This is a genomic window from Rhodococcus sp. LB1 (assembly GCF_001583455.1).
Taxonomy (GTDB): domain Bacteria; phylum Actinomycetota; class Actinomycetes; order Mycobacteriales; family Mycobacteriaceae; genus Rhodococcus_F; species Rhodococcus_F opacus.
This window is the reverse complement of the sequence record NZ_LTCZ01000396.1, coordinates 91,436-149,106: the sequence shown is the minus strand read 5'-3', so window position 1 is coordinate 149,106 and position 57,671 is coordinate 91,436. Positions and strand designations below refer to the sequence as shown.

Sequence of the window (57,671 nt, the reverse complement as noted above, 5' to 3'; positions counted from 1 at the left end):
GGTCACCAGCTGGTCCTTGTAGTAGTCCAGCAGCGGTGCGGTCTCCTCGCGGTACACCCGGAGCCGGTTGCGGATGACGTCTTCCTTGTCGTCGGCGCGGCCACGGGCCAGCATCCGCTCGACCACGACGTCCTCGTCGACGATGAAGGAGAGCACTGCGTCGAGCTTCGTGTTCAGCTCGGCGAGGATCGCCTCGAGCGCCTGAGCCTGGTCGACCGTCCGGGGGAAGCCGTCCAAGAGGAATCCGTTGGCCGCGTCCGGCTCGCCGACGCGGGCCTTCACCATGTTGTTGGTGATCTCGCTGGGAACCAGGTCGCCGGCGTCCAGGTACTTCTTCGCCTCGAGGCCGAGGGGGGTGGCCTGGCCGATGTTCGCGCGGAACAGGTCGCCCGTGGAGATGTGCGGGACGCCGAGCTTCTCGGACAGAATCGCGGCCTGGGTGCCCTTGCCTGCACCGGGAGGACCAAGGAGGACAAGTCTCACTTGAGGAACCCTTCGTAGTTACGTTGCATCAATTGACTTTCGATCTGCTTGACCGTGTCCAGGGCGACGCTGACGAGAATCAGCACGGCCGCACCACCGAAGATGCTGCTGGAGGTCTGGCTTCCGGACAGGAAGAAGTGGGGCAGCACCGCGATCAGGCCGAGGTAGATCGAGCCGGGAACGGTGATGCGGTTGAGCACGTAATTCAGGTAGTCCGCGGTGGGGCGACCCGGGCGGATACCGGGAATGAAGCCGCCGAACTTCTTCATCTCGTCCGCGCGCTCTTCCGGATTGAACGTGATCGCGACGTAGAAGAACACGAAGAACACGATCAGCGCGAAGTAGATGACGATGTACACCGGGTTGTTCGGATTCACCAGGTACTCGTTGATGATCCGCTGCCACCAGCTGGGATCGGCGGACGACGTGGCGCCGGTGAGCTGCGCGATGAGGTTCGGCAGATACAGCAGCGACGACGCGAAGATGACCGGGATGATGCCTGCCTGGTTGACCTTGAGGGGCAGGTACGTCGACGAACCGCCGTACATCTTGCGGCCGACCATGCGCTTGGCGTACTGGACCGGGATCCGGCGCTGGCCCTGCTCGACGAATACGACACCGGCGATGATGGCGAGGGCTGCGACGCAGATGATCGCGAAGATCAGTCCCCCGCGACTGTCCAGGATGGCCTTGCCCTCGGAGGGCAGGCGGGACGCGATACCCGAGAAGATCAGCAGCGACATGCCGTTACCGACACCGCGCTCGGTGATGACCTCACCGAACCACATGACGAGCGCAGCGCCCGCGGTCATGACCAGCACGATGATCACGAGGCCGAAGATGCTCTTGTCGGCGATGATCTCTTCCTGGCATCCCTGCAGCAGCTGGCCGCGCGACGCGAGCGCCACGATGCCGGTGGCCTGCAGGATCGCCAGCGCGATCGACAGATAACGCGTGTACTGCGTCATCTTCGCCTGGCCGGACTGGCCTTCCTTCCGGAGTTCCTCGAACTTCGGGATGACGACCGTCAACAGCTGGACGATGATGCTGGCCGTGATGTACGGCATGATGCCGATCGCGAAAATCGACAGCTGGAGTAGTGCGCCGCCGGAGAACAGGTTGATCAGCGAGTAGATACCCGCGGAATCACCGCCCGACAGCTGATCGACACAGGCTCGGACGTTCCCGTAGTCGACGCCCGGCGACGGAATCACGGCGCCGATGCGATAGAGCGCAACGAGACCGAGCGCGATGAGGATCTTCCGCCTCAGGTCCGGGGTCCTGAGGGCCGAGACGAAGGCGGAAAGCAAAGATCCTCCTGGCACGACGGTGGGGAGACGAGTCGAAAGCAGACTTGTCCGTGAATGAACTCTAGAACTCTAACAGTGGCAACTGAACGCACAGTTGGGAGACCTGCGGCAGTGCTGCCCGTACAGCCGCAAATGGCCGCAGTACAGCGCGAGGCTGTACTGCGGCCATCTACTGGCTAGCGGTGATAGCTCACAGCTCGGTGGCGGTACCACCGGCAGCAGCGATCTTCTCCTTGGCGGAGCCGGTGAACTTGTCGACCGTCACCTGGACGGCGACAGTCAGGTCGCCGTCGCCGAGAACCTTGACGAGCTGGTTCTTGCGAACGGCACCCTTGGCAACGAGGTCCTCGACCGTGACCTGTCCACCCTCGGGGAACAGACGGGCGATGTCGCCGACGTTGACGACCTGGTACTCGGTGCGGAACGGGTTGGTGAAACCCTTGAGCTTGGGCAGACGCATGTGCAGCGGCATCTGTCCACCCTCGAAGGCTGCGGGCACGTTCTTGCGGGCCTTGGTGCCCTTCGTGCCGCGACCGGCGGTCTTGCCGCGCTTGCCGCCTTCACCACGACCGACACGAATCTTGTCGGACTTGGCTCCGGGTGCGGGGCGCAGGTGATGCAGTTTGATGGTCATGGTTAGACCTCCTCAACTGTGACGAGGTGGCGCACCACGTTGATCAGACCGCGGTTCTGCGCATTGTCCTCGCGAACAACAGTCTGACGGATGCCCTTCAGGCCCAGCGTGCGCAGAGAGTTCTTCTGGTTCTGCTTGGTACCGATGGTGCTCTTGATCTGAGTGACCTTGAGTTCGGCCATTACTTCACGCTCCCAGCCTGTGCGCGTGCACGCAGCATGCCGGCGGGAGCCACGTCTTCGAGGGGGAGACCGCGGCGAGCCGCAACTTCCTCGGGACGCTGCAGGCCCTTGAGCGCAGCAACGGTCGCATGCACGACATTGATGGCGTTGTCGCTACCGAGCGACTTCGACAGGATGTCGTGGATACCGGCGCACTCCAGCACGGCACGCACCGCGCCACCGGCGATGACACCGGTACCGGGGCTTGCCGGACGCAGCATGACGACGCCCGCTGCGGCCTCACCCTGAACCGGGTGCGTGATGGTGCTGCCGATCATCGGAACGCGGAAGAAGCTCTTGCGAGCCTCCTCGACGCCCTTCTGGATGGCCGCAGGAACTTCCTTGGCCTTGCCGTAGCCGACGCCGACCAGTCCGTTGCCGTCGCCCACGATCACCAGAGCGGTGAAGCTGAAGCGACGACCACCCTTGACGACCTTCGACACGCGGTTGATCGTGACGACGCGCTCGATGTGGTTCGACTTCTCGGCCGACTGTCCGCCGCGACGATCGTCGCGACCGCCACCACGACGGTCGCCGCCGCCGCGGTTGTCCCCCGTGTTGGGGCCATTCTGTCCGGCGGGTCCGCTTCCGCCGTCACGCCTCTGACGTCCCGGCATCAGGCTGTCCTTCCGTTCATGTACTCGGTCTTGGTCATCAGAACTTCAACCCGCCTTCGCGAGCTGCGTCCGCAAGGGCCGCGATGCGACCGTGGTAGCCGTGTCCACCGTGGTCGAACACGACGGCCTCGACACCGGCTGCCTTCGCACGCTCGGCGATCAGCTGACCGACCTTCGCACTGAGGGCCTTCTTGTCGCCGTCCGCTGCACGCACGTCGGCCTCGGTGGTCGACGCCGCGGCCAGGGTGTGGCCTGCGAGGTCGTCCACGAGCTGGACGTGGATGTGGCGCGAGGACCGGTTGACGACCAGGCGGGGACGCTCGGGCGTGCCGGAAACCTTCTTGCGGAGACGGAAGTGACGACGCACCTTCGACAGGCGACGCTTCGTGGACGCATCCTTGCCGAGCGGAATCCGCTTGGCTTTCTGGTTTGCAGTCTGGCTCATATCACTTACCCGTCTTTCCGACCTTGCGGCGGATCTGCTCACCCTCGTAACGCACGCCCTTGCCCTTGTACGGGTCCGGACGACGGAGACGACGGATGTTGGCCGAGATCTGCCCGACCTTCTGCTTGTCGATGCCCGACACCGAGAACTTGGTGGGCGACTCGACCGCGAAGGTGATGCCTTCCGGAGCCTCGATCGGGACCGGGTGGCTGTAGCCGAGTGCGAACTCGAGGTCCTTGCCCTTGAGAGCGACGCGGTAACCGACGCCGTGAATCTCCATCTTGGTGGTGTAACCGTCGGTGACACCGGTGATGAGGTTCTGCACCAGGGTGCGAGACAGACCGTGCAGCGCGCGGCTGCGACGCTCGTCGTCCGGACGCGTCACGCTGAGCGTGCCGTCGTCGTTCTTCGCAATGGCAATCGGCTCGGAGATCGTCAGGGCCAACGTGCCCTTGGGACCCTTGACCGTGACGTCCTGGCCGTCGATCGAGACATCGACGCCGCCGGGGACGGTGACGGGAATCTTTCCAATACGCGACATTGTGGTGGCCTCCCTTACCAGACGTAGGCGAGGACTTCCCCGCCCACTCCTTGATTGGCCGCCTGGCGATCGGTGAGCAGGCCGGTGGACGTGGAAATGATCGCCACGCCGAGGCCGCCCAGAACCTTGGGCAGGTTGGTGGACTTCGCGTACACACGCAGACCGGGCTTGGAGACGCGACGCACGCCGGCAAGGCTGCGCTCACGGCTCGGGCCGTACTTCAGGTCGACGATGAGGGTCTTGCCCACCTCGGCGTCTTCGGTGCGGTAGTCGGCGATGTAACCCTCGCGCTTGAGGATCTCGGCGATGTTCGCCTTGATCTTCGAGTGGGGCAACTTCACCTCATCGTGGTACGCCGTGTTGGCGTTGCGCAGACGCGTCAAGAAGTCTGCGATGGGGTCGGTCATGGTCATGAGGTTGACCTCTACCTTTCTCACAACGGTTCCCTCTGCCGTTTCCGGCGCAGGCCTATCGCGAAGTAGGTCTTACGTTTCCCGGTCCGAGGTTACGAACCGGAAGTCTGTGGGGTGACGCCGCCGCCGGAGAGGGCGACGGCGTCACCGGCTCACCAGGAGCTCTTGTGAACGCCGGGCAGTTCGCCGGCGTGCGCCATCTCACGGACGCAGATTCGGCACAGGCCGAACTTGCGGAACACCGAGTGCGGACGGCCGCAGCGCTGGCAGCGGGTGTAGGCGCGCACCGCGAACTTGGGCTTCTTGTTGGCCTTGTTGACCAATGCCTTCTTAGCCATTAGCTCAGTTCTCCTTGAACGGGAAGCCGAGGTGCTTCAGCAGGGCACGGCCTTCTTCGTTGTTGGTCGCGGTGGTCACCACGGTGATGTCCATGCCGCGCGGGCGGTCGATCTTGTCCACGTCGATCTCGTGGAACATCGACTGCTCGTTCAGGCCGAACGTGTAGTTGCCGTTGCCGTCGAACTGGTTGCCCGACAGGCCGCGGAAGTCCCTGATGCGGGGAAGCGCGACGGACACGAGACGGTCCAGGAACTCCCACATGCGGTCGCCACGCAGCGTGACGCGGGCACCGATCGGCATTCCCTCGCGAAGCTTGAACTGCGCGATGGACTTGCGTGCCTTGCGGATCTCGGGCTTCTGACCGGTGATCAGAGCGAGATCGTTGACGGCACCGTTGATCAGCTTGGCGTCGCGCGCGGCGTCACCGACACCCATGTTGACGACGACCTTGACGACGCCGGGGATCTGCATCACGTTGGCGTAGTCGAACTCGGTGTTCAGCGCAGCCTTGATCTCCTCGCGGTAGCGAGTCTTCAGGCGCGGCTGGATCTTGTTCTCAGTGGAGGTCATGTCAGATGTCCTTCCCGTTCTTCCGGGAAATCCGAACGCGCTTGCCGGACTCTTCGTCGGTCCGGTAGCCCACGCGAGTGGGGTTGCCGTCCGAGTCGACGACCGCGACGTTGGAAACGTGGATCGGGGCTTCCTGCGTGACGATGCCGCCGGAGGAAGCTCCGCGCTCGTTCGCGGAAACCGCGGTGTGCTTCTTGATGCGGTTCACGCCTTCGACGAGGACCTTGTTGGTCGCGGGGTAGGCCTGGATGACCTTGCCCTTCGCGCCCTTGTCCTTGCCGGCGATGACCAGCACGGTGTCACCCTTGTGCACCTTCATCACAGCACCTCCGGGGCGAGCGAGACGATCTTCATGAACTTCTTCTCACGCAGCTCGCGGCCGACGGGGCCGAAGATGCGGGTGCCACGGGGATCGTTGTCCGGCTTGATGAGGACGGCGGCGTTCTCGTCGAACTTGATGTACGACCCGTCCGGACGGCGACGTTCCTTGGTGGTACGGACGATGACGGCCTTGACGACCTCGCCCTTCTTGATGTTTCCACCCGGGATGGCGTCCTTGACGGTGGCGACGATGATGTCACCGATCCCGGCGTAGCGGCGAGACGAACCACCGAGAACGCGGATGCAGAGAATCTCCTTGGCACCCGTGTTGTCGGCGACGCGCAGCCGCGACTCCTGCTGAATCACTTACTTCTCCTTGACCTGGACTGTTGCACGGCAGATTTCCGACCCGACGTGCGCGGTCTGTACCCGTGCCCTGCGAGAGGGGCCGCCCGGGTGGGCGGCACAACGGTGGGGTTGCCGTGCGTCTGCCGCAAGGCAACCCCACCATCGTACTGGATACATTATTCGGTTCTTACTTGGCCTTCTCGAGGACCTCGACGAGACGCCAGTGCTTGGTCGCGGACAGCGGACGGGTCTCCATCAGCTGCACGCGGTCACCGATGCCTGCGACGCCGTTCTCGTCGTGCGCCTTCACCTTGCTGGTGCGCCGGATGATCTTGCCGTAGAGCGGGTGCTTGACCCGGTCTTCGAGCTCGACCACGATCGTCTTCTCCATCTTGTCGGAGACGACGTATCCGGTGCGGACCTTGCGGCTGCCGCGCTCTTCAGTGCTCACTGCTTTTTCCTCACTCATGCCGCGTCACCTGCGTCCGGACCAACGGCCAGCCCGAGCTCACGCTCACGCAGAACGGTGTAGATACGCGCGATCTCGTGACGAACGGTACGAAGTCGACGGTTGTTGTCCATCTGGCCCGTGGCCATCTGGAAACGAAGGTTGAACAGCTCTTCCTTCGACTCACGAAGCCGGGTGACCAGCTCTTCTTCAGTGAGCTCGCGGAGCTCTGCGGCTGGGGTTCCAGTAGCCATCAGAACTGCTCCTCCCTTGTCACGATCCGGCACTTGCACGGGAGCTTGTGCATCGCGCGGCGCAGGGCCTCACGAGCGATCTCCTCATTGGGGTAGCTCATCTCGAACATCACGCGACCGGGCTTGACGTTCGCGATCCACCACTCGGGCGAACCCTTACCGGAACCCATGCGGGTTTCGGCCGGCTTCTTGGTGAGGGGGCGATCCGGGAAGATGTTGATCCAGATCTTGCCGCCACGCTTGATGTGCCGGGTCATGGCGATACGAGCGGACTCGATCTGCCGGTTGGTGATGTAGGCCGGCTCGAGAGCCTGGATGCCGTAGTCACCGAAGGTCACCTGGGTTCCACCCTTGGCGGCACCCGAACGGCTCGGATGGTGCTGCTTGCGGTGCTTGACCCGCCGTGGGATCAACATGCGTCAGCCCTCCTTCTGTTCAGTCGTAGCGGGTGCATCGGCAGTGGCGGTCGCTGCGCGGCCGGCTTCGGTGCTGGTCGCGGTGGTGCCGGTGGCACCGGAACGACGGGGACGGCTCGGACGCTCACGGCGCGGGCGGTCGCCTGCGGGAGCAGCCACGTTGGCGGCGAGCTCACGCTTGCCACCGACGATGTCGCCCTTGTAGATCCAGACCTTCACGCCGATGCGGCCGAAGGTGGTCTTGGCCTCGTAGAGGCCGTAGTCGATGTCCGCACGAAGCGTGTGCAGCGGCACACGGCCTTCGCGGTAGAACTCCGACCGGGACATCTCGGCGCCGCCGAGACGACCGGAGCACTGAACCCGGATTCCCTTGACGTTGGGCTGACGCATGGCCGACTGGATGGCCTTGCGCATGGCGCGACGGAAGGCGACACGGTTCGAGAGCTGCTCGGCCACACCCTGTGCGACGAGCTGAGCCTCGGCCTCGGCGTTCTTGACCTCGAGGATGTTCAGCTGGACCTGCTTGCCGGTCAGCTTCTCGAGCTCGGAACGGATGCGATCGGCTTCGGCGCCGCGGCGGCCGATGACGATGCCCGGGCGCGCGGTGTGGATGTCCACACGCACACGGTCACGGGTGCGCTCGATCTCGACCTTCGCGATGCCCGCGCGCTCCATGCCGGTGGCGAGGAGCTTACGGATCGCGACGTCTTCCTTGACGTATTCCGCGTACTGCTTGTCTGCGTACCAGCGAGACTTCCAGTCGGTGGTGATGCCGAGGCGGAAGCCGTGCGGGTTGATTTTCTGGCCCACTACTGAGCACTTCCCTTCCGGCGATTACGGGTCGATGTTCCGGTCTTCGGCAGGCTCTCCACGATCACGGTGATGTGACTGGTGCGCTTGCGGATACGGAACGCACGTCCCTGTGCACGCGGCTGGAACCGCTTGAGGGTCGCGCCCTCGTCCACGAACGCCGTGGCGACGACAAGCGTGCTCGGGTCGAGGTCGAGGTTGTTCTCGGCGTTGGCTGCTGCGGAGGCGATCACCTTGGCGACCGGCTCGCTCGCTGCCTGCGGCGCGAACTTCAGGATGTTCAGGGCGTCTTCAACCGAACGCCCGCGGACCAGGTCCACAACACGACGCGCCTTCATCGGCGTGACGCGCACGTGGCGCGCTACTGCCTTGGCGGTCGGGTTGGCGGTTTCGGTGTTGCTCATCGCCTCTTCGCCTTCCGATCATCCTTGATGTGACCCTTGAACGTGCGGGTCGGTGCAAACTCTCCGAGCTTGTGTCCGACCATCGAGTCGGAAACGAACACGGGGACGTGCTTGCGGCCGTCGTGAACCGCAAACGTGTGGCCGATGAAGTCCGGGATGATCGTGGAACGACGGGACCAGGTCTTGATGACCTGCTTGGTTCCCTTTTCGTTCTGCACGTCCACCTTCGCGAGGAGGTGGTCATCGACGAACGGGCCCTTCTTGAGGCTGCGTGGCATCCTTCACTCCCTCCTAGCGCTTGTTCTTGCCGGTACGGCGACGACGGACAATGAGCTTGTCGCTCGCCTTGTTCTTGCGGGTGCGGCCCTCGGGCTTGCCCCACGGGCTGACCGGGTGGCGACCACCGGAGGTCTTACCCTCACCACCACCGTGCGGGTGGTCGACCGGGTTCATCACGACACCACGGACGGTCGGGCGCTTGCCCTTCCAGCGCATACGGCCGGCCTTGCCCCAGTTGATGTTCGACTGTTCGGCGTTGCCGACCTCACCGATCGAGGCGCGGCAGCGAACGTCGACACGACGGATTTCGCCGGACGGCATACGCAGCGTGGCGTAGGTGCCTTCCTTACCGAGCAGCTGGATGCTGGATCCGGCCGAGCGGGCCATCTTGGCGCCGCCACCCGGGCGGAGTTCCACCGCGTGGATGGTGGTACCCGTCGGGATGTTGCGCAGGGGCAGGTTGTTGCCGGGCTTGATGTCGGCGCCTGCGCCGGACTCGACCGGAGCACCCTGGACCAGGCCCTTGGGGGCGATGATGTAGCGCTTCTCGCCGTCCGCGTAGTGCAGCAGGGCGATACGCGCGGTGCGGTTGGGGTCGTACTCGATGTGAGCGACCTTGGCCGGCACGCCGTCCTTGTCGTTGCGACGGAAATCGATCAGCCGGTAGGCGCGCTTGTGTCCGCCACCCTTGTGCCGGGTGGTGATACGACCGTGTGCGTTACGTCCACCGCGTCCGTGGAGCGGGCGAACCAGCGACTTCTCGGGGGTCGACCGAGTGATCTCGGCGAAGTCCGAGACGCTCGAGCCACGACGGCCCGGGGTAGTCGGCTTGTACTTACGGATTGCCATGAGTCTTCTCGTCCTCTATGTCTCGTCAAGTCCCGGGCGCTTACGCGACCGGTCCTCCGAAGATCTCGATGGGCTTGCTGTCGGCCGAGAGGGTCACGAGCGCGCGCTTGGTGTCCTTGCGCTTGCCGTAACCGAACCGGGTCCGCTTGCGCTTGCCCTGACGGTTGGCGGTGTTGACGCTGGTCACGGTGACGCCGAAGATCTTCTCGACGGCAATCTTGATCTGCGTCTTGTTCGAGTCCGGGTGCACCAGGAAGGTGTAGGTGCCTTCCTCGATCAGTCCGTAGGACTTCTCGGAGATGACCGGGGCGAGCAGGATGTCGCGGGGATCGGCGATGGTGCTCACTTGCCCTCCTCCTTGTTCTCTTCCTGGGCGGTCTCGGCGGGCCCGTGGATGAACGCGTTGAGCGCCTCGACGCTGAACACGACGTCATCGCTGTTGAGCACGTCGTAGGTGTTGAGCTGGTCCGGTGCAATGGGGTGCACGCCGTCCAGGTTCTGCACGCTCTTCCAGGCCGCGATGTCCTCGCGTCCGACGACGAGCAGGACCTTCTTGCGGTCCGAGATCTCGCCGAGGAAGGTGCGGGCAGACTTCGTGGACGGAGTCTGACCGGCAACCAGTTCGGTGATCACGTGGATGCGCTCGTTGCGGGCCCGGTCGGAGAGGGCTCCGCGCAGGGCGGCGGCCTTCATCTTCTTGGGGGTCCGCTGGCTGTAGTCGCGCGGCTGCGGGCCGTGGACGGTGCCACCACCGGCGAACTGCGGTGCACGGGTCGAGCCCTGACGAGCGCGGCCGGTGCCCTTCTGGCGGTACGGCTTCTTGCCACCGCCGCGAACCTCGCCGCGGGTCTTGGTGGCGTGGGTGCCCTGACGTGCAGCAGCGAGCTGCGCGACGACAACCTGGTGGAGAAGCGCGATGTTGGCAGGCGCGTCGAAGATCTCCGCGGGGAGGTCGACGGTGCCGTTGGTCTTGCCGCCGGCGACCTTGACGTCCAGCGTCAGCTTGGTCGTCGATGTCTCGGTGCTGGTCATGCTCGTGCACCACCCTTCACTGCACTCTTGACGATCACGAGGCCACCCTTGCGGCCGGGGATCGCACCCTTGATCAGCAGCAGGCCGTTCTCGGCGTCCACCTTGTGAACGGAGAGGTTCTGCGTCGTGATGCGGTCGCTACCCATGCGGCCGGACATGCGCATGCCCTTGAACACGCGGCCCGGAGTGGCGCAACCACCGATGGAACCGGGGCGACGGTGAACGGCCTGCGCACCGTGCGATGCACCCTGACCGGCGAAGCCGTGGCGCTTCATGGTTCCGGCGAAGCCCTTACCCTTGCTGGTTCCGGTGACGTCGACGTAGGCGCCGTCCTCGAAGACCTCGGCGGTAAGTTCCTGGCCGACCTCGTACTCCGAGGTGTCGGCAACGCGGAGCTCCACAACGTGGCGGCGCGGGGTGACGCCGGCCTTGGTGAACTGGCCGGAAGTCGGCTTGTTCACCTTGCGCGGGTCGATGGCGCCGAACGCGAGCTGCACGGCGCTGTAGCCGTCACGCTCTTCGGTACGAATCTGGGTCACGACGTTCGGTCCGGCCTTCACGACGGTGACCGGAACGACCCGGTTGTTCTCGTCGAAGACCTGGGTCATGCCGAGCTTGGTGCCCAGGATTCCCTTGATCTTGGTATCAGTCATTGTTTTTGTCTCCGCCGCGCTCACTGAATGTTGACGTCGACGCTGGCCGGAAGGTCGATGCGCATGAGCGCGTCAACCGTCTTGGGCGTCGGGTCGAGGATGTCGATAAGCCGCTTGTGAGTACGCATCTCGAAGTGCTCGCGCGAGTCCTTGTACTTGTGCGGCGAGCGGATGACGCAGTACACGTTCTTTTCGGTCGGCAACGGCACGGGTCCAACGACGCGGGCCCCGGTACGGGTCACCGTCTCGACGATCTTGCGCGCTGACGCGTCGATCGCCTCATGGTCGTAGGCCTTGAGCCTGATGCGGATCTTCTGTCCCGCCACGCTTAGTGTCCTTTTCTTGCCGCGTTTCGTAGTCCCACCCGAGTCGGGCCGAACTACCTCGTCTGCACAGTCCCTTACCTGGGCCGCAACTGTCCGAACGCTAGGCGACCGGGACACACCCGATCCGCTGCCGCTGTTCATCTGTCATGGTTCTCCGGTACACGCGGTCGGGCGTGTCGCCCTCCCACTCATTCTCCGACCCGGAACTTTTCAGCTTTTCGGGCCGGGAACGCGCACCGGATGCACTCGAATTCGAGTGCCAGTAGGTACTGCTTCCGTCTTGCATGTGGCCGCGAGCAGGTCATTTGATCTACACCGCGACGTTTCACCCCACCTGTTTCGGGCCGCAAACGATCGCGTCCCAGACAAGGCAACCCGACCAGTATGCCGTACCGGGCGGGAGACTACAAACCGGGGTCGATCCCACCCGCGAGTACCTGAACTTACTCTGAAGTAAGATATGGGGATGACGACCTCGAGTCCCACGTACACCGCGTGGCAGAAGCTCCCCGACAACGCGCTCGGACACGCCCTCTTCTCCGTCGGCATGTGTCTCCGTGTCCCCTACTTCGGCTCGGTGCTCCCCCGCGTCGTCGAGATGCAGCCCGGCCGCTGCGAGGTCCGCGCCCCGAAGTGGTGGGGCGTCCGCAACCACCTGGGCACGTTCCACGCGATCGCGGCGTGCAACCTCGCCGAGGCCGCGATGGGCATGCTGTCCGAGGCGACCGTGCCCTCGACCCACCGGTGGATCCCGAAGTCGATGACGGTCGACTACCTCGCCAAGGCGAACGGAACGCTGCGCGCCGTAGCGGAACTGCCGGAGCTGCCGGACTTCACCGCGATCACCGCGGGCACCGACGTCGTCGTGCCGGTACGCATCTTCGACGGGCAGGGGGTAGAGGTGGTTCACGCCGACATCACGACGTGGGTCACGCCGCGGTAGAACGCGAAAGGCGCATGTCGAAGCTCACATTCGTTCCGGCGTCATCGGCGGTGACCCGAATTGCCGTGTGGCACTTCCCCGGAGCCGGAACGCCGCGGCACAGCACGACCTTCCGGCCGGACGGACCGGTTTCCACCGTGGTCGCCGGGGCCGAAGTGGTACAGACGTCCGGCATTTATCGCGTACCTGTCTTTACGCGTTACAGAAGATTTCCGCTCCCGTTCCCCGGGCGCGAAGGTGTTCCCCGGTCTGCCTTGATCACCCTCTTCGCGTGACATACTCGGGACATGCCAGCAGCTGACACCGCCGTTCTTGTCGAGGGAATCGAGAAATCCTTCGGTGACGTAGCAGCGTTGCGGGGTGTGAGCTTCGAGGTGCCCCGCGGCACGGTCCTGGGCATCCTGGGCCCCAACGGCGCAGGGAAGACCACCACCGTCAACGTGCTGTCCACTCTGCTGCGACCCGATGCGGGCCGCGCATTCGTCGCGGGACACGACGTCGTCGAGGAGTCGGCGAACGTCCGTCGCAGCATCATGATGACGGGCCAGTACGCCGCCCTCGACGAGTCGCTGACCGGTCGCGAGAATCTGGTGCTCTTCGGCCGCCTGATGGGCCTGCCCAAGGCGTCCGCGAAGTCGCGCGCGCAGGACCTACTGACCCAGTTCGATCTGCTCGAGGCGGGCGACCGGAAGGTGTCCGGGTACTCCGGCGGCATGCGCCGGCGCGTCGACATCGCCTGTGGCCTGGTGATCCGCCCCGAGGTGGTGTTCCTCGACGAGCCCACCACCGGTCTCGACCCCCGCAGCCGCCAGGGCGTGTGGTCCCTCGTGTCCGCGCTGAAGGAGCAGGGCATCACGATCCTGCTGACCACGCAGTACCTCGAAGAGGCCGACCTGCTGAGCGACAACATCGTCGTCATCGACAAGGGCACCGTGATCGCCGAGGGTACGGCCGACGAACTGAAGGCCCGGACCGGCGGAAGCTACTGCGAGGTCGTCCCGGTGAGTCTCGACGACCTGCCGCGCGTCCGGGAGATCCTCGCGAGCCTGTGCCCACCCGGCCGGGTCATCGAAGAAGGCACCGACCGGTTGTCGATTCCCGCCGAACACGGCGCCCAGACCCTCGCCGAGGTTCTGCGCCGCCTCGACCTCGCCGGGGTCACGCTCGCCGACATCGCCCTGCGGCGCCCGTCCCTCGACGACGTCTTCCTCTCCCTCACCGGTCACGTCCGCGTCGACGAGAGCCTGCCGTCGTGACGGCGCCCGCCCAGCTCGGATTCGAGAGTGCCCTCGAAGGCAGGCACCGGCGGCCGCAACCGTCGATCGTCCAGCAGTGGATTGCCCTGTCCCAGCGGAACCTGCACACGATGTGGGTGTTCGGTCAATTCTTCATCGCGGTGTTCGCCCCGCTGATCTTCACTGTCGGTTTCTATCTGCCACTGCGTCTGGTGATGAAGTTCCAGGGCATCGACTACGCGCAATTCGTCATGCCGATCATCGTCCTGCAGGCCATGGCCTTCACCGCGATCTCGGCGGCGCACCGCGCGGCCACCGAAGCGTCGAACGGCATGAATTCGCGGTTCCAGACGATGCCGGTCGGGGCGGCGGTCCCACTGGCCGCGCGCATGACGGCCTCCCTCGTACATTCGACGATCTCACTCGTCGCCGCGATCGGCTACGGATACGCGATCGGCTTCCGGTTCGACGGCGGCTTCGGGCTGACCGCGGCGTTCTGCGGGCTGGCGATGCTGATCGGGTTCACGCTCACGACGGGCGCCGACGCCCTCGGCACCCTGACCCGGAGCCCCGAGGTCACCAGTCAGGCGCTGACGCTCCCCCAGCTGATCCTCGGCATGTTCTCGTCCGGATTCGTTCCGGTGTCGCAGTTCCCGGAGTGGGCGCAGGGTTTCGTGCGAAATCAGCCCATCTCGCAGTTTTCCTCGTCCATGCGTGCCATGACGGAAGGCACGATCACGTTCCACCAGCTGACACCCACCCTGTTGTGGTGCGGAGGGCTGGCGCTGGTCTTCATTCCGTTGTCGATCTGGTCGAATGTGAGGCGCGGATGACCACCGAGTACCGATCCGACACACCGGCGACGGTGACATTCCCCGAGGTGCTCGAGCCCCACCCGGAGAATTCCCTTGCCGCACTCTTCTCCCACAGCCTGCTGCAGACCAGACGACTGCTGCTCCGCTGGGCGCGCGACCCGTACACCATGCTTCAGGCGATCGTGTACCCGTCGTTGATGTTGCTGATGTTCTGGGCGGTGCTCGGAATCTCGATCACCAAGGCAACCGGGGTCAACAGCGTCTTCGGGACCGTTCCGATGATCACGCTCGTCGGCGCGATGTTCGGTTCCATCGCCGGCGGTCTGTCGCTGAAGAAGGAATGGGCGGACGGGCTCCTGAGCCGGTTCTGGGTGCTGCCCGTCCACCGCGCGTCGGGCCTGCTCAGCCGACTCATGGCCGAATCCGTGCGGATCATGCTCACCACAGTGCTGATCATCGCCGTCGGTTTCGCCATCGGGTTCCGGTTCGATCAGGGCATTCTCGCCGGTATCGCCTTGATGCTCCTGCCGCTGCTGTTCGGGGTGAGTTTCGCGACGATGGTGACCGCCCTCGCCGTCAACGCGGCGAAGGCGCCGCTCGTCGAAATCCTCTCCCTGCTGTGCACCCTCCTGCTGTTCTTCAACTCGGGTTTCGTACCCACCGGCGCCTACCCCACCTGGCTTCAGCCGTTCGTGGAGAACCAGCCGATGTCGTGCGCGATCGACGCGATGAAGGGACTGTCGATGGGCGGACCCGTCGCGGAACCTCTGCTCAAGACCATCGCGTGGTCGGTCGCCGGGCTGCTGATCTTCACCTACCCCGCGGTGCGCGGCTATCGCAGGGCCGCGGGAAACCCGGCGTAGCCCACTCGCCTCCCCGGACGTCAGAAGAATCTGATGCCGGCCAACCGGTGACGCGCCGCCGTCGCGGGGGTCAGCAGCCAGTCGACCGTCTCGACGATCCGGCCGACGCGCTGCAGTAGCTCGTCGAGGTCCTGTTCGGTGGTCGCCAGCGACCCGACGACGCCGTCCACCGACCGGACCGTGCCTGCGAAGGTGTCGAGCCCGTCGGCGAACTTGTCCAGCAACGCGTCGAACCTGCCCAGCACACGGGTGAATTCGTCGAGCGACGTCCCGATCTCGTGTGCCACGCCATCGACGCGGCCGATCGTGACGTCGGCATTGAGTGCGGCCTGGGTGAGCCTCCTGATTCGGCCGGCCGTGTCGACGCCGCCCGCCGCCGCAGCCGTCGGTTTACTCATCGATGTTCTCTCCTCGGCTCGTGCACGGACCTAGCGCGGGGTGTGCCCCGTGAGTGGCGGCTCGATCACCAGCGGATCGTCCGCAGCCGGTGGTCCGTAGACGCCGCCGTTCCTCGTCGCGTTCTCCTGACCCAGGTCGTCCGGTCGTGGAACGTTCACGGCACCCCGCTGCTCCAGGTACTGCTGCGACTGGCACGTCCAGTCCAGGGCGGGCTGACTCGGTTCCGCGTCGGTCACCAGACGGCGAGGGGCGTCGTACACGCACATCGGTCCCTGCGTTCCGACCAGGAGGAGATCGGCGAGTCCGCCCTTCTCGATCGACGCGATCTTCGGCAGCGCGCCAGGCATGATCGTCAGGCCGTAGTCGAGGGAGGGTGTGCGGTCACCGACGATCCGGGTGGGGAGAACCAGATTCGCCATCAGCGCGCCCAGTGAGTCCCGATTTCCCGACAGCAACGCGTCCAGGCTCGCCATCGTCTGCGGCGAGCGTCCGAGCAGGTCGACGAGGGCGGAGTCGTGGGCCCGCAATTGCTCGAGGACGTTCCGCGCAGTGCTCGCCGATTCCGGCAGAGCCGCGGTGAGGCCGTCCGCCGTGTCCAGGAGCGGCATGCCGTTGTTCACGATGGTCGACAGTGCGTCGGTGCGTGTTTCGAGTGTCCGGGCGATCTCGGCGGAACCGTCGAGCAGGTTCTGCAGGTCCGGTCCCGTGCCCCCGAAGGCGGTGCCGAACGTGTCGGCCAGCGAGGACAGAGCGGTGACGTCCATCGAGTTCACGAGGTCCGTGGTCTCGACGAGGGTCGCATCGAGCGAGCGCGGGATTCCCTCCTGCGGAACCTCGACGACGTCTCCGTCCGCGAGGTACGGCGGTTCCGCGCCGTCGGGCATGATGTCGAGCGCCTGGATGCCGATCGCGTTCTCGGTGGTGATCTTCGCGGTCGAACCAGCCGGCACCTGCGTGCCTGGATGCAGTTCGATGCCGAGGACGACGCCCGTCCCTTCGGGGTTCACGTCGACGGAGCTGATCGTGCCCACTCCGACGCCGCGATAGTTGACGGACGCTCCCTGGGCGAGGCCCGCGGCGTGGTCGAGTCGGGCACTCAGGTGAATGGGAGTTCCGAACGTGTCCGGGCCGGCGACGTACCGCAGCCCGAACAGAATCGCGGCGATCGAGATCACGAGGAACAGGACCAGCTGCGCCACCACGTGACGTGTCATCATCGGACGCCTCCGCCGAGTACCTCGGGCAGCGTGCGGGCTTCCGGCACCTCGAGCGGAGCTGATCCGGTGAGCAGCTTGGCGATGACCGCGGTGACGTCGAACGTTCCGTCGAACGTCGTGTAATCGCCGGGTGTGGCCGCGGCGAATCCACCCAGGAACGTGGCCACCGAATTCAATGTCGGCGCGAGTTGTGACTCGAACCCGTCGAGCGCCGCGAGCACGGCCCCCGCGTCGCTGATCTCGGCCGACAGTTCGGATCCGGCGCTTCCGAGGACGTGCTGTGCCTCGCGGCTGAGACGGGACGCCTCCCCCATCAGCGCGACGATCTGATCTCGTTGCGACACCAGGAGATCCACCGCGGGCGCCAGGCCGGTCATCGCCCGGTCGAGGATCGGTTGCCCGGCAGCGAGTTCCGCCGCGAAGGCATTGGACGCCACCATCGCCCGGTCGAGTTCGTCCCGATGGTCGTCGACGACCCCCAACGTGTCGTTCAGCATGTCCACCAGTTCCCGGACCTTGTCCGAGCGGCCCGTGAAGGCGACGGTCAATTCGTTCATGATGGCGTGCATCTGGTCGATGCCGCTGCCGTTCAGCACGGTGGCCAGCGCGGCCAGGCCGCTCTCGATGTCGGGACCGCGCGACGTCCGATCCAGTGGGATGGTGTCGCCCTCGCTCATCGGCGCGCCCGCCGCGTCCCCGACGTCGAGCCGGACGAAGGGATTGCCGAGGGCCGTGGGCAATTCGATCCGGGCCGTCGCATCCCGCGGTATCGGGACGTCGTCGCGGATCCGCATCTCGATGTGAGCGGCGAAGTCCCGGGTCGACACGTCCGAGACGCGGCCCACCACTTCCTGGCCCACCCGGACCTCGGCGCCGGGGACGACGCGGTCGACTCCGTCGAACTGCGCGGAGATCTGATACGACGGACCGTCCGGCGAACGGCCCACCGACAGATCCTGCAGGCTCAGCGAACACCCTGCGGCGGGCAGCGTCACACCGACGATCAGCGCCGCCGTCAGCGATTTCGTTGTCGTCCGGATCGTCATCGTCCTCCGACCATGAGTTCGCGCAGCCCGAACGGGTCGGACATGCTGGGCGGAAACTGAATCGGGTTGGTGATTCCCGCTCCGCGGCAGAGGATCGGATCGACTACCGCGCAGAGCGGGGACGTCGGCTCGGCCTGCGCCAGGTTCGTGGAGATGTTCAGTCGGATGCGGGCACGCTGGTCCGGAGTGACCGCACGCTGGATGTTGTCGATCAGCAAGGGCACCAGGTCCATGATCTCGGCGAGGTCGGTGTCGTGCCGCTGCAGCACCTCGCTCACGCCCGCGAGGTTGTCGATGCCGGCGGCGACGTCGCCGCCCCTGGCGGACACGAGTTGGTCGATCTGGTTCAGGAGCGCGGACAACTGGTTCACCGTGTCGCCGATCGCGAACTGCTGGCCGGTGAACTCGTCCCCGATCTCGGTGAGCGAACCGGCCAGTGAATCGACCTGCGCCTGACGCGAAGAGATCGTGTTCACGAGTACCTCGAGGTTGTCGACGAGCGCGCCGACGTCCGCGCTGTTGCCTGCGACCACCGAACTCGCCTGCGACAGTGTGCGGATGGCGTCGTTCATCGCGGGACCGAGGCCGTCCGTGGACGCGGCGGCAGCGGAGATCGCGGCGCCGGCGTCGCCTCCGTCCGGGCCGAGCGCCTTGACGACGGTGTCGACGCTGTCCATCAGCTGGTCCCAGGTGATGGGCGAATGACTGCGTTCGGGTGGAATGGTCTGCCCACTCTCGAACACCGGGCCGCCGGTGTACGCGGGACCGAGTTCGACGAAGCGCTCACCGATCGCGGACGTCACCAGCACGTACGCGTTCGCGTCCGCGGGCAGCACGACGTCCGACGCGACGGACATCGTGACCATCACGGTCGCGCCTCTCGGCTCGACCGCCTCGACGGTGCCGACCGGAACCCCGAGCACCGAGACCTTGGTGCCGGGGAACACGCCGTTGACGTAGGCGAATTCGGAATGCACGACGGTGGACGACGTACGGAAGATCAGCAGCCAGCCGGCCACGACGATCGCTACCACGAGGGCGAGCACGCCGCCGATCCCGGCGGCCCTGCGCGCGGTGCCCGCGTTCACGAGCACCCCGTGATCAGCCCGACGACGCAGAGCAGGTTGTCGGCGATCACGGCCGACGGCGCCGAGACGTCGGCCCAGTCGCCGGTCCCGGTCGCGTTCACGAGTGCCCTCGCGGCCGGTGCACCCGTGGTCAGGAGCGCGTCGAGGTTCGCGAGGTTCGCCTGCAGCCGGTCCGTCACCTGTCTCGCGTTCGCGAGCAGTGAATCCAGCTCGGCGGTGTTCTCGCCCAGGAATTGGGATGCCTGCGCGACGAGCGCCTGGAGATCGTCGACCATCTGGCGGATGGCCGCACGCCGGGTGGCGAGTGTGTTCATCACGACGTCCGCGTTACCGAGCAGGGTGGTGAGCTGATCCTGCTGACCGACCAGCACGTCCGTGAGGGTCCGCGAGCTGTCGAGCAGTTGCGTGACCTGATCGGCGTTCTTCGCCAGGATCGCGGACGCCGCACTCACACCCGCCAATGCCTCCCGGTTGAGATTCGCGTCCTGCGGCAATGTCTCCGTCACGACGGCGAGCATCTTCTGCAGTCCCCCGAGGTCGAGTTCGTCCGCCGTCTCGATCGCGGACGACCCGATGTCGTCGAGCGAGTACGGAACGCTGGTGCGGCGGAGTGGAATCACCCCGTCGTCCCCCAGGTCTCCCGGCCCCGACGGCGCCACGTCCAGATATCGCTTGCCGAGGATGGTCGACAGCTTCACTCCCGCGGACGTCGTCGATCCGAGGTCACGTTCACCGTCGAGCCGGAAGTGCACGACCACGTGATCGCCCGCCAGGTCCACTGCGGTCACCCGGCCGGCGGGGACACCCGCCACGTACACGTAGTCCGAATCGGTCAGGCCCGCAGCGTTCGCGAGTTCGGCCGTGTAACCGTCGGTCCGCACGGCGAAGCTCACCCGCGGGATCACCAGAACCAGCGCCAGCGCCAGCGTTGCCGCGAGGATTCCGGCGATACCGACGATCAGCGGGTTGACGGGCCGCACTCGCTGATTTCCGGCCAGCGAGTCCCAGACGTCGCGCACCTTCTCGGTGACACTCATTGGCAGTACCTCGAATGCAGGTCGGGACCGAGGACGCCTTCGCGACCGTCGACGTTGACGATGAAGGTGCACAGGTAGATGTTGAGCCACGAGCCGTACGAGCCCGAGCGGTCGACGGACGAGAAGAACTCCGGCATTGCCACCATCAGGTGATCGAATTCCGGGTTGGCGCCCAGCATCGACCCCGTCAGCGAATCGAGCTGTTCCACGGTGCGGCTGAGCTCCGGGACGCGGCCGTCCACGATCTGCAGCGCCGAGCGGCTCACCGCCGCACTCTGATCGAGGGTGTCCATGAGCACCTCGTTGTTCTCGGCGAGCATTCCGGTGAACTGGGTGAGGCTGTCGACGAGGTGGGACAGCTCGGGACCCCGCGCCGCCGCCGTTCCCACCACCACCTCGAGGTTTCGGATGAGATCACCGATCAGCTGATCGTGATTCGCCAGGTTGCCGGTGACGTCCGCCACCCTGCGCAGCAGAGTTTCCATGCTCGTCTTCCTGCCGTCGAACACGGCGACGACTTCGGTGGCGAGTGCGTTGACCTGTTTCGGGTCGATGGCGTCGAACAGTGGCTTGAATCCGTTGAAGAGACTGGTGAGATCGAGTGCGGGCGACGTTCGGTCGAGCGGGATCGTGTCGCCCTCCCCGAGAGTGCCCTCGCCCGACGGCCCGGCCGCGAGATCGAGATACCGGACCCCCAGCAGGTCGCCGTACCGGATGGCGACGGTGGTGTCGGCGGGAAGTTCCTGATCGCGCTGCACCTCGAAGTCCACCAGGGCGGTGGCACTTCCGGCGTCGCCGTCGACGATGTCGATCGAATCGACGCGTCCCACCCGCACCCCGGCGATGGTGACGTCGCTGCCGGAAGTGACCCCCTGGGCGTCGGTGAACAACGCCTTGTACGTCACGGTCTGCCCCTCGACCGGCACCCGCAGAGTGTTCACCACGAGCACTGCCGAGAGGATGCCGAGGACGGCGAAGATCGCCAGTTTGATTGCCGAGTTCCGGACGCTCATCCTCCGCCACCTGCCCCGCAGTTCGGTCCGTCCACGCCGGGATACCGCGGGCAGTCGGCCGACGTGTAGGGCCGCGGGTTGGACAGGTCCGCGGCAACGCGGACCGCGAACTTGCCGGTGGAGAAGACGGCGGCGCCGGCCTCGCCGAACGGGCCTGCCTCGTCGAGGGTGGCCCGCAGCAGATCGGACTTGCTGGCCATGGTGCCCAGGGTCGGCGAGACGTTCAGGGCCACCGCGATCATGTTGTCCGCGTTCTGTTCCAGGACGTCGCCGGAGTTCCTCGACACGACGAGTGATGCGGCGAGGAAACCGGTGAAGCTGTCGGTGTTCTCGACGAGAGTGCTCGACAGGGACACCGCCGCGTCCATGGTGGCGAGGACGTCCGGTGCGGCCGCGGCCAGCTGCTCACTGATCCGGGCGATCTGCGGCGCCCGCTCCGAGACCGACTCGACGAGAGGCGCGGTCGACGTCGCCACCGTGTGGAGGCTGTCGATGGTGTGCCCCAACTGCTCACCGCGGCCGCGCAACGCGTCTGCGACCGCGCTGAGTGCGGCCTGCATCTGCTCGGGCTTCACCCGCGACAGCATGTCGTAGACCTTCGAGTACAGGTCGTACATCTGCACGGTCTCGGCCGAGGTGTCGGGTTGCAGCCGCGCGCCGGCCTCGAGTCGGGCGCCGCCGGTTCCGGCGGTCGACACCAGCTCGACGGTCTGGTCGCCGAACAGCGTGCGGGGCACGACCCGCACCTGGACGGACGCCGGGATGTGACGCATCTGTTCCGGGCGGAGACTGATGTCCATACCCGTCTCGTTCATTCCGGGGTCGACACTCGACACCGTCCCCACGGTCGCCCCCTTGTAGGACACCGTGGTGTGCGACTTCACTGCACCGGCGTCGGCCGGAAGCGTCGCTGTCACCACCGGATCGGTGACGATCGCACCGGTGCCGAAACCGACCAGCAATGCCGATCCCAGGATCAGGACGGCCACTCCGATCACCCCCCGCACGGCGAGTGCGCCGTTGCCCGGTCCCCCCGGGCGGCCGCGCATCACGGCAACCCCAGGGCGGGGGCGGACGGGACGAGGCCCCACAGCGAGAGCGTCAGCAGCAGGTCGACGATGCCGATGGCGAGGATGCTGGTACGCAAGGCGCGTCCGGCCGCACGGCCGACGCCCTCCGGGCCGCCGTACGCGTGGTACCCGTACGAGCAGTGGACGAGCGCGATGATCGTCGCGAACACGACAGCCTTGACGAACGAGTACACGACGTCGGTGGGTGTGAGCATGAGATGGAAGTAGTAGTCGTAGGTTCCGGCCGACTGCCCGCCGAACGTGACGATCACCAGCCGCGAAGCCAGGTACGACGACAGCAGGCCGACGACGTACAACGGGACCACACAGATCAGGCACGAGACGAGTCGTGTGCTCGCGAGGAACGGCAGCGACCGGATCGCCATCGCGTCCAGCGCGCTGATCTCCTCCGAGATGCGCATGGCTCCGAGCTGGGCGGTGAACCCGGTTCCGACCTTCGCCGCGAGCGCGATGCTGGCGATCACGGGCGCCAGTTCGCGGGTGTTGAGGATCGCTGACAGAAGTCCGGACAGGGATCCCATGCCGAGCAGGTCCAGTCCGCGCAGCCCCTCGATGCCCACCTGCGTCGCGGCGACGGCGGACATCGCGAAGACGACGCCGATCGCTCCGCCGCCGGCGAGCAGTGTGGCACCGCCGAAACTGATGTCGCCGATCTGACGCATGATGTGCCGCCAGTACTTCACGATCGCGAGGGGAACTCCGGCGATCACGCTGCCGTAGAACGTGAATTCCCGGCCCAGCCCCGTCATCAGGTCGAGGGGCTGGCGGGACCGGGCCCGCACCCAGTGCACGGCGGGCCATCTGGTGCTCACGACCATCAGTAACCACCTACCGGGACGACGAGAACGGAATAGAGCTGACTGAGCACAGTGTTGACGATGAAGACCAGGATGAAGGCCAGGACCACGGCCTCGTTGACGGCGTCGGCGACACCGCTGGGCCCGCCCTTGGCGTGCAGCCCCTTGAAACTGGCGACGAGCGCCGACGTCACCGCGAAGGCCATCGATTTGACGAGGGCGACCACGAAATCCGACAACCGCGTGTACTGGGACAATGCGGTGAGAAAGCTTCCCGCCGAACTGTTCTGGACGACCACCTGGAAGAGGAAGCAGGCCGACACTCCGACGGCGGTGACCATCGCGCACAGTGCGACGCCGACGATCACCGCCGCGAGCACTCGCGGGACCACGAGCCGCTCGATCACGTTGAGCCCGAGGACCTCCATGGCCTCGACCTCTTCGCGGATCGTGCGCGAGCCGAGGTCGGCACAGATCGCGGACCCCCCGACCCCGGCCAGCATCAGCGCGCAGACCAGGGCGGACGCCTGCCCGACGATCACGAACCCCACGACCGCCCCGGTGTACCCCTCGGCACCGAGCTGACCGGCGAGGCTACCGATCGTGACCGCGATGAGGACTCCGATGGGGATCATCAACAGCAGGGCGGGCGCCGACGTGACCGACGCGATCCGCCAGGCCTGGTCCAGCAGTTCCCGCCAGGCCAGCTTGCGCCGCACCAGAACTCGCACCGCGGCCACCGTAGTCGCGATCGAGAATCCGATGAGTGCGCCGACTTCGTTGGCGAAATGACTCACGGGCCCTTTGGCGGGTGGCAACTCGAATGTCACGCGGTCCTCCCCCGTTGCCGGTCACCGCAGAGCGGCGACCGGCCTCGAGATGTTCGATACTGGGTCAGACGACCGCGACGCCGGTTGCGCCGTGTGCCTTTCGGAGCTCGCCTTTGACAACCTTGCCGCTGGCGTTGCGGGGCAGTGCGTCGACGATCACGACGTCTTTCGGGTGCTTGTACCGGGCAAGCTTGTCGTCGAGCCACGCCGCGAGTTCTTCCACGGTCAGGTCGGATCCCTCGTCGTCGAGTGCGACGACGGCGACGGGCACCTCGGTCCACTTGGGATCGGGCCGGCCGACCACGGCGGCCTCCCGGATCCGCGGGTGTCCGAACAGGACGTTCTCCACCTCGGCGCAGTAGATGTTCTCGCCGCCGGAGATGATCATGTCCTTCTTCCTGTCGACGACGTAGACGAATCCTTCGTCGTCCTGCCGCACCAGATCTCCGGAGTGGAACCACCCACCGGCGAATGCGTCCGCCGTGGCGGCCGGGTTCTGCCAGTACTCGAGCATCATCGTCGGTCCGCGGTAGACGATTTCGCCGACGGTCCCGGGTGCGACGTCGTTCATGTCGTCGTCGACGACGCGCGTCTGGATCGTCGGGATCGGTTTGCCGACCGAGCCCAGCTTGCGGATCGCGTCGTCCCCGTCGAGGACGCAGGTGATCGGCGACATCTCGGTCTGCCCGAACACGGCGACGATGAGCGCCCGCGGGAACGTGTCCGCCATGGCGCGCAGCACCGTGTCCGATGCGGGCGCCGCACCCCAGCTGATGACGCGCAGGGCGAGATCGCGACCCCGGACGGTCGGGTCGGCGCAGACGGCCTGCCACTGCACCGGCACGAGGAACACCGTCGTGATCCGCTCCTGCTCCCACACGTCGAGCATCTCGGTGGGGTTGAACGCCTTGAGCGGGTGAATCACCGTGGTACCGCCCAGCATCAGCATCGGGGCGACGGAACCGAGCGCGGCCACGTGGAACACGGGGGACGCGAGGAACCCGATGTCGTCGCCGCGGTCGTAGCGCATCGCGCGGATACAGGTGATGGACTGTCCGACCATGTTCGAGTGCGACAGCACCGCACCCTTGGGTGTACCCGTCGTTCCGGACGTGTAGAGAATCAGGGACGGTGTGTCCTCGGGCAGATCGACAGGTGCATACGCCGGGCCGGCCTCCGACACGAGTTCTTCGTAACCGAGCACGTCAGCTTCCGTGTCGGCGCCGATGTTCACGACCAGGCTCAGTTCGGGAACGTCCTGACGCACCGCCGCGACCAGCGGTGCGAGCGCAGGCTCGGTGAACACCGCACGAGCCCCCGAGTCACGGGCGATGAACGCGACCTCGGGCGGGGTGAGCCGGAAGTTGACGGGGACCGCGATGGCACCGAGGGCATTGATCGCGAGAACCGCTTCGAAGAATTCGGTGCGGTTGAGGGTGAGCAGCAGAACACGGTCGCCGAAGTTCACACCTCGGCGGGACAGCGCGCCGGCGAGCGCCTCCGATCGGTCGTGCAATTCGCGCCAGGTCGTACGGTGGCCGAGAAAGCGGAACGCGGCCTGATCGGGCTTCATCTCCGCGTGCGACGCAACCCAGTTGTTCCAGTGGTTGCGGCGGGATTGCAGTGGCTGCTCCAGCAGCTCGCTACGTGACGGCATGTGGTGGTGGTCCCTTCGCTGTACTCGTGCCCGGCGCCCGTCCGTCTGTTCGGACCTGCATCGAGCTGTGACGAGTATTACAGATCTCGACGTCTATCGGAACAGTGTTGTTAACCGCAATTCGCATCAGCTCCGGAAGCTCGGAGCGCGTTTCGCGAGCATCGCGGTGACACCTTCGACGAAGTCGGGGGCCTGCAGCAGTTCCGCCTGGCCTGCCTTCTCGCGGTCGAGTGATGCGTCCAGAGCTGTGAGTGCCGCTGCGGTGAGTGCCCGCTTGGTGAGTTCGATGGCCCGCCTCGGACCACGAGCCAGCCGGGCCGCCACGGCATCGACGTGCGCGGCGAGTTCATCCGGCGGGAGGACGCCCGCGATCAGTCCGTCCCGCTCCGCCTGTGCGGCGGGTAAGCGCTCCCCGAGGAGAGCCATCCGGGTAGCCCGTGCCCGGCCGATGGACGCCGCGATCAGCGCGCTCGAACCGCCGTCGGGCATCAACCCGATGTTGACGAACGCGAGGAGTAGATAGGCATTCTCGGAGGCATACGTCAGGTCGGCCGTCAGAGCGATGGACGCCCCGACGCCCGCGGCCGCCCCGTTCACCTGCGCGATGACCGGGACCGGCAACTCGACGATGGCACGAACCACCCTGTTGGCGGAGTCCATCACCACCTCCGCGGGCGCTTCCCGGCCTCCGGCCGCGGCGGCCGCCGCGAGGTCCGCGCCCGTGCTGAACGCCTTGCCCGCCCCCGCGATGACCACCACACGAACAGAGGAGTCCGTGGCGGCTGCGGTGAGCACGTCGCCCAGCGCCGTCATGTGTGCCAGGTCGAGGGCATTCATCCGGTCGGGCCGGTCGATCGTGATCCGGAGGACCCCGGCCTCGTTGACGACGCGCAGCCCGTCGACCGCCGGCGCGGTCACGACACCGCTCCGATGCGCGAGTCGACCGTGCGCGCGAGCCGTCCGGTGATGATCGATTCCGCCTCCGTGACCATCCGGGACACGAGTTCGCGCACGGTCGGGATGTCGTCGATCAGGCCCTGGCTCTGTCCCGCGGTCCAGATTCCGGCGTCGAGATCGCCCATTTCGAACACCGTGCGTCCGCGGGCTCCGGCGACGAGATGCTGGATGTCGGCGAATTCGCAGCCACGGGACTCGATGTCGACCACCTCGGCGCTGACCGCGTTGGTCGCGACGCGGGCGGTGTTGCGAAGGGACCGGAAGATGAGTTCGGTGTCGCGTTCGGTGTTGGCGACGATCTGTTCCTTGACGGCGTGCGCCACCGGGGATTCGACCGTGCACATGAATCGGGTGCCCATGTTCACGCCGTCGGCGCCGAGTGCGAGCGCGGCGACGAGGCCGCGCGCGTCCGCGATGCCGCCGGACGCGATCACGGGGATCGTGAGCTTTCGGGTGGCGGCCGGGATCAGGATCAGGCCCGCGACGTCGTCCTCGCCGGGGTGGCCTGCGCATTCGAAGCCGTCGATGCTGACCGCGTCGACACCGACCTGTTCCGCCTTCACCGCGTGCCGCACGCTCGTGCACTTGTGGATCACCTTGATCCCCGCGTCCTTGAGGTGCGGGAGGTGGTCCACCGGATTGGAGCCGGCGGTCTCGACGACGCCGATTCCGGAATCGATGATCGCCTGGCGGTACTCGGCGTACGGCGGCGGGTTGATCGACGGGAGGATGGTGAGATTCACGCCGAACGGTTTGTCGGTGAGCTCCCGTGTGCGGGCGATCTCCGCGGCGAGATCTGCGGGAGTCGGCTGGGTGAGCGCGGTGAGAAATCCGAGCGCCCCCGAATCGGCCACGGCCGCTACGAGTTCGGCACGGCCGACCCACATCATGCCACCCTGGACGATCGGGTGCTCGACACCGAAGGCCTCGGTGAATTTCGTCCTCATGTCAGTTCACCTCTTCGAACGTGCCGCCGGTGGCGGCCTTGTCCAGCAGTAGTCGGGGTGGGAGGAATCGGTCCCCGTACCGCGCGGCGAGCAGCTGCGCCCGGGAGACGAATCCCTGGATCCCGCCCGGGTACTGGTCGATGTAGCGGGCCACGCCACCGGTCCAGCCGGGGTAGCCGATGCCCAGAATGGAACCGACGTTGGCGTCGGTGGTCGATTCGAGCACCCCCTCTTCCAGGCAGCGGACCGTCTCGACGGCCTCGATGAAGAGCATCCGCTCCTTGATGTCCTCGAACGGGATCTCGGTGTGCGCACCGTCGCGCCGGAACGTCTCGAGCCCGGACCACAATCCGACGCGCTTACCGTCCGCGTACTCGTAGAAGCCGGCGCCCGTGGAGCGGCCCTTGCGGCCGAATTCGTCGATCATGCGATCGACCACGGAATCCGCCGGATGTGGCTCCCAGGATTTCCCCTCGGCGAGTATCGCGGCCTTCGTCTCCTCGCGGATCTTGCGGGGCAGCGTGAGCGTGAGTTCGTCCATCAGCGCGAGGACGGGAGCGGGGTATCCGGCCTGCGACGCAGCCTGCTCGATCGACACCGGGAAGACGCCCTCGCCGAGCATCGCGATGCCTTCATTGGTGAAGGTACCGATGACGCGGCTCGTGAAGAACCCGCGGCTGTCGTTGACGACGATCGGAGTCTTGCCGATCTGCCGGACCACGGCGAGCGCGCGTCCGAGCGCGGCGACGCTCGACTTCTCCCCCTTGATGATCTCGACGAGGGGCATCTTGTCGACCGGCGAGATGAAGTGCAGGCCGATGAAGTCCTCGGTGCGCGAGACGTTTTCGCCGAGGAGGGTGATCGGCAGTGTCGACGTGTTGGAGCAGAGCAGTGCGTCGGGCGCGATGAATCCGTCGATCTCGGCGAACACCGTGTTCTTCACGGCCGGGTCCTCGAACACGGCCTCGATGACCAGCTGGGCGCCCGCGGTGTCGTCGGGCCTGTCGGTGGGGAGGATTCGCGCGAGGATCGATTCGGCCTTCTCGGGGGAGGTCCGGCCCTTGGCGACCGCTTTGTCCAGAATCGTCTTCGAGTAGCCCTTGCCTTTCTCGGCCGCGGCCAGGCTCACGTCCTTCAGCACCACGTTCATGCCCGACTTGGCACACACGTACGCGATGGCGGCGCCCATCATCCCGGCGCCGAGCACCGCGACCGTGCCGACGGGTGCGCGGCCGGCTCCGTCGTACTGCTTCACCAGACTGTTGGCCTTCTGGAGGTCGAAGAAGAACGCGCGGATCATGTTCTTCGAGATCTGCCCCGTGGCCAGCCCGGCGAAGTAGCGGTTCTCGATCTTCTGAGCCGTGTCGAAGTCGACGAGCGCGCCTTCGACGGCAGCGCTCATGATCGCGATCGGAGCCGGATAGGGCGCGCCTTTGAGCTGTTTCCGCAGGTTGGCGGGGAAGGCGGGAAGGTTCGCGGCCAGCGCCGGGGACGCGGGAGTTCCACCCGGAATCCGGTACCCCTTCACATCCCACGGCTGCAGTGCGTCGGGGTTGTCGGCGATCCACTTCTTCGCCGCGGGCACCAGGTGATCGACGTCGTCCACGAGTTCGTCGATCAGGCCGAGACCGTGCGCCTTCTCCGCGGTGTGACGCTGCCCCTGCAGGAGAACCTGGGTGAGAGCGGGGACGACTCCGAGCAGGCGCACCGTCCGGACGACGCCACCCCCGCCGGGAAGAAGACCGAGCGTCACCTCGGGGAGTCCGATCTGCACGCCTGCGGCATTCAGCGCGATCCGATGGTGGGTGGCGAGTGCGATCTCAAGTCCGCCGCCGAGGGCGGCGCCGCCGATGGCCGCGACGACGGGTCTGCCCAGCGTCTCCAGCCTGCGCAGTGGTTCCTTGATGCGGTCGACGTTCGCCATCACAGCCTCGGCCTGTCCCGCGCGGGACTTCAGGATGTCGTTGAGGTCGCCGCCGGCGAAGAATGTCTTCTTCGCGGAGGTGACCACGACCCCGGCGATGGTGTCGCGCTCGGTGGTCAAGCGGTCGACGACCTCGCCCAGGGACACGATGAACCCCTCGTTCATCGTGTTCGCGGACTGGGCGGGGTCGTCGAGAACGAGGGTGACGATTCCGTCGGCGTGCTTCTCGTACCGAATTGTGCTGTCAGTCATGCTGTTCGCTTCTCCTGTGGTCAGTGCTGGATGCGTTCGACGACCGTCGCGATGCCCATGCCCGCGCCGACGCACAGGGTGGCCAGGCCGTAACGCTGGCCCCGGCGTTCGAGTTCGTCGAGCAGCGTGCCGAGGATCATTGCGCCGGTGGCGCCCAGGGGGTGGCCCATCGCGATGGCGCCACCGTTCACGTTCACCTTGTCGAGCGGGATCTCGAGGTCCTTGGCGAACTTCAGCGCCACGGAGGCGAAGGCCTCGTTGATCTCGAACAGATCGATGTCGGAGACGTCGAGCCCGGCCTTCGCCAGTGCTTTGCGCGCCGAGGGTGCGGGACCGGTGAGCATGATCGTCGACTCGGAGCCGATGACTGCGGTGGACACGATCCGGCCGCGCGGCGCGAGGCCGGCGCGTTCACCTGCTTCTGCGCTGCCGATGAGCATCAGGGAGGCACCGTCCACGATTCCGGAAGAGTTGCCGGCGTGGTGGACATGGTCGATGCGCTCCACCCAGTGGTATTTCTGCAGTGCCACCGCGGAGAATCCGCCCTGCTCCCCGAGAGCGGCGAACGACGGCGTCAATGCCGACAGGCCCTCGACGGTGGCGCCGGGCCGCATGTGCTCGTCCCGGTCGAGGACGACGACACCGTTGCGGTCCCGCACCGGGACGACCGAGCGGTCGAACCGCCCATCCGCCCAGGCGTCGGCCGCCAGTTCCTGTGAGCGAACTGCGAACTCGTCGACCTGGCTGCGACTGAATCCCTCGATCGTCGCGATGAGATCGGCGCCGATCCCCTGCGGGACCATGTAGGTGTCGTAGTTGGTCGCCGGATCGAGTCCCCATGCACCGCCGTCCGATCCCATGGGCACCTTCGACATGGACTCGACGCCACCCGCGAGAACGAAGTCTTCCCAGCCGGAGGCCACTTTCTGCGCGGCCAGGTTGACGGCCTCGAGCCCGGAGGCACAGAAGCGGTTGATCTGGACACCTGCGACGGTCTCGGGCAGTCCGGCGGACAGCGCCGCGACACGCGGAAGCACGCCGCCCTGTTCACCCAGCGGCGACACGATGCCGAGCACGATGTCGTCGATCAGCGCCGGGTCCAGATTCGGATTCCGGACCTGGATCTCCTCGATCAACCCGACCGCCAGGTCGATGGGCTTGGTGCCGTGGAGGGCACCGTTGCTCTTGCCCCGTCCGCGAGGGGTTCTGATCGCGTCGAAGATCAATGCCTGCCCGCTCTGCCGGGTTGCACTCATGATCCAGCTACCTCCGATAGTTCGAAATGTGACATCCAGGAGCGCACGACCGTCAGGAGACCGCGGACACATGCGAATTGCGGTTAACTTATTCTGCGCGTTCCTCACGTGTCAATAGCTCTCCGGCAACTCGACAGCCAGATTCACCGGCATTTTCCGACAATGTGGGGTGACGACTTCCCTGCACGCGACCCTCAGTCGACCCGACGATGCGAAAGTCTCGGTTAAGATGATCGGCAGTTAAACTGGCAGATGACTGCCGATTACTGGAGGTGACCGTGGCTCGGACCAGCACGGCGGCCGGTGCCGCCACCGAGCGGCCGATCCGCCGTCGCCCGAAGAATCGCAAGGCCCAGATCGCGAACGTCGCGGCCGAGGCCTTCAGCGAGCGCGGCTACCACGCGGTCGGCGTCGACGAGATCGCGGCCACCATCGGGATCTCCGGCCCCGCCCTCTACCGGCACTACCCGAACAAGTACGCCCTGCTCGTACACGCCGCCACCACGACAGCCGACGCGCTGCAGGCGGCCGCGGACGGCGCCCTCGACGGCATGGCCGAGCGCGAGCCCGGAGACCGCCTCGACCATCTGATCTCCGCGCTCGTCGCGAACACCATCGAGAACCGCAAGGTCGCCGGGCTCTACCGCTGGGAGGGCCGGTACCTCGAGGCCGAGGATCGCACGCGCATCCGCGACGTCTTCGTTCACGTCACCCAGTGCGTGGCGGAACCCTTGCGGGAACTGCGCCCCGAACTCACGTCCGTCGACGCCACGACGTTGGGGGCGTCGACGCTGAGCGTGATGGGGAGCATCAGCGCACATCGCACCACTCTCGCGACGCGCCGGCTCGACGCGCTTCTGAAGTCGGCGTGCGAATCGATCCTGCGCGCGACACTGCCTCCCGCCGTCCCGACCGAAGGAAGGAACGCGGGCACAGGTGCGGTACGCGGCCTGGCGGTGACGTCCAAGCGCGAGTTACTGATCAACGAGGCCGTGAAGATCTTCGACCGGCACGGCTATCACGACTCGAGCATCGAAGAAATCGGCGCCGCCGCCGGCATCAACGCGTCGAGCGTGTACCGCCACTTCCCCAGCAAGGCCGACCTTCTCGCAGCGGTGTTCTACCGCGCGTCCGACCGGCTGGCCGTGGCCACCTCGGCGGCGCTGTCCACCGCCACCGGCCCCGAGGATGCGCTCCGCAAACTCGCCGAGTCCTACCTGGAACTCTCGTTCGGGAATCCGGAAGTGCTGTCGGTGTACTTCGCGGAGATCGGGAACCTCCCGAAGAACGAGCGGACCAATCTCCGCAACGTGCAGCGCCTGCACGTCGAGGAGTGGGTCCACCTGGTGACCGCCGTGCGCACCGAACTCTCGGCTCCGGAGGCACGGTTCCTGGTTCACGCCGCGCTGGGACTGGTGCTCGACATCGGCCGCCTCGTCCACTTCGACACCCGCGAGGAATCGCGTGCGCGTCTCCACACCCTGATGACGGCGGTGCTGCTGGGCCACTGAGGCTGAGTCCCTGGACGAATCGCCCAGGGACACAGCCGTCATGCGGCGCGTCGACGGGATCCGCGGTGATTGTCGCTGTCCGCGCCCAGATCACGGGGACGGTAGCCCACCGGGTATCCGGGGTAGCTCCGGTTGTGCCGATCCCGTGCCGCCTTGGACTCCCGGCGTGGCGGCAGGAAGCGCACGAACCTCGCACGGACCCCCAGCGCACGGCGGGACGCGTTCTGCAGCCAGATCGGGGCGGCGGGAAATCCGAACGCTGCCAGCATCATCGGGTCGAGGAGGGCGTAGACCCCCTGCGCGACGAGCGGCCGGAGTGGCGCCGGAAACCAGGAACAGAACAGCTTCAGCGTGTAGGTGCCGACGCGATGGTTGTCGTCGGTGTACCGGAAATGCTTCCGCTCGTAGTCGACCTTGAACCGGTAGAAGTCTTCGAAACTTTCGGGAATGTTCTTGATTCCCATACGGATTCCCACTTGACGGTAGAAGTGGAAACACGCGAGACGCTCGTTCGGGGTCAGCCGCCGCCATCCGAAGCGGTCGACCCAGTCGATCGGCTCGTAGATGAAGGTGGTCAGCACGTACAGCATGTCGTCGTTGTCGATGTCGTACTTGCCGTGCATGCGGTTCACGACGCGCAGTGATTCGACGCCGCGCTCGGAGTCGTAGCCGTGTTCGACGAGTTCGGCCATCAGCAGTGCGGTGTCGTCGTACCGCTTCTGCGGCCGTTTCTCGAACTCACCGGTGCGCTGCAGGAGTTCCGAAATGGTGGGGACGCAGTATGTCCGGAACAGCGCGAACTCGAGCGACCGCTGGTAATCCCACGGAAACTCGTAGCCGGCCGTGATGCGATGGATCTCCTGGTGATCCCGGACCGGATCGAGTTCCTCGATCCGCCGCTGCCAACCGTGCCTGCCCCGCGGAACCCTGCCCGGCGCGCCGGTGTCGGCGCGTGTGGTCTTCATCAGCATGTGAATACCCTCCTGCCGTGTGATCAGCGTCCGTGCCGGTTCTTCAACATCCAGGCCGAGATCTTCATGTCCCGCGACTTGCGCTGCATGGTGAGCAGGTTCAGCGGAGCCGCGAACTTCTGTCGGGCGATGGATTTGACCCGGCTGAATTCACGCAGACCGTCTGCGCCGTGGATGCGGCCGAAGCCCGAATCTCCGACACCGCCGAACGGCAGGGCCGCCACGCCGGCGAATCCGAGCACCGAACCGATCGTCACGACACCGGCCCTGAGTTTTTCGGCAGCCTGCATCGCCTTCGTCCCATCCTTGGTGAAGATGGACGCGCCGAGCCCGAACGTGGTGCCGTTGGCCTTCGTGACCGCTTCGTCGAGGCTGGCGACCTTGTTGATGACGACCGTGGGGCCGAACGTCTCCTCGCGGATCGCGGTGCTGTCCTCGGGAACGCCGGTCAGCACGATCGGTCCGACGTAGCCGTCCTTGATGGAGTCCAGTCCGCCGACCACAGCGGATCCGCCCTTGTCGAGTGCATCCTGGACGTGGCCGCGGACGACCTCGGACTGGCTGGTCATCGTCATCGGACCGTAGGCGGCGTCCCGGGGGCCGGGGCGCAGGACCTTCGACTTCTCGGCGACCAGCCGGACGAACTCGTCGTAGACCGAGTCGACGACGTAGATGCGCTCGACGCCGGCGCACGTCTGTCCGGCGTTGCCCATCGCCCCGAACACCGCGAAGCCGGCGGCCTCGTCCAGGTTCGCGTCGGCGTCGACGAGCATGGCGTCCTTGCCGCCCGCCTCGACGACGAGGGGGGTCAGCGTTTCGGCACACGCGGCCATGACGCGCTTGCCGGTGGCGGCAGATCCGGTGAAGGCGATCTTGTCGACCCCGGCCGAGACGAGAGCCGCGCCGGTCGACCCGTCTCCGGTGACCACCTGCAGCACGGGCTGGTTGGGCACGAGCGCCTTCCACTTGTCGGCGAGCCACACCGCGACCCCGGGGGTCAGCTCGCTGGGCTTGAAGACGACGGTGTTGCCCGCCGCCAGCGCATAGGAGATCGACCCCATCGGCGTGTACACGGGGTAGTTCCACGGCCCGATGACACCGACCACACCCATCGGCTCGTATCCGACGCTGCTGGCCTGGTTCGCGCTGACCAGGCCCGACGGCACCTTGCGCCGCTTCAGAACCTTGCCCGCGTTCTTCGCGGCCCAGTCGAGGTGTTCGATGGCGAGCATCACTTCGAGGAGCGCGTCGTCGTACGGCTTGCCGGTTTCCGCGGCGACGAGGGCGGCCAGCTGCTCGCCGTCCCGGGCCATCGACTTCTTCCAGTCGAGGAGCCATTGCTTGCGGCCGTCGAACCCGAGAGCGTTCCACCACTGCGCGGCGGCGCGGGCCGCGTCGACGGCGTCGCGCACCTCCTGCTCCCCCTGGATCGGGTACTCGGCCAGGACGTTGCCGTTCCGCGGGTCCAGGGACGCGAACGTCTTCGGCGCCTGCTCCGTCGGGGCTGCGGGCTGCTCGCCGGCCGTCGTCTCGGTCGTCTCCGCCTGCTGTGGCATGGTCGATGTCCTCCCTCGAGATCACATCAAATATATGTGATGTGATGTAATGTAGTGGACATCACAGTATGCGGCGGACCCCATCGCGGCAAGCCCCACACAGTCACCTCCGGCCGACCGATTCGCCGGCCGAATCAACCATGAGGAGTCCCCCGGACATGAGCGTCGAATTCACCAGTGAACAGAAGGACTTCGCGGCGGCGATCGCCGATTTCTGCAAGCGCGAGAGCGGCACGCGCGAGCAGCGCGACAGGCTGACGAATCACGGCGAGCACAACCACAATCAGGACGTCTACGAGAAGATGGCCAAGCTGGGCTGGCTGGGCATCACCATTCCCGAGGAGTACGACGGCTCGGCCGCCAGCCACGTCGACATGTGCATCCTGCTCGAGGAGGCCGCCAAGGGGATGGCACCCATCGGCGGCATCGGTCCCACCCTGATCACGGGCGGCGCCTACGCGAAGTTCGGAACCGACGCGCAGAAAGACATCGTGCTGCGCGGCATCGTGGCCGGCCGATCACAGTCCATCTCGATGTCCGAGCCGGAAGCCGGTTCCGACGTCGGCAACCTCAGCACCCGCGCGGAGAAGACCGCCGACGGCTGGGTGATCAACGGTCAGAAGACGTGGTGCTCCAACGCGCACTTCGCCGACAACATCCTGCTCGTGGCCCGCACCGGGCGCGGCGACGGCAAGCACGAAGGCCTCACGATGTTCCACGTCCCGGCTGATACCGCCGGGCTGAAGATCAGCGGCATCGACACGATGGGCGGCAAGGAGGTCAACGACCTCTACTTCACCGATTGCGTCCTACCCGAGGATGCGGTGGTGGGCGAGGTCGGCAACGGCTGGCGCCAGCTGATGACCGGCCTGAACTTCGAACGCCTGATCCTCGCCGCCATGATGCTCGGCACCGCGCAGCGCGCGTTCGCCGACACCCTCGACTTCGTCACCCAGCGCAAGCAGTTCGGGCGGCCGGTCGGATCGTTCCAGGCGTTGCGCCACCGCATCGCCGATCTCGCGACGGAGATCGAGTGCTGCAAGCTGCTCGTCTACAGCGTCGCCGAGGACGTCGACGCGAACCCGGACAAGATGCTGGCCCGCGAGGCGTCGATGGCCAAACTGAAGGTCACGGAGACGGCGAAGAAGGTCGCGCTCGAGGGCATGCAGATGATGGGAGGGTACGGCTACGCCACCGAGTTCGACATGGAGAAGCACGTCCGCTCCACCATCGTGTCGAGCATCTACGGCGGTACCAACGAGATTCAGCGCGACATCATCGGCAAGACCTACGGCTTGTAATCACCACCCGCGGTTTATGCTGGTTTGCCGCATCGAAGGAGTTCTCCATGGCATCGCCCTCCGTGTCACGATCCCCAGCGGGCCGCACCCTGCGCCGCCGACCCCAGCTGTCGGACGACGTCGCCGTGCACGTCCGCAACCTGATCATGTCCGGGGGCGTTCGCCCGGGTGACTTCATCCGCCTCGACGAGACCGCCGCGGATCTGGGGGTCAGCGTCACACCTGTCCGTGAGGCGCTCCTGACCCTGCGCGGGGAGGGACTCGTCGAACTGGTCCCCCACCGCGGGTATGTGGTCGCACCGCTCAGCCGGGACGACATCCACGACCTCTTCTGGCTGCAGGGGCAGATCGCCGAGGAACTCGCGGTCCGCGCAAGTCGGTCGGCCACCCCCGAGGCCGTCGAGGAGCTGACCGCGATCAACGAGAAGCTGCGACGCGCCGTCCAGGACGGCGACGCCGACCGCATCGAGGATCTCGAGTTCTCGTTCCACCGGGTCATCAACCGTCTTGCGGACGCGAGCAAGCTGTCGTGGTTCCTGCTCAGCGCCACCCGGTACACCCCGGTGCAGTTCTATTCGTCCGATCCGGCCTGGGGTGAGTCGGCGGTCGAGAGCCATCGCCGGCTCATCGCCGCGCTCGCCGACGGGAAGGCCGACGTGGTGGGTGCGGAGAACAAGGCCCACTTCATCGACGGCGCCCAGCGACTGGTCGCGCATCTCGACGAGGTCGGCATCTGGGACTGACCGTCACCACCGGTGCCCGGCGCCGGGTCAGCACGGTGTGGGGTCAGCACGGTGCGGGGTTGCGATCTCCATAGGTGGGGTCCAGCGCCCGCTGGATGATGTATACGGCCCGCGCATCGGTGGTCAGCTGGATGTGTTCGGCCGTGTTCGTCTCGCAGCCGTCCTGGAGCCAGATGTTGTGCACGACGGCACCCGGACCGGCCGTCAGGAACGTGTTCTCCGGCGGGGTCGACACGGTGTCGCTGCGGCTGGCGACCACCGTGTACTCGATGCCCGGGTCGGTGTCGCCGCCGGCGTTGAGGACTTGCAGGAAGGGTGAGCCCACCATCTGCTGGATGTAGGACGGTCCGACCGCGACACCGGCGAGCGTCATGACCGGCACACCCAGTGCCTGCGCGATCGCACCGAGCGACTGGACGTCCCCGAAGCTGGTGCCGTGGTTGGTGGCGCCGAGCGTGACGAGCGAGTGCACCTTGTTCAGCGCGGGGTTCGTGCGGTCGGCGCCGCCGTCGAACCGCAGGTACTGGCGGGAGACCGTGCCACCGAGCGAATGCCCGATCATGTCGACCTGCGAAGCGCCGGTGGTGGTGCGGACCTGGTCGACGAATCCGGCGAGCTGCTGCGCGGACTCCGCGATGTCGGCGCCGCCGAACATGCGCATCAGGTTGCCCTCGGTCAGACCGGTGGGCTGTCCGTAGTTGAGGGCGAAGACGCAGTATCCCTCCGCCGTGAGCGCCGGCGCGAGGTCCTTCCATGTTCCCAGCATGCCGGTCCAGGTGCCGTGCACCAGCACGACGGGACGCGGATGCGCCGCGGACGGCTTACAGCTCCAGTCGTTCGCCCCCGGCAGCACCGACAGGTCGGCCGCGGGTGCGGGTTCCGCTTCCACGGGATCCGCTGCCGCTGGTGCCGCACTGCACAGCATCACGATGCCTGCCAGCACGAACAACAGAGCCCTACTGGCCAACGATATGCGCATATTCCTCGTATCCTGAGTTAGCGGAAATAGACTTCAGGTTACGTTAGCCAACCGTCCATCAAAGTCTCAACTCGAGATCGAGACTCTGGGGGTGATAACCCACCTGGTTCGTATTCGGCCGTTCGAACACAGCCCTTCCCGCCATCCGGAAGGGCTCATGGAAACGAACCACCAACGACACACGATAGTCGGGATGAGAAAGCTACTGCCGATCGAGTGAGTGGGGCGACTATGTACTTCTCCGTAGGACAGCGGAACGGCGACGATTCCGGAGAGCATTCTGACGCCTCGGCGCAGCAGGCACTCGAGGGTCTGCGCGCGGAACTCGACGCAGTCGACGCGACCCTGCTCGAAGCGGTCCGGCAGCGCTTGGAGGTGTGCCTGCGCATCGGCGAACTGAAGCAACGCGAGCACATCGCCATGATGCAGCCAGGCCGAATCCATATCGTCCACGAGCGGGCGCGACAGTACGCGGACAGCCACTCCCTGTCCCCGGAGTTCTTCGACTCGCTCTACGACCTTCTCATCGCCGAGACGTGCCGGCTCGAGGACCTCGTGATCAACGCGGAGCCCGCCGACGAGGCCCCCCGCCACAACGGACACCACGACCACCGTGACAACCACCACGTTCGTCACAGTTCCGCGCCATCTGCGAATGTCGAGTCGTGATGAGTACCCGGACGCTCTTGGTCGACAACTACGATTCGTTCACCTACAACCTGTTCACCCTGCTGGCCGAGGTGAACGGTGAACCCCCCACGGTCGTGCACAACGACGTGGAGTGGGATTCGATCCCCTGGTCCGACTTCGACAACATCGTCATCTCCCCCGGCCCCGGACGCCCGGAGCGGCAACGAGACTTCGGGATCAGTGCGCGCATCATCACGGAGACCGAACTACCCGTCCTCGGCGTGTGCCTCGGTCATCAGGGACTGTGCCAGCTGTTCGGGGGCAGCGTGGTCCTCGCACCCGAACCGATGCACGGCCGCGTATCCCTCGTCGAACACGACGGTTCCGAGCTCTTCGCCGGCATTCCGTCACCGTTCCCGACGGTCCGCTACCACTCGCTGATCGTCGAGGATCTCCCCGACGACCTCGAGGCCACCGCCTGGACCGCCGACGGCCTGTTGATGGGTGTCCGTCACCGCACTCGTCCGCTGTGGGGCGTCCAGTTCCACCCCGAATCGATCAGCACCGCCTTCGGTCACGAACTGCTCGCGAACTTCCGCGATCTCACGCAGACGCATTCCGGGACACCCACGCACGGGTCCATGCTGAGAATCCCGATTCCCCACGCGCCGTACGTGGTCCAGCAGGTGCGCGTCGATCACGAAGTCGATCCCCGCACGACGTTCGAGGATCTCTTCGCGTCCGGACCCAACGCGTTCTGGCTGGACGGGACGTCGGCCTCGGAACCGACTTCGCGATTCACCATCATGGGCAATTGTTCCGGCCCCCGCGCCGAGTACATCACGTACGACGTCAGCGAATCGATCGTCCGGATCACGCGCGAGGGGTTGCCGGTCGAACAGGTGCACGCACCGTTCTTCGACTACCTCGAGCGGCAACTGCAGGCCCGGTCGGTGCCCGGCCTCCCGGGTGTGCCGTTCGGCCTCGGCTACGTGGGGTACCTCGGCTACGAACTGAAGGCCGAGACCGGCGGCACGGCGGCCCACAAGTCGCCCACCCCAGATGCCGCGCTGGTGTTCGCCGACCGCGCCGTCGTCATCGACCATTCGGGCGAGCGCACCTACGCGCTGTGCCTGAGTGATCACCAGGACGATCCGGAGTTGCGCCGCTGGCTCGACGAGATGGAGGTGGCGCTGCATCGGCTGGCCGAGCCGGACAACCCGCCGACCGCGGTGTCGCCGATCCGGAAGCCGGAGTCCGCCGAACTCGCCCTGCGCCACGAGCACGACAAGTACCTCGAACACATCGCGACCTCGCTCGGTGAGATCCGGACCGGTGAGTCCTACGAGGTGTGCCTCACCAACATGGCGACGGTGGACCAGTCCATCGATCCCCTGCACACGTTCGAGTTACTGCGCTCCATCAGCCCCACCCCGTACAGCGCGTACCTCCAGTTCGCCGGACTGTCGGTTCTCAGCGCTTCCCCCGAACGGTTCCTCAGGATCGGCGCGGACCGGGTGGTGGAGTCCAAGCCCATCAAGGGGACGCGTCCGCGCGGCGCGACCCCCGCCAAGGATGCGGCGCTGCGGCAGGACCTGCTGGACAGCGAGAAGGACCGCGCCGAGAACCTCATGATCGTCGATCTGACGCGCAACGATCTGGCCCGGGTGTGCGTTCCCGGGTCGGTGCACGTTCCCAAACTCTTCGACGTCGAGACGTACGCGGCCGTGCATCAACTCGTGTCGACCGTGCGCGGGACTCTCAGCGCCGACGCTTCCGTCGTCGAGTGTGTTCGTGCCGCCTTCCCGGGCGGATCGATGACGGGCGCGCCGAAGATCCGGACCATGGAGATCATCGACCGGCTCGAGTCCGGGCCGCGCGGTGTGTATTCCGGTTCGATCGGCTACTTTTCACTGACGGGGACGGCCGACCTGTCGATCGTCATCCGCACGATAGTCGCCACGGACACCGAGGTGACGTTCGGTATCGGTGGGGCGATCACGGCACTCTCCGACCCGGAGGAGGAGTTCGACGAGGCGATGGTCAAGGCCGCCACCATGTTGCGGGCACTGACTGTGACGGCAGACCGGCCGAACGAGATCGGGCCGTGAACGTCCCGGCCGCATCCACCCGGACCGTCGCGCTGATCGGCGGTTCCGGTGATGTCGGCCGGATGCTGGCGGCTCGGCTGCGCGCCGACGGAAACATGGTGCGCACCATCGACATCCGATTCACCGATCGGTCCGACCCGGATCAGGTGAAGGGCGACGTCACCGACCCGTCTCCCGAGTTGCGGGCGGTGGTGAACGCTGCAGATGCGGTGATCCTGGCGATCCCCGAAAGCGTCGCGCTGAAGGCGATTCCGTTCGTCGTCGCGGAGTTGCCCGAACACGCCCTGCTGGTCGACACGCTGTCGGTGAAGTCCCGATTCGACGCCGCCCTGCGCGACAGTGCGCTGCGTAGCGGTGCCATGGGCATCAACCCGATGTTCGCGCCTTCCCTCGGACCGGAGGGCCGCCCCGTCGCGGCGGTGACCTACCGGAACAGTGGTGAGGTCGAGTGGTTCCTGTCGGTGCTGTCCGGCTGGGGGTCGTCGGTGGTCCGCCTGGACGCCGAACACCACGACCGGCTCACCGCAGCGACCCAGGCGCTGACACACGCCGGCGTCCTCGCCTTCGGCCTCGCGCTGGCGGACCTCGGTGTCGACGGGGCCGAACTCACCGCGGTGGCGACCCCTCCCCATCTCGTGTCACTCGCGCTCCTCGCGCGGGTCGGCGGAGGCGTCCCGGAGGTCTATCGGGACATCCAGGCGGGCAATCCGTTTGCGGCCGAGGCCCGCCGCGCGCTCGCCGCGGCGCTGACCACTCTCACGGAAACCGTCGAGCGGGGCTCGGAGGACGATTTCGCATCGCTCATGTCCCGCTCGACGTCGGCGCTCGGCGACCGGAGCGAACCTCTCGCCCGGCTGTGCGCCGACCTCTTCACCGGTCTCGTTCACAGACAACCGCAGTCGTGGGACAGGAACGGAGATTCGTCATGACGCCCCAGAAGACTCCCTCGCTCCCCGAGTACGACCCGGCGGATCCGGTGGAGAGCGCAGTCGTGACCCGGCTCGCCCGGAACTGGGGTCAGCGGGCCACCGTGAAGAAGCCGGAACCGGATCTCGACGCGCTGTTCGACCTCGACAAGCAGGACTACCCGAACGAGTTGCTGCCCTTCGCCGATCACGATCGCTTTCTCGGCATGAGCGAGGAGCACCGGAACCAGCTCCGGGCGTGGGCCTGGATCGCATTCAACAAGAACGTCATGGACATCGAGCAGTACGTGGTCAATCCCGGGTTCGACCTCGTCGCGCACGACGCCCTGGACACCGGGCTCGGAGACACGTTCGCCGTGGCCGTCCACCAGGCGATGGTCGACGAGCAGTACCACACCCTCATGCACCTGAACGCGAGCGCCGTCACGCGCAGACAACGCGGTTGGGCGATGCCGAACAACGCCCTTCCCGACGTCCTGACGTTGCGCCGACAACGTGCGGCGACGGCCGATGCCGCCGACCCGAGGAAGCGGGCGATCACGACGTTCGCCTTCATGACGGTGGCGGAGATCTCGATCAGCTCCTACCTCGACCTGATATCCGAAAACGACGTCATCCAGCCGGTCAACCGGGCGACGGTGAGGCTGCACAATCGCGACGAGTACTGCCACGCCTCGATCGCCGACGACATCGCCGGCGTCGTCTACGACACCCTGAGCCCCGACGACCGCCGCCACTTCCTCGACGGGCTCGTCGACGCGATGACCGCTTTCAGCAGCAACGACTACTCGACGTGGCACACCATCGTCGGACTCATGGACTTGAGCGGTGGTCAGGCGATGATCGACGACGCCGAACACGACACCCGCCGATCCGCACTGGTCCAGGATTTCGGTGGCATCCACAAGCTGTGCAAGCACCTCGGCGTCGCGGGCGAGATGTCCTTCGAGTGGGCCTGACTCCGCGGCGACGGGACAGACGGGGCCACGTGGTGGGAAGGCGCGGAGCCTTCCCACCACGGGCCGCGGAGATCAGCGCCCGGATCGCTCCTCGGCCTGAGCCACGAGCGCGGTGAGCGCGGCAACCCAGAACTCCCCGAACCGGTCCACTTCCGGCGTCGAGAGGATGCCGGGCGGGAAGGACATGAACGCCGACAACTGCAGGCCCTCCGCGGTTTCCGAGATCACCGACTGGATGTCGAGGACGGCCTGGGCGGGCATCGCGCTCTTCTCGAATCCACCCGTGACGGGCGATTCGAAGTCGGGCAGCCAGTCCAGTCCGCGTACCGCCTCGGGAACCTCGGCCGCGCTGACGCGTCCGATGTAGTTGAACACGATCTGCGGTTCCGACCAGTTCCTCATGACCGCCGACGTGTCGGGGTTCAGGTACCGGAGCAGCCCGTATCCGATTCCCCGGTCCGGGATCGCGCTCAGCTGATCCCGTACCGCGTGCACGGCGTCCGCCGCGCTCGCGCCGCCCTGCAGGGCATCGGCGAGGTCGACCCCGGCGAGATCGAGGCGTGCCGGGTACATCGTGGTGAACCAGCCGACCGTCCGCGACAGGTCAGCACCCGGCACCGTGGACTCTTCACGTCCGTGGCCTTCGAGGGTGACGACCGTCGACGAAGCCTCGACTCCGCGGTCGCGCCGCCAGCCGGCCACCGCCAACGCGAGGGCTGCCGCGAGAACGTCGCCGATCTCACCGTCGAGCGCACCCGGCGTGCCACCCAGCAATGCCTCGGTGACCGGTGCGGGAACATCCACCCGGGTCCGTTCCAGCGTGCTGACCAGATCGGTTCCCAGGTCCAGCTCACGCGATCCGAGCAGTGGATCCGGCCCGGTGAGCATCCGTTCCCACACCTCGAGTTCGGCCACCCGCTCCGGCGTCGCTGCCGCTTCGAGCAGACCGTCGGTCCAGCGCCGCAGCGACGTCCCGACCGGCTCGAGTGACGGCGACGTGCCGGCGGCGATCTGGGCGCCCGCGCTCGCGAAGTCCGGCACCAGGATCCGCCACGACACGGAGTCGATGACGAGGTGGTGCGGCAACACGAGGAGCCGTCCGCGCCGATCCGACTCGGCGGGGTCGAACCAGACGAACTGCAGCATCGACCCGGTGCGTGGATCGAGGCGAGCCAGGGCCGCGTCGAACGCCGCACTTGCCACCGCGTCGAACTCCGGCGAACCGGGCTCGTCGCCGGCCGCGATCTCCACCCGCTGCACGGTGGCGTCGATGTCGACGCTGCCCGCGGGTGCGATCTCGAGCGCGTCCCCCACGCCGGAGGTGACCAGGGTCGACCGCAGCACGTCGTGCTTGTCGACCACTGCGGCGATCGTCGCGATCACCTGCTCGCGTTCGATCCCGGCGGGCAGTGTGAGCAACAACGGCATCACGAACCGGTCGAAGTCGCCGCCGCGCTCGACCATCTTGCGGGCGACCGGGGTGAGCGGCACCGTTCCGACGCCACCACCCTCGTACTCCTGCAGTGCGGTCGCCGCGGACTCGCCCGAGTCCGCCACCGCGGCCAGCTCGGCAACGGTCCGCCGCTCGAACACATCTCGCGCGGTGAAGTGGATACCGGCCGAACGTGCCCGCGCCACCAACTGGATGGACACGATGCTGTCGCCGCCGAGCTCGAAGAACGAGTCGTCGATTCCGACGCTCTCCCTGCCGAGCAGTTCACCGAACACGGTCGCGAGTGCACGCTCGGTCTCGGTGCGCGGCGCCCGGAATTCGGCCGCCGACGCGAAGTCCGGCACCGGCAGTGCGCGCCGGTCGAGCTTGCCGCTGGTACCCAGCGGCAGTTCGGCGAGAACCATCACGGAATCCGGAATCATGTACTCGGGCAGCGATTCCGCGACGAACCCGTTCAGCGCCGCGGCGTCGAGAGCGGCATCCGGCTTCGGCACGACGTAGGCGACGAGCCGCGCACCCACCTCGCTGTTGTGGACGATCACGGCGGCCTGCGCCACATCGCGGTATCGGACGAACGCCTCCTCGACCTCGCCGAGCTCGATACGCAGTCCTCGCACCTTCACCTGGAAGTCGGTGCGGCCCACGAACTCGAGGACGCCGTTCTCGTTCCACCGGACGAGGTCGCCGGTGCGGTACATCCGCGCACCCGAATCGCCGAACGGGTTCGCGACGAACCGTTCCGCACTCAGTGCGGAACTGTTGACGTATCCGCGAGCGAGTTGCGCGCCGTCGAGGTACAGCTCACCGGGAACACCGATCGGCGCCGGGTTCAGATGAGCGTCGAGCACGTAGGCGCGCGTGTTCCACGCCGGCGAACCGATCGGCGCGATCGTCGCCGTTCCCGACTGCTCCACCACGTGGGCCGTCGAGTTGATGGTCACCTCGGTCGGGCCGTACAGGTTCACCAATTCCGCGGAACCGAGACCGGCGACCCGGTCGGCCGCCGACTGAGGCAGCGGCTCACCGCCCGCGAAGACCAGGCGTAGCGAACCGCACCGGTCGGCCGTGGCAGCGTCGAGGAACATGGTCAGCACGGACGGGACGAACTGGATCACCGTCACCGCTTCCGTACCCACGGTCGCTGCCATGTACTCGGGGTCGCGGTGACCGTCCGGCGACGCGATCACGAGAGTGCCACCGACCACCAACGGCAGGAACAGCTCCCACACCGAAGCGTCGAAGGTGAACGGCGTCTTCTGCAGTACCACGTCCTGCGCGCCGATGCCGTAGACGTCCCGCATCCACGCCAGCTGGTTGGCCAGCGCCGAGTGCGGAATCGCCACGCCCTTCGGACGTCCCGTCGAACCCGACGTGTACAGCGCGTAGGCCAGGTTGACCGGGCGCAGCTCGGCGAGCCGCTCGGAATCCTCGACCGGGCCCTCCGCGTACTCGGACAGGTCGAAGTCCTCGACCAGGTACACCGGCACGTCCACATCGAGATTCGCGATGTCGTCGGCCAGGCTGAGCACACACGTCGGCATGGCACTGTCCACCACGTACGAGGTGCGGTCCGCGGGGTGCTCCGGGTCGATCGGCACGTACGCGCCGCCCGCCGCGTGGACGGCGTAGAGGCTGATCACCATGTCGAGCGAGCGTCGCATCGCGATGCCCACCACCGAGTCCGGCCCCACACCCATCGACATCAGGTGCCGCGCCAGACGATTCACCCGCGCGTCGAACTCGGCGTAGGTGAGGCGCACGTGGTCCGCCACCACGGCCGTTCGATCCGGCGTGCGAGCGACCTGGGCGCCGAACATCGACACCACGGATTCGTCGGTGACGTCGTGCCCCGAGTCGTTCCACCCGGACAGGACGAGTTCGCGTTCGTCGCCGGTCAGCAGATCGAGATCGCCCACCAGCGTGGAACTGCCGGCCGCGATGGTCTGCAGGATCCGGTTCAGCCGGGACCCGAGCCGCTCGACGGTGTCGGCGCCGAATACGTCCGGAAGGTACTTCAGGACCAGTTGCAGCTCGCTGTCCGACTGGGCCAGCAGGCTCAGCGGGTAGTGCGAGGCGTCGCTGATCTGTACCCCGGCGACCTGGAGCCCGTCGATGTCGCTGTCCTCGGTGAGACCTGCGCGGTCCACCGGGTACGACTCGAACACCGTCAACGTGTCGAACAGCCCACCGATTCCGGCGATCTGCTGGATCTCCGGAAGACCGATGTGATGGTGGTCGAACAACGTCGACTGTTCCGCCTGCAGCCGCTCGAGCAGTCCGAGGAGGGACTCACGGGGATCGATACGCACGCGAATCGGGATGGTGTTGATGAACAAGCCCACCATCGACTCGATGCCTGCGACCTCCGGCGGGCGCCCCGACACGGTGGCGCCGAAGACGACGTCGTCCGAGGCCGTCATGCGGGCCAGCAGCAGACCCCACGCAGCCTGGACGATCGTGTTCATCGTCAGGCCACGGTCCCGGGCGATGCGCGCCAGGTTCTCGCTCACCACCTCGCCGAGGTGCAGCGCGAACTCGGCCGGCTCGGGACGGTCCTCGCTGCTCGGTGCCGGGGCCAGCACGGTCGGACCGTCCAGTCCCGCCAGTGCGTGCGCCCACGCGCTGCGCGATGCGTCGGTGTCGCGTTCGGACAGCCAGCCGAGGAAGTCGCGGTAACCACGCACGCGCGGCAGCACCGAACCGTCACCGCGGGTCGCGTACAGCACCAGCAGGTCCTTCATCAGCAACGGCATCGACCATCCGTCGAGCAGGATGTGGTGGTTGCTGATGGAGAACCGGTAGCTGTTCTCACCCGTGCGGATCAGCAGGAACCGCATCAGGGGCGGACGACTCATATCGAACCGCGCCGAACGATGTTCGCTCAGAACGGAACTCATCCGCTCCTCGCGTTCGGTCTCGGACAGGCCGGAGAGGTCGAGCTCTTCCCACGGCAGCGCGACGTGGTCGACGACCACCTGGACCGCGGTCCCCGAATCGTCGGGGACGAACGCCGTGCGCAGGTTCGCGTGACGTGCGATCAACGCCTCCGCCGCGCCGCGGAGCCGGCCGGTGTCGACGGTGCCCTGGAAGTCCAGCACCACCTGCGCGGTGTAGACGTCCACCGCGTCCTCGGCGAGCACGGAATGGAAGAACATTCCGGACTGCAGCGGGGCGAGCGGCCACACGTCGGTGGCGTCGGGGTAGCGCCGTTCGAGCGCCTCGAGGTCGTCCTGCGTCACGGACACCAGCGGAACGTCGGACGGTGTGAGACCGCCGCCGTTCGGCCCGGAGGCGTGCTCGGCCAGCGCGGTCGCCGCGGCGTGCCACAGTTCGGCGAGCTCCCACACGTCCGCCTCGTCGAGAATCTCGGTGGCGAACGCGATCTTGGCCTCGATCTGGGGACCGGACGCCGTCTCCGACGTCACCGCGTTGATGCTGAGCACCGCCGGTGCCACCATGTCGTCGTCCATGGCACCGCCGAACTCACCCGAATCGCTGTCGGGGATCCAGCCGAGATCCCGGATCTCGGCGGGCAGATCCACCGAGCCCGCGCGACCGAGGTAGTTGAACCCGATCTGCGGAGTCGGCAACGACGCCAGGGCCGGACCCGTCTCCTCGTTCAGGTAGCGAAGCAGCCCGTAGCCGATGCCCTTGTCGGGCACGGCAAGCAACTGCTCCTTGACCGCCTTCAGCGCCGCGCCCGTCGACGTCCCGCCGTCGAACGCGTCGTCGAGATCGGCCCGGGAGACGTCCAGCCGCACCGGGTACAGGCTCGTGAACCAGCCCACCGTGCGGGAGAGGTCGGCACCGGGCACGGTCGCCTCTTCCCTGCCGTGTCCCTCGAGGTCGATCAGCACCGAGCGATCCTCGGTCCCGTTGCGGACTCCGCGCCAGCGCGCGACCGCGAGAGCGAGAGCCGCGAGCAGACCGTCGTTGACACCACCGTTCACGGACTGCGGGATCGTGGTGAGCAGCGCCTGCGTCACCTGCGTCGAGAACGTCATGCTCAGGCGGTCGGTCCGGGCGATCACGTCGCGTGCGGGATCGAACGCACGCTTTCCGATCAGCGGATCCGTGTCCGCGAGCATCCCGCGCCAGAAGTCGAGTTCCGCCACGCGGTGCGGCGACTTCGCCTCCTCGACCAGACCGTGCGCCCACGCACGGACCGAGGAGCCGACCGGTTCGAGCTGCGCCGGCTGTCCCGCCGTGATCTGCGAACCCGCGGTCGCGAAGTCCGGCAACAGCACTCGCCAGGACACACCGTCGACGACGAGGTGATGCGCGAGCACCAGCAGGCGGCCGCTCTGCCCCGGCAACGACGCCGCGGGAGCGAACCACACGAACTGCGTCATCCGGCCCGACGCCGGATCCAGCCGTTCCGCCGCACGGTCGAGAGCCGCGCGTGCCAGTCTCTCGAATCCGTCCGTTCCCGGCTTGTCGGTGAACTCGATCTGCTCGATCAGGTCGTCCGCACCGAATGTCGCTTCGGTCGGGAGAGTCTCGAACGCCCAGTCGTCCCCGGTCCGGGTGAGCCGGGATCGGAGGATGTCGTGGCGTTCCAGGACAGCATCCACCGTGGCCACCAGCTGATCCCGCGTGACCGCGGGCGGGGTGGTCAGCAGAACCGCCTGCGAGAACTTCTCGAAGGTCCCTGCCGTCTCCACCAGCCAGTGCGCGATAGGCGTGAGCGGAATCGAACCGACGCCGCCGCCCGGCAGCTCCTCGAGCTTCACCGACTCGACGTCGGTGGCCCAGTCGGCCACGTCGGCCAGCGCCGAGACGGTCTTGCGCTCGAAGACGTCCCGCGCCGTGAACAGCACCCCGGCGTTCTTCGCGCGGGTCGTGAGCTGGATGGACACGATGCTGTCGCCGCCGAGGGCGAAGAACGAGTCGTCGACGCTGACGCGGTCCACACCGAGCACCTGTGCGAAGACGTCGGCGATGGCCTTCTCCATCGGCGTCGACGGCGCGCAGTACTCACTGGCTGCCGACACGAACTGCGGCTCGGGAAGCGCCTTGCGATCGAGCTTTCCGGCGGGCGTCAGCGGCACCGAGTCGATCGCCATGATCGACGACGGCACCATGTACCCGGGCAGGGTCTCGGACACGAACGCCGACAGTTCCGCGACGTCGATCGACGCGCCCGGAGCCGGCATCACGTACGACACCAGCACGGTCTGACCGGTCTGCTCGCGGTGATGGCCCAGCGTGACCGCGAAGTCCACGCTCGGGTGGCTGCCGAGTTCGGCGTCGATCTCGCCGAGTTCGATGCGGAACCCGCGGACCTTCACCTGGAAGTCGGACCGGCCGACGTAGTCGAGGACGAGGTCGCCGGTCTCCCCGTCGTGCACCCAGCGGACGACGTCGCCGGTGCGGTAGAGCCGCTCACCGGGACCGCCGAACGGGTTGGCGACGAAACGCTCCGCCGTCAGGGCGAACCGGTTGTGATAGCCGCGTGCCACGCTCGGACCCGCCACGTACAGCTCACCCGCGACCCCCACCGGGACGGGCGTGAGCCGGGAGTCGAGCACGACCACGTCGACGCCCCGGGTGGGACCACCGATGGTGACGGGCTGATCCGCCTTCATCGGGTTGCTCGACGTGCTCCAGATCGTCGCCTCGGACGGGCCGTACAGGTTGAACATGCGCCGGCCCGGTGCCCACTTCTGCATGAGTTCCGGCGGGCAGGCCTCGCCGGCCACCGACAGCACCTCGATGCCTTCCAGCCCGGCCGGGTCGACCGTGGTGAGAGCCGCGGGCGTGATGAACGCGTGCGTGACCTTCTGCTTCTTCAGCAGCCGGGCGAGTTCGTCGCCGCCGTACACGACGCCGGACGCGATGACCATCGTCGACGCGGCGGCCACGGCGTGCAGCAATTCGAACACGGACGCGTCGAAGCTCGGCGAGGCGAAGTGCAGCACCCGCGACTGCGGGGTGAGCCGGAGCCGCTCGACCTGCTCGGTCGTGACGTTCGCCAGCCCGGTGTGGGTGACGACGACGCCCTTCGGCAGACCCGTCGACCCCGACGTGTAGATGACGTACGCCGCGTCGTCGACCCGGGTCGGACGGATGCGGTCGGCGTCGGTGACGGCCTCGGACGACACGGACGCGCAGTCGCCGTCCATCTCGTCCTCACCGAGCACCAGCCACCGCACGGTGTCGGGCAGCTCGCCGACGTGGGCGCCGGTGGTGAGCCCGACCTCCACGCGAGAGTCCGTGACCATGTGCAGGATCCGGTCGAACGGGTAGCTCGGATCGACGGGCACGAATGCGGCGCCGGTCTTCGCGACCGCCCAGATGGAGAGGATGGATTCGACGGAACGCGTCAGCGCCAGCGCGACGAAGTCGTCGGCCCCGATGCCTCTGCCGATCAGGACGCGGGCGAGACGGTTCGAGCGCTCGTCCAGTTCACGGTAGGTGACCTGCTCGTCGCCGCACACGACGGCGACGGCGTCGGGGTCGACTGCCGCGGCGGTGGCCAGGATGCTCGACAGGAGCTCGGGTGCGGCGCTGTCGGCGCCGCGCACGGGTGCCAGCACCTCGTGCTCGTTCTCGCTCAGGACGTCGATGTCCCCGATCAGCACGGAGGCGTCGGCGGTGATTGCCTCGAGGATGCGCTGGAAACGGAACGCGAACGACGCGATGGTGCGTTCGTCGAACAGATCCGTCGCGTAGGTGAAGACGCCCCGCATCGGCGCGTCCCCGTCCGCGTCGGCTGCGTCCGCGAGCGTGAGCTGCAGATCGAACTTCGCGGCGCTGATCCCACCGTCGAGTCCCTCGACCGTCAGGCCGGGCAGCTCCAGGTGCGCCTGCTCGATGTTCTGGAACGCCAGAGCCACCTGGAAGAGCGGCGAGAACGCCGTCGAGCGTTCCGGCTGGAGGATCTCGACCAGCCGCTCGAACGGCACGTCGGTGTGCGTGAACGCACCGAGGTCGTGCTGACGCACCTGCGCGAGGAGGTCGGAGAACGTCGCGTCGACGTCGACCTGCGCGCGCAACACGAGCGTGTTGACGAACATGCCGACCAGGTCGTCGAGCGCGGCCTCACCGCGGCCCTCGATGGCGGTACCCACCGCGATGTCGTCCGTGGCGCTCAGCCGAGCGAGCAGCACCGACAGTGCCGCGTGCGCGACCATGAACAGCGACGCGTTGTGCTCGCGCGCCAGCGCCCCGAGCCGGTCGCGCAGTTCCGCGTCGATCTCGAAGTCGAAGTTCGCGCCGCGCATCGACTGCGCGGGCGGCCGCGGCCGGTCCGTCGGCAACGGCAGCACGTCCGGCAGACCGCTGAGCGTGGTCCGCCAGTAGTCGATCTGCTTGGTGGCCAGCGAATCCGATGCGTTCTCGTCGCCAAGCAACTCGTGCTGCCAGAGCGAGAAGTCCGCGTACTGGACGTCGAGCGGAGCCCAGGCAGGTTCGGAACCGGCGGCGCGGGCGCTGTAGGCGATCACCACGTCGCGCGCCAGCGGTGCCGTCGAGGCACCGTCGGACGAGATGTGGTGGACCACGATGACCAGCACGTGCTGCTCGGCGTCGATCCGCAGGAGACGCGCGCGGACCGGGACGGCCTTCGCGACGTCGAAACCGGCGGTGACGAGCGAGATCACGCGCTCACGCAGGACGTTCTCGTCGGCGACGTTCTCCACGTCCAGTGAGGTGAAACTCCGGGCCCGCGACAACACGACCTGGCCCGGACCGTCTCCGGTGTCGGGGTACGTCGTCCGCAGCGTCTCGTGCCGTTCGACGACGTCGCCGAGTGCCTGTTCGAGCGCCGAGACGTCGAGGCGGCCCGTCAGCTTGATCGCCAGCGGAATGTTGTACGCCGCCGACGCCGTGTCGAACTGGTTGATGAACCACATGCGGGACTGCGCCGGGGACAGCGGAATCCGGGTCGGACGCGGCTGCGGCACCAGCGCCGGGCGGTTCGCGCCCACCGAATCGGACTGCTCGGCGCGAGCCGACAGCGCGATCACCGTCGGAGCCTCGAACAGTTCCCGCACACCGATCGACGTGTCGAGTGCGGCGTTGATACGGGCGACCACGCGCGTCGCGACCAGTGAATTGCCGCCGAGGTCGAAGAAGCTCGTGTCCACGCTGACCCGCTCGTGACCGAGCACGTCCGCGAAGACTCCCGCGACGATCTCCTCGACCGGGGTACGCGGAGCCTTGTAATGGTCCACGGAGCCACCGAACTCGGGTTCGGGGAGCGCCTTGCGATCGAGCTTGCCGTTGATGTTCAGCGGCAGCGCATCGAGGGCGATCAGCGCGGACGGCACCATGTACCCCGGCACCGACCGGCCGGCGAACGCGAGAATGTCGGCGTCGTCGACGGAGTCGCCCTGCTCCGGCACCACGTAGCCGACGAGCCGGTCCCCCGTGTGACGGTCGTGGTGGACCACGACGACGGCCTGCGCCACCGACGGGTGTGCCACGAGCGCCCGCTCGATCTCGCCGAGCTCGATCCGGAAACCGCGGACCTTGACCTGGAAGTCGCTCCGGCCGACGTAGTCGAGGTTGCCGTCGCGGTTCCATCGCACCAGGTCACCGGTGCGGTACATCCGGTGTCCGGCCTCGCCGAACGGGTTGGCGACGAACCGTTCCGCGGTGAGGTCGTGGCGGGCGAAGTAGCCGCGCGCCAACTGCTCGCCCGCGAGATAGAGCTCACCTGTGACGCCGGCGGGAACGGGGTGCAGACGCGAATCGAGAACGTAGGTCTGCGTGTTCCATTCGGGCCTGCCGATCGGGACCGAACCGTCGCGCTCGTCGCCGCACCGGTAGTGGGTGACGCTGACGGCGGCCTCGGTGGGGCCGTACAGATTGAAGATCTCCGCGTCGGAGACGTCGCGGAACCGGAGCATCGTGTCGGCGGGCAGTGCCTCACCGATGCAGAGCACGCGTGTCAACGACACCAGCTGGGCAGGCTCCGCCACCGCGACGAACGCCGACAGCAGCGAAGGCACGAAGTGCACGGTCGAGACCTGCTGCTCCGCAACGAGTGCGGCCAGGTATGACGGGTCGCGGTGGCCGTCCGGTGTGGCGACGACCAGACGTGCGCCCGCGGTCAGCGCCCACCAGAACTCCCACACCGACAGGTCGAATGTCGCCGCCGTCTTGAGCAGCACCGAATCCTCGACGGTGAGCGGGTATTCCGACTGCTTCCACCGCAACTGGTTCGCGATCGCACGGTGCGCGATCGCCACACCCTTCGGGCGACCGGTCGAGCCGGACGTGTAGATGACGTACGCGGCGTTCTCCGGCCGCAGCGGTGCGATCCGCTCCGAGTCGGTCAGCGGAGCCGGGTCGATTCCGCCCAGATCCAGTTCGTCGAGGAGGAGGTAGTCGACCCCGCCCGGCAGTCCCCCGACGACGGCGCGGGTCGCCAGGACGCAGACGGGTTGCGCACTCTCCAGCACGTACGCGGTGCGCTCGGCCGGATGGTCCGGGTCGATCGGCAGGTACGCGCCGCCGGCCGCGGCGATCGCGTACATGCCGACCAGCAGTTCCACCGAACGCGGAATCGCCAGGCCGACCACCGTTTCCGGGCCGACCCCACGGCCGACGAGGTGGCGGGCCAACCGGTTGACCCTCGCCGAGAAATCGGCGTACGTCAGAGACTCGCCCTCGAACACGAGAGCGGTGACGTCCGGGTTCTCCGCGGCGGCGGACGCGAACATGTCCGCGAGCGTCGTCTCCGGCAGCGCCCGCTCGGTGTCGTTCCATCCGGACACCACGAGCGCGCGCTCGTCGCCGCCTGTGAGCGGCAGGTCGCCGACCGCGGTCCGCGGCGAATCCACCGCGGCGGCCAGGACGCGGCGGAACATGTCCGCGAAACGCTTGACGGTGGCGGCGTCGAACAGGTCGGTGGCGAACGTGAACACGCCCGACATCTGCTCCCCCTCGGGGCTGTCCCCCAGGATCAGATGCAGGTCGAACTGCGCGGTGTCGCCCTCGACCTCGAGCGGTGTGACGGTGAGGTCGGGCAGTTCCAGCTCGGCCTTCGTCGTGTTCTGGAACGAGTAGCCCACCTGGAAGATCGGGTGGTGGGCCATCGATCGTGCCGGGTTCAGGACCTCGACGAGGCGCTCGAACGGGACGTCGGCGTGCGAGAACGCCTCGAGGTCTGCCTCCCGGGCGCGGTCGAGGATCTCGTCGAACGTCTGCTGCCCGTCGACCTGTACACGCAGTGCGAGGGTGTTGACGAACATGCCGACGACGTCGTCGAGTTCGCGCTCACCGCGGCCTGCGATCGGGGTGCCCACCGAGATGTCCTCGGTGCCGGACAGACGGCTGAGCAGCACCGCGAACGCGGCGTGCACGGCCATGAACACGCTGGCGTTGTGCCTGCGGGCCAGTGCGGCCAGACCGCGGTGCACCTCGGCGTCGATGGTGAAGTCGATCCGCGACCCGCGCAGGGACTGCACGGGCGGTCGCGGCCGGTCCACCGGCAGCTCGAGAAGGTCGGGCACGCCGGCCAGCGTCTTCTTCCAGAAGGCCAGCTGGGCGGCGATCAGGCTGTCCGGGTCGTCCTCGCTGCCGAGGAGTTCACGCTGCCAGATCGCGTAGTCCGCGTACTGCACCGGGAGCGGCGCGAAGCCGGGTTCCCCGCCGGCCGCCCGCGACGCGTACGCCACCATGACGTCGCGCACGAACGGCGCCGTGGACTCGCCGTCGGTGGACACGTGGTGCACGACGAGTGCCAGCACGTAGTCCTGCGGGCCGACCTCGAACAGTCGCGTCCGGATCGGCGGGACGTCGGCGGTGACGTCGAATCCGGCGGTGACCATCTCCACCAACTGCTCGCGCAGTTCGTCGTCCGACACCGCGGCGGGCGTCAGGTCCAGCCGGACCTGGTCGGAGGGGAGGATCACCTGGTGCGGGCCCTCCGGCGAGTCCGGGTAGATCGTGCGCAACGACTCGTGCCGGTCGAGCACGTCGAACACGGCGGACTGCAGCGCGTCCACGTCGAGCGCACCGGTCAACCGGACCGCGAGCGGGATGTTGTAGGCGGGCGAGTCCGGGTCGAAGCGGTTGATGAACCACATCCGGGACTGTGCCAGCGACAACGGGACGAAGGCAGACCTCTCCCGCGCCGCGAGGACGGGTCGCGGTCGGATGTTCTCGTCGGGGGTGCCGATGCGGGCGGCGAGGCCCGCGACCGTCGGCGCCTCGAACAGTTCCCGCACTCCGATGCGACGACCGAAGACCTGTCCGGCCCGCGACACGACACGGGTGGCGCTCAGCGAGTTTCCGCCGAGGTCGAAGAAGCTGTCGTCCACGCTGACCTGCTCGAGTCCGAGCACGTCGGCGAAGATGCCTGCGATCGTCTCTTCCGCCGGCGTCGTCGGGGCACGGAACTCCGCCCCCGCGGTGACGAACTCGGGCTCGGGCAGCCGCGCGCGATCCAGCTTGCCGATGCCTGTCAGCGGGATCTCGTCGAGGAGGATCACGACGGACGGCACCATGTACGGCGGAAGCGTCTCGCCGACAACCGACTTCAGCGATTCCGGATCGACCGTCGCGCCGTCGGCGGGCAGGACGTACGACACGAGGGTCGTCAGCCCGGCCGGGTTCTCGCGACCCACGGTCACCGCGAACTCGACGTTCGACTGCGCGGCGAGTGCGGCGTCGATCTCACCGAGTTCGACGCGGAACCCGCGGACCTTCACCTGGAAGTCGGACCGGCCGACGTACTCCACCCGATGTCCGTCCGCCCAGCGCACGACGTCGCCGGTGCGGTACATGCGCGCGCCGGGTTCGCCGAACGGGTTGGCCACGAACCGCTCCGCCGTGACCGACGGACGGTTGTGGTAGCCGCGGGTCACCGACGGGCCGCAGATGTAGAGCTCCCCGGGCACTCCCTCCGGCACCGGACGCAACCGCGAATCGAGGATGAGGGATTCGACGCCACGCAGCGGCGAACCGATCGTCACGCGCGCACCCGCCACCATCGGTTCGGTGATGGTGACGATGACCGTGGTCTCGGTGGGACCGTAGGCGTTGCGCATCTCGCGGCCGGGAGCCCACCGTGCCACGAGTTCCGGTGTGCAGGTGTCGCCACCGACCACGACGGACGTGACGGAGTCGAGCCCGTCGGGGTCGACGGTCATCAGCGCGGTCGGTGTCATCACCACGTTGTTGACCCGTTCGCGGCGGATCAGGTCGGCGAGTTCGTCGCCGCCGTAGAGGTCCGCGGGCGAGATCACCAGGGTGGCGCCCGCACTGAATGCGGCCAGCATCTCCCCGACCGATGTGTCGAAGCTCGGCGACGCCACGTGCAGGAATCGGGAGTTCGGCGACACGACGTAGTGCTCGCGCACCTCGCGGGTGAGGTTCGCCAGACCGCGGTGGGTGACCACCACGCCCTTCGGCTTACCCGTCGAACCCGAGGTGTAGATGAGATATGCCGGGTGATCGACCGTCAGCGCGCGACGCAGATCGGCGTCCTCGACCGCGCCCGCACTGCGGGCACCGATCTCCTCGGCCGCCGCCGTCTCGTCGAGGACGATCCACGGCACCGTGCCGGGAAGGTCGTCGTGATGGCGGGCGACCGTCAGTCCGAGGACCGCCGCCGAATCGGACAGCATCTCGCCGACCCGCTCGAACGGAAGCTTCGGGTCGAGGGGCAGGTAGGCGCCGCCGGCCTTGGCAATCGACCAGATCCCGAGGATGGATTCGACCGAACGCGTGATCGCCAGTGCAACATAGTTCTCCGGCCCCACACCCCGATCGATCAGGACACGCGCCAGCTGATTCGACCGCTCGTCGAGTTCCCGGTACGTGACCTCGCGTCCCTCGAAGGACACCGCGACCGACTCCGGCGAGATCTCGACACCCGAACGCAGCAGTTCGGGCAGTGTGCGCGGCTCGATCGACTGCGGCCCGCGGACCGGGGCGATCGCGGCCTTCTCCGCGGCGTCGAGGATCTCGATGTCGCCGAGGACCACGTCGCGGTCGGCCGACACGGCACGGAGGATCCGGCCGAACCGGTCCGCGAAGGCCAGAACGGTCTGCTCGTCGAAGATGTCGGTCGAGTAGTTGAACGTCGCGGCGATGCCCGCGGCGGCCCCGTCGGCGTAGCGCTCGCCGACGCTGAGCTGGAGGTCGAACTTGGCGACCTCGAGCGGGGCGTCGAGCGCGGAGATCTCGAGACCCGGGAACTCCATCCGGACCGATTCGTTGTTGTCGAACGACAGCGCCACCTGGAACAGCGGCTGATGCGCCGTCGACCGCGGGACGTCGAGTACCTCGACGAGACGCTCGAACGGAACGTCGCTGTGGCTGAACGCATTCAGATCGGTGGCGCGCACCTGTGCCAGCAGGTCCGCGAAGGTGTCGTCGGGACGCACCGACGCTCGGAGCACGAGGGTGTTGACGAACATGCCGACGAGCCTGTCCAGTTCCTGCTCGCCGCGGCCGGCGACCGGCGTGCCGATCGCGACGTCCGTCTGCGACGA

At 67.0% G+C, this 57,671-nt stretch carries 52 protein-coding genes (2 of these 52 running past the window's edge); 11 read left to right on the top strand and 41 right to left on the bottom strand.

Going from position 1 to position 57,671, the window contains the following annotated elements:
* The 23 genes from AZG88_RS38360 to rpsJ all read right to left on the bottom strand — a co-directional run.
* Nucleotides 1–483: the 5' portion of an adenylate kinase gene (locus AZG88_RS38360; RefSeq protein WP_005239670.1), read on the bottom strand. The gene continues 63 nt to the left of window position 1, outside the view; only the first 483 of its 546 coding nucleotides appear in the window; the start codon lies at nt 481–483; its stop codon lies beyond the left edge, outside the window.
* Nucleotides 480–1,793, bottom strand: coding sequence for a preprotein translocase subunit SecY (secY, locus tag AZG88_RS38355; RefSeq protein WP_005239668.1), 1,314 nt, complete (start codon nt 1,791–1,793; stop codon nt 480–482). Before secY ends, AZG88_RS38360 begins: the two co-directional genes overlap by 4 nt.
* 190 nt (nt 1,794–1,983) lie before the next feature.
* On the bottom strand, nt 1,984–2,427 hold the full coding sequence (rplO, locus tag AZG88_RS38350; RefSeq protein ID WP_005239667.1) for a 50S ribosomal protein L15: 444 nt from the start codon (nt 2,425–2,427) through the stop codon (nt 1,984–1,986).
* 2 nt (nt 2,428–2,429) lie between these two features.
* Complete coding sequence (rpmD, locus tag AZG88_RS38345) at nt 2,430–2,609, bottom strand: 50S ribosomal protein L30 (protein WP_005239665.1); 180 nt, start codon at nt 2,607–2,609, stop codon at nt 2,430–2,432.
* Nucleotides 2,609–3,265 carry a 30S ribosomal protein S5 gene (gene rpsE, locus AZG88_RS38340; protein ID WP_005239662.1) on the bottom strand — a complete coding sequence of 219 codons (657 nt, stop codon included), beginning with the start codon at nt 3,263–3,265 and terminating at the stop codon, nt 2,609–2,611. Before rpsE ends, rpmD begins: the two co-directional genes overlap by 1 nt.
* 37 nt (nt 3,266–3,302) lie before the next feature.
* A complete protein-coding gene (gene rplR, locus AZG88_RS38335; protein ID WP_005239660.1) occupies nt 3,303–3,710 on the bottom strand; it encodes a 50S ribosomal protein L18 in 408 nt (135 codons plus the stop codon).
* 1 nt (nt 3,711) lies between these two features.
* The gene (gene rplF / locus AZG88_RS38330; RefSeq protein WP_005239658.1) at nt 3,712–4,251 is read right to left on the bottom strand and encodes a 50S ribosomal protein L6; all 540 of its coding nucleotides are present in this window, start codon (nt 4,249–4,251) and stop codon (nt 3,712–3,714) included.
* Nucleotides 4,252–4,265: 14 nt separating this feature from the next.
* Entirely contained in the window at nt 4,266–4,664 is a 399-nt protein-coding gene (gene rpsH, locus AZG88_RS38325) for a 30S ribosomal protein S8 (protein WP_005239657.1), read from the bottom strand.
* 152 nt (nt 4,665–4,816) lie between these two features.
* Nucleotides 4,817–5,002 carry a type Z 30S ribosomal protein S14 gene (locus AZG88_RS38320; protein WP_005239644.1) on the bottom strand — a complete coding sequence of 62 codons (186 nt, stop codon included), beginning with the start codon at nt 5,000–5,002 and terminating at the stop codon, nt 4,817–4,819.
* A 4-nt stretch (nt 5,003–5,006) separates the two neighbouring features.
* Nucleotides 5,007–5,573, bottom strand: coding sequence for a 50S ribosomal protein L5 (rplE, locus tag AZG88_RS38315; protein ID WP_005239642.1), 567 nt, complete (start codon nt 5,571–5,573; stop codon nt 5,007–5,009).
* 1 nt (nt 5,574) lies between these two features.
* Entirely contained in the window at nt 5,575–5,892 is a 318-nt protein-coding gene (rplX, locus tag AZG88_RS38310; RefSeq protein WP_005239640.1) for a 50S ribosomal protein L24, read from the bottom strand.
* The gene (gene rplN / locus AZG88_RS38305) at nt 5,892–6,260 is read right to left on the bottom strand and encodes a 50S ribosomal protein L14 (protein WP_005239639.1); all 369 of its coding nucleotides are present in this window, start codon (nt 6,258–6,260) and stop codon (nt 5,892–5,894) included. The genes rplX and rplN overlap by 1 nt, the downstream gene beginning before the upstream one ends.
* A gap of 169 nt (nt 6,261–6,429) precedes the next feature.
* The gene (gene rpsQ / locus AZG88_RS38300) at nt 6,430–6,711 is read right to left on the bottom strand and encodes a 30S ribosomal protein S17 (protein ID WP_005239638.1); all 282 of its coding nucleotides are present in this window, start codon (nt 6,709–6,711) and stop codon (nt 6,430–6,432) included.
* A complete protein-coding gene (rpmC, locus tag AZG88_RS38295; RefSeq protein ID WP_005239637.1) occupies nt 6,708–6,944 on the bottom strand; it encodes a 50S ribosomal protein L29 in 237 nt (78 codons plus the stop codon). Before rpmC ends, rpsQ begins: the two co-directional genes overlap by 4 nt.
* Entirely contained in the window at nt 6,944–7,360 is a 417-nt protein-coding gene (gene rplP, locus AZG88_RS38290) for a 50S ribosomal protein L16 (protein WP_005239636.1), read from the bottom strand. Before rplP ends, rpmC begins: the two co-directional genes overlap by 1 nt.
* 3 nt (nt 7,361–7,363) lie before the next feature.
* Nucleotides 7,364–8,170 (bottom strand): 30S ribosomal protein S3, encoded by an 807-nt coding sequence (gene rpsC, locus AZG88_RS38285; protein ID WP_005239635.1) that lies wholly within the window; start codon nt 8,168–8,170, stop codon nt 7,364–7,366.
* Nucleotides 8,170–8,574, bottom strand: coding sequence for a 50S ribosomal protein L22 (gene rplV / locus AZG88_RS38280; RefSeq protein ID WP_005239634.1), 405 nt, complete (start codon nt 8,572–8,574; stop codon nt 8,170–8,172). Before rplV ends, rpsC begins: the two co-directional genes overlap by 1 nt.
* Entirely contained in the window at nt 8,571–8,852 is a 282-nt protein-coding gene (gene rpsS / locus AZG88_RS38275; RefSeq protein ID WP_003940820.1) for a 30S ribosomal protein S19, read from the bottom strand. Before rpsS ends, rplV begins: the two co-directional genes overlap by 4 nt.
* A gap of 13 nt (nt 8,853–8,865) precedes the next feature.
* On the bottom strand, nt 8,866–9,702 hold the full coding sequence (gene rplB / locus AZG88_RS38270) for a 50S ribosomal protein L2 (protein WP_005239633.1): 837 nt from the start codon (nt 9,700–9,702) through the stop codon (nt 8,866–8,868).
* Nucleotides 9,703–9,742: 40 nt separating this feature from the next.
* Nucleotides 9,743–10,048, bottom strand: coding sequence for a 50S ribosomal protein L23 (rplW, locus tag AZG88_RS38265; RefSeq protein ID WP_005239632.1), 306 nt, complete (start codon nt 10,046–10,048; stop codon nt 9,743–9,745).
* Nucleotides 10,045–10,734, bottom strand: coding sequence for a 50S ribosomal protein L4 (gene rplD / locus AZG88_RS38260; protein ID WP_005239630.1), 690 nt, complete (start codon nt 10,732–10,734; stop codon nt 10,045–10,047). The genes rplW and rplD overlap by 4 nt, the downstream gene beginning before the upstream one ends.
* Nucleotides 10,731–11,387: a 50S ribosomal protein L3 gene (rplC, locus tag AZG88_RS38255; RefSeq protein WP_005239628.1), complete on the bottom strand. Its 657-nt coding sequence runs from the start codon at nt 11,385–11,387 to the stop codon at nt 10,731–10,733. The genes rplD and rplC overlap by 4 nt, the downstream gene beginning before the upstream one ends.
* 20 nt (nt 11,388–11,407) lie before the next feature.
* Nucleotides 11,408–11,713: a 30S ribosomal protein S10 gene (gene rpsJ / locus AZG88_RS38250; protein ID WP_003938093.1), complete on the bottom strand. Its 306-nt coding sequence runs from the start codon at nt 11,711–11,713 to the stop codon at nt 11,408–11,410.
* A gap of 466 nt (nt 11,714–12,179) precedes the next feature.
* Here rpsJ and AZG88_RS38245 point away from each other — a divergent pair, with 466 nt between their 5' ends.
* The 4 genes from AZG88_RS38245 to AZG88_RS38230 all read left to right on the top strand — a co-directional run bounded on the left by AZG88_RS38245 (nt 12,180) and on the right by AZG88_RS38230 (nt 15,569).
* Entirely contained in the window at nt 12,180–12,656 is a 477-nt protein-coding gene (locus tag AZG88_RS38245; RefSeq protein ID WP_061700655.1) for a hotdog fold domain-containing protein, read from the top strand.
* Nucleotides 12,657–12,943: 287 nt separating this feature from the next.
* Entirely contained in the window at nt 12,944–13,912 is a 969-nt protein-coding gene (locus AZG88_RS38240) for an ATP-binding cassette domain-containing protein (protein WP_005239622.1), read from the top strand.
* Nucleotides 13,909–14,724 (top strand): ABC transporter permease, encoded by an 816-nt coding sequence (locus AZG88_RS38235; protein WP_005239620.1) that lies wholly within the window; start codon nt 13,909–13,911, stop codon nt 14,722–14,724. The genes AZG88_RS38240 and AZG88_RS38235 overlap by 4 nt, the downstream gene beginning before the upstream one ends.
* On the top strand, nt 14,721–15,569 hold the full coding sequence (locus AZG88_RS38230) for an ABC transporter permease (RefSeq protein ID WP_025432234.1): 849 nt from the start codon (nt 14,721–14,723) through the stop codon (nt 15,567–15,569). The genes AZG88_RS38235 and AZG88_RS38230 overlap by 4 nt, the downstream gene beginning before the upstream one ends.
* Nucleotides 15,570–15,589: 20 nt before the next feature.
* On the opposite strand, the gene AZG88_RS38225 is transcribed toward AZG88_RS38230, so the two are convergent.
* The 14 genes from AZG88_RS38225 to AZG88_RS38160 all read right to left on the bottom strand — a co-directional run bounded on the left by AZG88_RS38225 (nt 15,590) and on the right by AZG88_RS38160 (nt 31,080).
* A complete protein-coding gene (locus AZG88_RS38225; RefSeq protein WP_061700651.1) occupies nt 15,590–15,967 on the bottom strand; it encodes a hypothetical protein in 378 nt (125 codons plus the stop codon).
* Between the two features lie 30 nt (nt 15,968–15,997).
* The gene (locus tag AZG88_RS38220) at nt 15,998–17,185 is read right to left on the bottom strand and encodes an MlaD family protein (protein WP_061700650.1); all 1,188 of its coding nucleotides are present in this window, start codon (nt 17,183–17,185) and stop codon (nt 15,998–16,000) included.
* Nucleotides 17,182–18,231: an MCE family protein gene (locus tag AZG88_RS38215; protein WP_061700649.1), complete on the bottom strand. Its 1,050-nt coding sequence runs from the start codon at nt 18,229–18,231 to the stop codon at nt 17,182–17,184. The genes AZG88_RS38220 and AZG88_RS38215 overlap by 4 nt, the downstream gene beginning before the upstream one ends.
* Nucleotides 18,228–19,319: an MCE family protein gene (locus tag AZG88_RS38210; RefSeq protein ID WP_037179333.1), complete on the bottom strand. Its 1,092-nt coding sequence runs from the start codon at nt 19,317–19,319 to the stop codon at nt 18,228–18,230. The genes AZG88_RS38215 and AZG88_RS38210 overlap by 4 nt, the downstream gene beginning before the upstream one ends.
* Complete coding sequence (locus tag AZG88_RS38205; protein ID WP_061700648.1) at nt 19,316–20,356, bottom strand: MCE family protein; 1,041 nt, start codon at nt 20,354–20,356, stop codon at nt 19,316–19,318. The genes AZG88_RS38210 and AZG88_RS38205 overlap by 4 nt, the downstream gene beginning before the upstream one ends.
* Entirely contained in the window at nt 20,353–21,369 is a 1,017-nt protein-coding gene (locus tag AZG88_RS38200; protein WP_061700647.1) for an MCE family protein, read from the bottom strand. The genes AZG88_RS38205 and AZG88_RS38200 overlap by 4 nt, the downstream gene beginning before the upstream one ends.
* Nucleotides 21,366–22,418: an MCE family protein gene (locus AZG88_RS38195; protein ID WP_061700646.1), complete on the bottom strand. Its 1,053-nt coding sequence runs from the start codon at nt 22,416–22,418 to the stop codon at nt 21,366–21,368. The genes AZG88_RS38200 and AZG88_RS38195 overlap by 4 nt, the downstream gene beginning before the upstream one ends.
* A complete protein-coding gene (locus tag AZG88_RS38190; protein ID WP_025432232.1) occupies nt 22,418–23,278 on the bottom strand; it encodes an MlaE family ABC transporter permease in 861 nt (286 codons plus the stop codon). Before AZG88_RS38190 ends, AZG88_RS38195 begins: the two co-directional genes overlap by 1 nt.
* A complete protein-coding gene (locus tag AZG88_RS38185; protein ID WP_005239607.1) occupies nt 23,278–24,087 on the bottom strand; it encodes an MlaE family ABC transporter permease in 810 nt (269 codons plus the stop codon). Before AZG88_RS38185 ends, AZG88_RS38190 begins: the two co-directional genes overlap by 1 nt.
* A 64-nt stretch (nt 24,088–24,151) precedes the next feature.
* Nucleotides 24,152–25,744, bottom strand: coding sequence for a fatty-acid--CoA ligase FadD5 (fadD5, locus tag AZG88_RS38180; protein WP_005239605.1), 1,593 nt, complete (start codon nt 25,742–25,744; stop codon nt 24,152–24,154).
* 126 nt (nt 25,745–25,870) lie between these two features.
* Nucleotides 25,871–26,662: an enoyl-CoA hydratase gene (locus AZG88_RS38175; RefSeq protein ID WP_061700645.1), complete on the bottom strand. Its 792-nt coding sequence runs from the start codon at nt 26,660–26,662 to the stop codon at nt 25,871–25,873.
* Nucleotides 26,659–27,648 carry an NAD(P)H-dependent flavin oxidoreductase gene (locus AZG88_RS38170; protein ID WP_061700644.1) on the bottom strand — a complete coding sequence of 330 codons (990 nt, stop codon included), beginning with the start codon at nt 27,646–27,648 and terminating at the stop codon, nt 26,659–26,661. The genes AZG88_RS38175 and AZG88_RS38170 overlap by 4 nt, the downstream gene beginning before the upstream one ends.
* 1 nt (nt 27,649) lies before the next feature.
* The gene (locus AZG88_RS38165) at nt 27,650–29,824 is read right to left on the bottom strand and encodes a 3-hydroxyacyl-CoA dehydrogenase NAD-binding domain-containing protein (RefSeq protein ID WP_061700643.1); all 2,175 of its coding nucleotides are present in this window, start codon (nt 29,822–29,824) and stop codon (nt 27,650–27,652) included.
* Between the two features lie 20 nt (nt 29,825–29,844).
* The gene (locus tag AZG88_RS38160) at nt 29,845–31,080 is read right to left on the bottom strand and encodes an acetyl-CoA C-acetyltransferase (protein WP_061700642.1); all 1,236 of its coding nucleotides are present in this window, start codon (nt 31,078–31,080) and stop codon (nt 29,845–29,847) included.
* Nucleotides 31,081–31,352: 272 nt separating this feature from the next.
* Here AZG88_RS38160 and AZG88_RS38155 point away from each other — a divergent pair, with 272 nt between their 5' ends.
* Nucleotides 31,353–32,591 carry a TetR/AcrR family transcriptional regulator gene (locus AZG88_RS38155; protein WP_025432230.1) on the top strand — a complete coding sequence of 413 codons (1,239 nt, stop codon included), beginning with the start codon at nt 31,353–31,355 and terminating at the stop codon, nt 32,589–32,591.
* Nucleotides 32,592–32,629: 38 nt separating this feature from the next.
* Here AZG88_RS38155 and AZG88_RS38150 read toward each other — a convergent pair whose 3' ends face one another.
* Together AZG88_RS38150 and AZG88_RS38145 are read right to left on the bottom strand one after the other, a co-directional pair.
* Nucleotides 32,630–33,562 carry an oxygenase MpaB family protein gene (locus tag AZG88_RS38150; RefSeq protein ID WP_025432229.1) on the bottom strand — a complete coding sequence of 311 codons (933 nt, stop codon included), beginning with the start codon at nt 33,560–33,562 and terminating at the stop codon, nt 32,630–32,632.
* Between the two features lie 23 nt (nt 33,563–33,585).
* Complete coding sequence (locus AZG88_RS38145) at nt 33,586–35,118, bottom strand: aldehyde dehydrogenase family protein (RefSeq protein WP_061700641.1); 1,533 nt, start codon at nt 35,116–35,118, stop codon at nt 33,586–33,588.
* A 158-nt stretch (nt 35,119–35,276) separates the two neighbouring features.
* Between AZG88_RS38145 and AZG88_RS38140 the strand changes: the two genes are divergently transcribed.
* A complete protein-coding gene (locus AZG88_RS38140; RefSeq protein ID WP_061041823.1) occupies nt 35,277–36,419 on the top strand; it encodes an acyl-CoA dehydrogenase family protein in 1,143 nt (380 codons plus the stop codon).
* A 47-nt stretch (nt 36,420–36,466) separates the two neighbouring features.
* Complete coding sequence (locus tag AZG88_RS38135; RefSeq protein WP_025432228.1) at nt 36,467–37,162, top strand: GntR family transcriptional regulator; 696 nt, start codon at nt 36,467–36,469, stop codon at nt 37,160–37,162.
* A gap of 43 nt (nt 37,163–37,205) precedes the next feature.
* On the opposite strand, the gene AZG88_RS38130 is transcribed toward AZG88_RS38135, so the two are convergent.
* The gene (locus tag AZG88_RS38130; protein ID WP_005239575.1) at nt 37,206–38,141 is read right to left on the bottom strand and encodes an esterase/lipase family protein; all 936 of its coding nucleotides are present in this window, start codon (nt 38,139–38,141) and stop codon (nt 37,206–37,208) included.
* Between the two features lie 231 nt (nt 38,142–38,372).
* On the opposite strand from AZG88_RS38130, the gene AZG88_RS38125 reads away from it, so the two are divergent.
* Genes AZG88_RS38125 through AZG88_RS38110 form a run of 4 tightly spaced genes read left to right on the top strand, consistent with a single transcriptional unit; the run spans nt 38,373 to nt 42,767 of the window.
* Nucleotides 38,373–38,810, top strand: coding sequence for a chorismate mutase family protein (locus AZG88_RS38125; RefSeq protein ID WP_005239573.1), 438 nt, complete (start codon nt 38,373–38,375; stop codon nt 38,808–38,810).
* Nucleotides 38,810–40,882, top strand: a complete 2,073-nt coding sequence (gene pabB, locus AZG88_RS38120) for an aminodeoxychorismate synthase component I (protein ID WP_025432227.1) — start codon at nt 38,810–38,812, stop codon at nt 40,880–40,882. The genes AZG88_RS38125 and pabB overlap by 1 nt, the downstream gene beginning before the upstream one ends.
* On the top strand, nt 40,879–41,811 hold the full coding sequence (locus AZG88_RS38115; RefSeq protein WP_061700640.1) for a prephenate dehydrogenase/arogenate dehydrogenase family protein: 933 nt from the start codon (nt 40,879–40,881) through the stop codon (nt 41,809–41,811). The genes pabB and AZG88_RS38115 overlap by 4 nt, the downstream gene beginning before the upstream one ends.
* A complete protein-coding gene (locus tag AZG88_RS38110) occupies nt 41,808–42,767 on the top strand; it encodes a diiron oxygenase (protein ID WP_005239567.1) in 960 nt (319 codons plus the stop codon). The genes AZG88_RS38115 and AZG88_RS38110 overlap by 4 nt, the downstream gene beginning before the upstream one ends.
* Before the next feature lie 72 nt (nt 42,768–42,839).
* Here AZG88_RS38110 and AZG88_RS38105 read toward each other — a convergent pair whose 3' ends face one another.
* Nucleotides 42,840–57,671 carry the 3' end of a non-ribosomal peptide synthase/polyketide synthase gene (locus AZG88_RS38105; protein WP_061700639.1) on the bottom strand. 18,894 nt of this gene lie beyond the right edge of the window, so only the last 14,832 of its 33,726 coding nucleotides appear in the window; the start codon falls outside the window, past its right edge — the gene reads right to left on this strand; the stop codon is at nt 42,840–42,842.

Coding starts and splice junctions, on each gene's coding strand:
- rplO (WP_005239667.1), bottom strand. CDS start 2,427: ATGACCATCAAACTGCATCACCTGCGCCCCGCACCCGGAGCCAAGTCC.
- rpmD (WP_005239665.1), bottom strand. CDS start 2,609: ATGGCCGAACTCAAGGTCACTCAGATCAAGAGCACCATCGGTACCAAG.
- rpsE (WP_005239662.1), bottom strand. CDS start 3,265: ATGCCGGGACGTCAGAGGCGTGACGGCGGAAGCGGACCCGCCGGACAG.
- rplR (WP_005239660.1), bottom strand. CDS start 3,710: ATGAGCCAGACTGCAAACCAGAAAGCCAAGCGGATTCCGCTCGGCAAG.
- rplF (WP_005239658.1), bottom strand. CDS start 4,251: ATGTCGCGTATTGGAAAGATTCCCGTCACCGTCCCCGGCGGCGTCGAT.
- rpsH (WP_005239657.1), bottom strand. CDS start 4,664: ATGACCATGACCGACCCCATCGCAGACTTCTTGACGCGTCTGCGCAAC.
- AZG88_RS38320 (WP_005239644.1), bottom strand. CDS start 5,002: ATGGCTAAGAAGGCATTGGTCAACAAGGCCAACAAGAAGCCCAAGTTC.
- rplE (WP_005239642.1), bottom strand. CDS start 5,573: ATGACCTCCACTGAGAACAAGATCCAGCCGCGCCTGAAGACTCGCTAC.
- rplX (WP_005239640.1), bottom strand. CDS start 5,892: ATGAAGGTGCACAAGGGTGACACCGTGCTGGTCATCGCCGGCAAGGAC.
- rpsQ (WP_005239638.1), bottom strand. CDS start 6,711: ATGAGTGAGGAAAAAGCAGTGAGCACTGAAGAGCGCGGCAGCCGCAAG.
- rpmC (WP_005239637.1), bottom strand. CDS start 6,944: ATGGCTACTGGAACCCCAGCCGCAGAGCTCCGCGAGCTCACTGAAGAA.
- rplP (WP_005239636.1), bottom strand. CDS start 7,360: ATGTTGATCCCACGGCGGGTCAAGCACCGCAAGCAGCACCATCCGAGC.
- rplV (WP_005239634.1), bottom strand. CDS start 8,574: ATGAGCAACACCGAAACCGCCAACCCGACCGCCAAGGCAGTAGCGCGC.
- rpsS (WP_003940820.1), bottom strand. CDS start 8,852: ATGCCACGCAGCCTCAAGAAGGGCCCGTTCGTCGATGACCACCTCCTC.
- rplB (WP_005239633.1), bottom strand. CDS start 9,702: ATGGCAATCCGTAAGTACAAGCCGACTACCCCGGGCCGTCGTGGCTCG.
- rplD (WP_005239630.1), bottom strand. CDS start 10,734: ATGACCAGCACCGAGACATCGACGACCAAGCTGACGCTGGACGTCAAG.
- rplC (WP_005239628.1), bottom strand. CDS start 11,387: ATGACTGATACCAAGATCAAGGGAATCCTGGGCACCAAGCTCGGCATG.
- AZG88_RS38245 (WP_061700655.1), top strand. CDS start 12,180: ATGACGACCTCGAGTCCCACGTACACCGCGTGGCAGAAGCTCCCCGAC.
- AZG88_RS38240 (WP_005239622.1), top strand. CDS start 12,944: ATGCCAGCAGCTGACACCGCCGTTCTTGTCGAGGGAATCGAGAAATCC.
- AZG88_RS38230 (WP_025432234.1), top strand. CDS start 14,721: ATGACCACCGAGTACCGATCCGACACACCGGCGACGGTGACATTCCCC.
- AZG88_RS38225 (WP_061700651.1), bottom strand. CDS start 15,967: ATGAGTAAACCGACGGCTGCGGCGGCGGGCGGCGTCGACACGGCCGGC.
- AZG88_RS38220 (WP_061700650.1), bottom strand. CDS start 17,185: ATGATGACACGTCACGTGGTGGCGCAGCTGGTCCTGTTCCTCGTGATC.
- AZG88_RS38215 (WP_061700649.1), bottom strand. CDS start 18,231: ATGACGATCCGGACGACAACGAAATCGCTGACGGCGGCGCTGATCGTC.
- AZG88_RS38205 (WP_061700648.1), bottom strand. CDS start 20,356: ATGAGTGTCACCGAGAAGGTGCGCGACGTCTGGGACTCGCTGGCCGGA.
- AZG88_RS38200 (WP_061700647.1), bottom strand. CDS start 21,369: ATGAGCGTCCGGAACTCGGCAATCAAACTGGCGATCTTCGCCGTCCTC.
- AZG88_RS38195 (WP_061700646.1), bottom strand. CDS start 22,418: ATGCGCGGCCGCCCGGGGGGACCGGGCAACGGCGCACTCGCCGTGCGG.
- AZG88_RS38190 (WP_025432232.1), bottom strand. CDS start 23,278: ATGGTCGTGAGCACCAGATGGCCCGCCGTGCACTGGGTGCGGGCCCGG.
- fadD5 (WP_005239605.1), bottom strand. CDS start 25,744: ATGCCGTCACGTAGCGAGCTGCTGGAGCAGCCACTGCAATCCCGCCGC.
- AZG88_RS38170 (WP_061700644.1), bottom strand. CDS start 27,648: ATGAGGACGAAATTCACCGAGGCCTTCGGTGTCGAGCACCCGATCGTC.
- AZG88_RS38165 (WP_061700643.1), bottom strand. CDS start 29,824: ATGACTGACAGCACAATTCGGTACGAGAAGCACGCCGACGGAATCGTC.
- AZG88_RS38160 (WP_061700642.1), bottom strand. CDS start 31,080: ATGAGTGCAACCCGGCAGAGCGGGCAGGCATTGATCTTCGACGCGATC.
- AZG88_RS38150 (WP_025432229.1), bottom strand. CDS start 33,562: ATGCTGATGAAGACCACACGCGCCGACACCGGCGCGCCGGGCAGGGTT.
- AZG88_RS38145 (WP_061700641.1), bottom strand. CDS start 35,118: ATGCCACAGCAGGCGGAGACGACCGAGACGACGGCCGGCGAGCAGCCC.
- AZG88_RS38140 (WP_061041823.1), top strand. CDS start 35,277: ATGAGCGTCGAATTCACCAGTGAACAGAAGGACTTCGCGGCGGCGATC.
- AZG88_RS38135 (WP_025432228.1), top strand. CDS start 36,467: ATGGCATCGCCCTCCGTGTCACGATCCCCAGCGGGCCGCACCCTGCGC.
- AZG88_RS38130 (WP_005239575.1), bottom strand. CDS start 38,141: ATGCGCATATCGTTGGCCAGTAGGGCTCTGTTGTTCGTGCTGGCAGGC.
- AZG88_RS38125 (WP_005239573.1), top strand. CDS start 38,373: ATGTACTTCTCCGTAGGACAGCGGAACGGCGACGATTCCGGAGAGCAT.
- pabB (WP_025432227.1), top strand. CDS start 38,810: ATGAGTACCCGGACGCTCTTGGTCGACAACTACGATTCGTTCACCTAC.
- AZG88_RS38110 (WP_005239567.1), top strand. CDS start 41,808: ATGACGCCCCAGAAGACTCCCTCGCTCCCCGAGTACGACCCGGCGGAT.